The 57,243-nt window shown below is 60.6% G+C and carries 47 protein-coding genes, 4 tRNA genes and 1 pseudogene (1 of these 52 only partly in view); 27 read left to right on the forward strand and 25 right to left on the reverse strand.

Going from position 1 to position 57,243, the window contains the following annotated elements; all coding sequences use genetic code 11:
* Both Q1V60_RS23930 and Q1V60_RS23935 read right to left on the reverse strand, forming a co-directional pair.
* Positions 1 to 389, reverse strand: a 389-nt coding sequence (locus Q1V60_RS23930) for a biotin/lipoyl-binding protein (RefSeq protein ID WP_300635448.1), incomplete at its 3' end; no start/stop codon positions are given.
* The gene (locus Q1V60_RS23935; RefSeq protein WP_300635450.1) at positions 379 to 3,600 is read right to left on the reverse strand and encodes an efflux RND transporter permease subunit; all 3,222 of its coding nucleotides are present in this window, start codon (positions 3,598 to 3,600) and stop codon (positions 379 to 381) included. The genes Q1V60_RS23935 and Q1V60_RS23930, both read right to left, overlap by 11 nt.
* Positions 3,601 to 3,806: 206 nt before the next feature.
* Here Q1V60_RS23935 and Q1V60_RS23940 point away from each other — a divergent pair, with 206 nt between their 5' ends.
* Both Q1V60_RS23940 and Q1V60_RS23945 read left to right on the forward strand, forming a co-directional pair.
* A complete protein-coding gene (locus tag Q1V60_RS23940; protein ID WP_300635452.1) occupies positions 3,807 to 4,217 on the forward strand; it encodes a hypothetical protein in 411 nt (136 codons plus the stop codon).
* A gap of 369 nt (positions 4,218 to 4,586) precedes the next feature.
* On the forward strand, positions 4,587 to 5,249 hold the full coding sequence (locus Q1V60_RS23945) for a peptidase C39 family protein (protein WP_300635454.1): 663 nt from the start codon (positions 4,587 to 4,589) through the stop codon (positions 5,247 to 5,249).
* A 28-nt stretch (positions 5,250 to 5,277) separates the two neighbouring features.
* On the opposite strand, the gene pbpG is transcribed toward Q1V60_RS23945, so the two are convergent.
* From pbpG to folD, 4 genes are all read right to left on the reverse strand, one after another.
* Complete coding sequence (gene pbpG / locus Q1V60_RS23950) at positions 5,278 to 6,201, reverse strand: D-alanyl-D-alanine endopeptidase (RefSeq protein WP_300635456.1); 924 nt, start codon at positions 6,199 to 6,201, stop codon at positions 5,278 to 5,280.
* A 354-nt stretch (positions 6,202 to 6,555) separates the two neighbouring features.
* Positions 6,556 to 6,777, reverse strand: coding sequence for a DUF3596 domain-containing protein (locus tag Q1V60_RS23960; protein ID WP_300635458.1), 222 nt, complete (start codon positions 6,775 to 6,777; stop codon positions 6,556 to 6,558).
* Between the two features lie 63 nt (positions 6,778 to 6,840).
* Positions 6,841 to 8,862 carry an FIST N-terminal domain-containing protein gene (locus Q1V60_RS23965; RefSeq protein WP_300635460.1) on the reverse strand — a complete coding sequence of 674 codons (2,022 nt, stop codon included), beginning with the start codon at positions 8,860 to 8,862 and terminating at the stop codon, positions 6,841 to 6,843.
* A 256-nt stretch (positions 8,863 to 9,118) separates the two neighbouring features.
* Positions 9,119 to 9,973 (reverse strand): bifunctional methylenetetrahydrofolate dehydrogenase/methenyltetrahydrofolate cyclohydrolase FolD, encoded by an 855-nt coding sequence (gene folD / locus Q1V60_RS23970; RefSeq protein ID WP_300635462.1) that lies wholly within the window; start codon positions 9,971 to 9,973, stop codon positions 9,119 to 9,121.
* A gap of 275 nt (positions 9,974 to 10,248) precedes the next feature.
* Between folD and Q1V60_RS23975 the strand changes: the two genes are divergently transcribed.
* The 11 genes from Q1V60_RS23975 (at position 10,249) to Q1V60_RS24025 (ending at position 20,766) form a co-directional block, all read left to right on the forward strand.
* Positions 10,249 to 10,325 (forward strand) — tRNA-Arg (locus Q1V60_RS23975).
* Positions 10,326 to 10,357: 32 nt separating this feature from the next.
* Positions 10,358 to 10,433: transfer RNA gene (locus tag Q1V60_RS23980), tRNA-His, on the forward strand.
* 56 nt (positions 10,434 to 10,489) lie between these two features.
* Positions 10,490 to 10,574, forward strand: a tRNA-Leu gene (locus tag Q1V60_RS23985).
* A 76-nt stretch (positions 10,575 to 10,650) separates the two neighbouring features.
* A tRNA-His gene (locus tag Q1V60_RS23990) sits at positions 10,651 to 10,726 on the forward strand.
* 396 nt (positions 10,727 to 11,122) lie between these two features.
* The gene (gene tig / locus Q1V60_RS23995) at positions 11,123 to 12,433 is read left to right on the forward strand and encodes a trigger factor (protein WP_124358986.1); all 1,311 of its coding nucleotides are present in this window, start codon (positions 11,123 to 11,125) and stop codon (positions 12,431 to 12,433) included.
* Positions 12,434 to 12,524: 91 nt separating this feature from the next.
* Positions 12,525 to 13,160, forward strand: a complete 636-nt coding sequence (gene clpP / locus Q1V60_RS24000) for an ATP-dependent Clp endopeptidase proteolytic subunit ClpP (RefSeq protein ID WP_003174822.1) — start codon at positions 12,525 to 12,527, stop codon at positions 13,158 to 13,160.
* A 112-nt stretch (positions 13,161 to 13,272) separates the two neighbouring features.
* A complete protein-coding gene (clpX, locus tag Q1V60_RS24005) occupies positions 13,273 to 14,556 on the forward strand; it encodes an ATP-dependent Clp protease ATP-binding subunit ClpX (RefSeq protein WP_083357885.1) in 1,284 nt (427 codons plus the stop codon).
* 190 nt (positions 14,557 to 14,746) lie between these two features.
* Complete coding sequence (gene lon / locus Q1V60_RS24010; RefSeq protein WP_300635471.1) at positions 14,747 to 17,143, forward strand: endopeptidase La; 2,397 nt, start codon at positions 14,747 to 14,749, stop codon at positions 17,141 to 17,143.
* A 148-nt stretch (positions 17,144 to 17,291) separates the two neighbouring features.
* The gene (locus tag Q1V60_RS24015) at positions 17,292 to 17,564 is read left to right on the forward strand and encodes an HU family DNA-binding protein (RefSeq protein ID WP_003174819.1); all 273 of its coding nucleotides are present in this window, start codon (positions 17,292 to 17,294) and stop codon (positions 17,562 to 17,564) included.
* Positions 17,565 to 17,795: 231 nt separating this feature from the next.
* The gene (locus tag Q1V60_RS24020; RefSeq protein ID WP_300635475.1) at positions 17,796 to 19,670 is read left to right on the forward strand and encodes a SurA N-terminal domain-containing protein; all 1,875 of its coding nucleotides are present in this window, start codon (positions 17,796 to 17,798) and stop codon (positions 19,668 to 19,670) included.
* A 268-nt stretch (positions 19,671 to 19,938) separates the two neighbouring features.
* Positions 19,939 to 20,766: a DUF2242 domain-containing protein gene (locus Q1V60_RS24025; protein ID WP_300635477.1), complete on the forward strand. Its 828-nt coding sequence runs from the start codon at positions 19,939 to 19,941 to the stop codon at positions 20,764 to 20,766.
* A gap of 1 nt (position 20,767) precedes the next feature.
* On the opposite strand, the gene aceE is transcribed toward Q1V60_RS24025, so the two are convergent.
* A complete protein-coding gene (aceE, locus tag Q1V60_RS24030; protein ID WP_300635479.1) occupies positions 20,768 to 23,428 on the reverse strand; it encodes a pyruvate dehydrogenase (acetyl-transferring), homodimeric type in 2,661 nt (886 codons plus the stop codon).
* 144 nt (positions 23,429 to 23,572) lie between these two features.
* Here aceE and Q1V60_RS24035 point away from each other — a divergent pair, with 144 nt between their 5' ends.
* Positions 23,573 to 24,043: a MarR family transcriptional regulator gene (locus Q1V60_RS24035; protein WP_300635481.1), complete on the forward strand. Its 471-nt coding sequence runs from the start codon at positions 23,573 to 23,575 to the stop codon at positions 24,041 to 24,043.
* Between the two features lie 33 nt (positions 24,044 to 24,076).
* Here Q1V60_RS24035 and Q1V60_RS24040 read toward each other — a convergent pair whose 3' ends face one another.
* The 3 genes from Q1V60_RS24040 to Q1V60_RS24050 form a co-directional block, all read right to left on the reverse strand.
* Positions 24,077 to 25,084, reverse strand: coding sequence for a pyruvate dehydrogenase (locus Q1V60_RS24040; protein WP_300635483.1), 1,008 nt, complete (start codon positions 25,082 to 25,084; stop codon positions 24,077 to 24,079).
* Between the two features lie 333 nt (positions 25,085 to 25,417).
* A complete protein-coding gene (locus Q1V60_RS24045; protein ID WP_300635485.1) occupies positions 25,418 to 26,452 on the reverse strand; it encodes an AraC family transcriptional regulator in 1,035 nt (344 codons plus the stop codon).
* Positions 26,453 to 26,456: 4 nt separating this feature from the next.
* Entirely contained in the window at positions 26,457 to 27,587 is a 1,131-nt protein-coding gene (locus Q1V60_RS24050) for a carbon-nitrogen hydrolase family protein (protein ID WP_300635487.1), read from the reverse strand.
* A gap of 211 nt (positions 27,588 to 27,798) precedes the next feature.
* Here Q1V60_RS24050 and Q1V60_RS24055 point away from each other — a divergent pair, with 211 nt between their 5' ends.
* Together Q1V60_RS24055 and Q1V60_RS24060 are read left to right on the forward strand one after the other, a co-directional pair.
* On the forward strand, positions 27,799 to 29,838 hold the full coding sequence (locus Q1V60_RS24055; RefSeq protein WP_300635489.1) for an NADPH-dependent 2,4-dienoyl-CoA reductase: 2,040 nt from the start codon (positions 27,799 to 27,801) through the stop codon (positions 29,836 to 29,838).
* Between the two features lie 58 nt (positions 29,839 to 29,896).
* Entirely contained in the window at positions 29,897 to 30,787 is an 891-nt protein-coding gene (locus tag Q1V60_RS24060) for a pyridoxal-phosphate dependent enzyme (RefSeq protein WP_300635491.1), read from the forward strand.
* On the opposite strand, the gene Q1V60_RS24065 is transcribed toward Q1V60_RS24060, so the two are convergent.
* The 3 genes from Q1V60_RS24065 to Q1V60_RS24075 all read right to left on the reverse strand — a co-directional run bounded on the left by Q1V60_RS24065 (position 30,777) and on the right by Q1V60_RS24075 (position 33,409).
* The gene (locus tag Q1V60_RS24065; RefSeq protein WP_300635493.1) at positions 30,777 to 31,334 is read right to left on the reverse strand and encodes a cytochrome b; all 558 of its coding nucleotides are present in this window, start codon (positions 31,332 to 31,334) and stop codon (positions 30,777 to 30,779) included. The two genes, Q1V60_RS24060 and Q1V60_RS24065, sit on opposite strands and share 11 nt — an antisense overlap.
* A 110-nt stretch (positions 31,335 to 31,444) precedes the next feature.
* A complete protein-coding gene (phnX, locus tag Q1V60_RS24070; protein WP_300635495.1) occupies positions 31,445 to 32,272 on the reverse strand; it encodes a phosphonoacetaldehyde hydrolase in 828 nt (275 codons plus the stop codon).
* Between the two features lie 27 nt (positions 32,273 to 32,299).
* Positions 32,300 to 33,409: a 2-aminoethylphosphonate--pyruvate transaminase gene (locus tag Q1V60_RS24075; RefSeq protein ID WP_300635497.1), complete on the reverse strand. Its 1,110-nt coding sequence runs from the start codon at positions 33,407 to 33,409 to the stop codon at positions 32,300 to 32,302.
* Between the two features lie 111 nt (positions 33,410 to 33,520).
* Between Q1V60_RS24075 and Q1V60_RS24080 the strand changes: the two genes are divergently transcribed.
* Positions 33,521 to 34,378, forward strand: coding sequence for a LysR substrate-binding domain-containing protein (locus Q1V60_RS24080; protein ID WP_300635499.1), 858 nt, complete (start codon positions 33,521 to 33,523; stop codon positions 34,376 to 34,378).
* A gap of 99 nt (positions 34,379 to 34,477) precedes the next feature.
* Positions 34,478 to 35,185, forward strand: a complete 708-nt coding sequence (locus Q1V60_RS24085) for a YebC/PmpR family DNA-binding transcriptional regulator (protein ID WP_300635501.1) — start codon at positions 34,478 to 34,480, stop codon at positions 35,183 to 35,185.
* Between the two features lie 193 nt (positions 35,186 to 35,378).
* Here Q1V60_RS24085 and Q1V60_RS24090 read toward each other — a convergent pair whose 3' ends face one another.
* From Q1V60_RS24090 to Q1V60_RS24100, 3 genes are all read right to left on the reverse strand, one after another.
* The gene (locus Q1V60_RS24090; RefSeq protein WP_300635503.1) at positions 35,379 to 36,680 is read right to left on the reverse strand and encodes a protein kinase; all 1,302 of its coding nucleotides are present in this window, start codon (positions 36,678 to 36,680) and stop codon (positions 35,379 to 35,381) included.
* Between the two features lie 205 nt (positions 36,681 to 36,885).
* A complete protein-coding gene (locus tag Q1V60_RS24095; protein WP_300635504.1) occupies positions 36,886 to 37,623 on the reverse strand; it encodes an anti-sigma factor in 738 nt (245 codons plus the stop codon).
* Positions 37,620 to 38,126: a sigma-70 family RNA polymerase sigma factor gene (locus Q1V60_RS24100; protein ID WP_300635515.1), complete on the reverse strand. Its 507-nt coding sequence runs from the start codon at positions 38,124 to 38,126 to the stop codon at positions 37,620 to 37,622. Before Q1V60_RS24100 ends, Q1V60_RS24095 begins: the two co-directional genes overlap by 4 nt.
* 191 nt (positions 38,127 to 38,317) lie before the next feature.
* Here Q1V60_RS24100 and Q1V60_RS24105 point away from each other — a divergent pair, with 191 nt between their 5' ends.
* The 5 genes from Q1V60_RS24105 (at position 38,318) to Q1V60_RS24125 (ending at position 43,760) form a co-directional block, all read left to right on the forward strand.
* Positions 38,318 to 39,925: an amino acid adenylation domain-containing protein gene (locus Q1V60_RS24105; protein WP_300635517.1), complete on the forward strand. Its 1,608-nt coding sequence runs from the start codon at positions 38,318 to 38,320 to the stop codon at positions 39,923 to 39,925.
* Entirely contained in the window at positions 39,918 to 41,213 is a 1,296-nt protein-coding gene (locus Q1V60_RS24110) for a hypothetical protein (RefSeq protein WP_300635518.1), read from the forward strand. The genes Q1V60_RS24105 and Q1V60_RS24110 overlap by 8 nt, the downstream gene beginning before the upstream one ends.
* A 42-nt stretch (positions 41,214 to 41,255) precedes the next feature.
* Complete coding sequence (locus Q1V60_RS24115) at positions 41,256 to 42,020, forward strand: enoyl-CoA hydratase-related protein (RefSeq protein WP_300635519.1); 765 nt, start codon at positions 41,256 to 41,258, stop codon at positions 42,018 to 42,020.
* Positions 42,021 to 42,141: 121 nt separating this feature from the next.
* A complete protein-coding gene (locus tag Q1V60_RS24120) occupies positions 42,142 to 43,224 on the forward strand; it encodes a catalase family peroxidase (RefSeq protein WP_300635520.1) in 1,083 nt (360 codons plus the stop codon).
* The gene (locus tag Q1V60_RS24125; protein ID WP_300635522.1) at positions 43,221 to 43,760 is read left to right on the forward strand and encodes a cytochrome b; all 540 of its coding nucleotides are present in this window, start codon (positions 43,221 to 43,223) and stop codon (positions 43,758 to 43,760) included. The genes Q1V60_RS24120 and Q1V60_RS24125 overlap by 4 nt, the downstream gene beginning before the upstream one ends.
* Before the next feature lie 35 nt (positions 43,761 to 43,795).
* On the opposite strand, the gene Q1V60_RS24130 is transcribed toward Q1V60_RS24125, so the two are convergent.
* A complete protein-coding gene (locus Q1V60_RS24130) occupies positions 43,796 to 44,947 on the reverse strand; it encodes a M14-type cytosolic carboxypeptidase (protein WP_300635524.1) in 1,152 nt (383 codons plus the stop codon).
* A gap of 463 nt (positions 44,948 to 45,410) precedes the next feature.
* Entirely contained in the window at positions 45,411 to 45,761 is a 351-nt protein-coding gene (locus tag Q1V60_RS24135; RefSeq protein ID WP_300635526.1) for a DUF3077 domain-containing protein, read from the reverse strand.
* A 129-nt stretch (positions 45,762 to 45,890) separates the two neighbouring features.
* Here Q1V60_RS24135 and Q1V60_RS24140 point away from each other — a divergent pair, with 129 nt between their 5' ends.
* A complete protein-coding gene (locus tag Q1V60_RS24140) occupies positions 45,891 to 46,526 on the forward strand; it encodes a S24 family peptidase (RefSeq protein ID WP_300635561.1) in 636 nt (211 codons plus the stop codon).
* Here Q1V60_RS24140 and Q1V60_RS24145 read toward each other — a convergent pair.
* From Q1V60_RS24145 to Q1V60_RS24160, 4 genes are read right to left on the reverse strand one after another with little or no spacing between them, the layout of a single operon-like run.
* The gene (locus Q1V60_RS24145; protein ID WP_300635528.1) at positions 46,523 to 48,448 is read right to left on the reverse strand and encodes an acetyl/propionyl/methylcrotonyl-CoA carboxylase subunit alpha; all 1,926 of its coding nucleotides are present in this window, start codon (positions 48,446 to 48,448) and stop codon (positions 46,523 to 46,525) included. The two genes, Q1V60_RS24140 and Q1V60_RS24145, sit on opposite strands and share 4 nt — an antisense overlap.
* On the reverse strand, positions 48,445 to 49,251 hold the full coding sequence (locus tag Q1V60_RS24150) for a gamma-carboxygeranoyl-CoA hydratase (protein WP_300635530.1): 807 nt from the start codon (positions 49,249 to 49,251) through the stop codon (positions 48,445 to 48,447). The genes Q1V60_RS24145 and Q1V60_RS24150 overlap by 4 nt, the downstream gene beginning before the upstream one ends.
* Before the next feature lie 15 nt (positions 49,252 to 49,266).
* Entirely contained in the window at positions 49,267 to 50,874 is a 1,608-nt protein-coding gene (locus tag Q1V60_RS24155) for a carboxyl transferase domain-containing protein (RefSeq protein WP_300635532.1), read from the reverse strand.
* 12 nt (positions 50,875 to 50,886) lie between these two features.
* Entirely contained in the window at positions 50,887 to 52,050 is a 1,164-nt protein-coding gene (locus Q1V60_RS24160) for an isovaleryl-CoA dehydrogenase (protein ID WP_300635534.1), read from the reverse strand.
* Positions 52,051 to 52,198: 148 nt separating this feature from the next.
* On the opposite strand from Q1V60_RS24160, the gene Q1V60_RS24165 reads away from it, so the two are divergent.
* The gene (locus Q1V60_RS24165) at positions 52,199 to 53,830 is read left to right on the forward strand and encodes an AMP-binding protein (protein ID WP_300635536.1); all 1,632 of its coding nucleotides are present in this window, start codon (positions 52,199 to 52,201) and stop codon (positions 53,828 to 53,830) included.
* Positions 53,831 to 54,502: 672 nt separating this feature from the next.
* On the opposite strand, the gene Q1V60_RS24170 is transcribed toward Q1V60_RS24165, so the two are convergent.
* Positions 54,503 to 55,402, reverse strand: coding sequence for a hydroxymethylglutaryl-CoA lyase (locus tag Q1V60_RS24170; RefSeq protein WP_300635538.1), 900 nt, complete (start codon positions 55,400 to 55,402; stop codon positions 54,503 to 54,505).
* Between the two features lie 16 nt (positions 55,403 to 55,418).
* A complete protein-coding gene (locus tag Q1V60_RS24175) occupies positions 55,419 to 55,811 on the reverse strand; it encodes a MerR family DNA-binding transcriptional regulator (RefSeq protein WP_057721728.1) in 393 nt (130 codons plus the stop codon).
* An 81-nt stretch (positions 55,812 to 55,892) separates the two neighbouring features.
* Between Q1V60_RS24175 and Q1V60_RS24180 the strand changes: the two are divergent.
* Positions 55,893 to 55,976, forward strand: a pseudogene (locus Q1V60_RS24180) (outer membrane lipoprotein carrier protein LolA); the annotation flags it as partial.
* A gap of 19 nt (positions 55,977 to 55,995) precedes the next feature.
* Here the strand turns inward: Q1V60_RS24180 and Q1V60_RS24185 are convergent.
* On the reverse strand, positions 55,996 to 56,931 hold the full coding sequence (locus Q1V60_RS24185; protein ID WP_017848108.1) for a LysR family transcriptional regulator: 936 nt from the start codon (positions 56,929 to 56,931) through the stop codon (positions 55,996 to 55,998).
* Positions 56,932 to 57,100: 169 nt separating this feature from the next.
* Between Q1V60_RS24185 and Q1V60_RS24190 the strand changes: the two genes are divergently transcribed.
* Positions 57,101 to 57,243 carry the beginning of an acyl-CoA dehydrogenase gene (locus Q1V60_RS24190; protein ID WP_300635542.1) on the forward strand. The gene runs 1,087 nt beyond the window's last position, so the window shows 143 of its 1,230 coding nt (coding positions 1-143); the start codon lies at positions 57,101 to 57,103; the stop codon falls past the right edge of the window.

The following is a 57,243-nucleotide window of genomic DNA, read 5'->3' on the forward strand; positions in this document are numbered from 1 at the left end:
GCCTGTTCCTGGACCAGACGTGCGTGGGTTTGTGCCAATTGCTGGTCGAGGTCCGGGCTGTCGATTTGCGCGAGAATTTGCCCGGCCTTGACCTGGCTGCCGATATCGACGTTCCAGTCTTTTAGATATCCGCTGACCCGCGCATGGATCGACGCTTTGCTCCAGGCCTCCAGGTGCGCCGGCAAGCGCAGGGTGTCGCCGACGGCATTCTTTTGGGGCTGGAACACCATCACCTGGGGGATGGCCGCGGTTTCAGTCCAGGCGGTGACCGACTGTTCATGCAACGTGCGGGCGTGCAAGCCGTTGGCGACCAACAGGGCGGCCAGGGTCAGGCCGCCGACACCCATGAGCATCAGACGCTTGCGCGAGGGTTTTTGATCAAACGACATGGTGCGTTTCTCCAGCAATTGCGCGAGTAGGATGACGACCGTGGACCAGGCTGAAGACCACGGGAACAAACAACAATGTGGCGATAGTGGCGAAGATCAAGCCACCGATCACGGCGCGGCCCAGCGGCGCGTTTTGTTCTTCGGAAAGCGCCAGGGGCAGCATGCCGATGATCATCGCCAGGGCGGTCATGCACACCGGGCGAAAGCGCGTGTAACCGGCCTCCATCGCAGCTTTCAAGGCGTCGCCATGTTCGGCCAGGCGTTCACGGCAGAAGCTCACCACCAGGATCGAGTTGGCGGTGGCCACGCCCATGCACAGGATTGCGCCGGTCAATGCAGGCACCGACAACGAGGTGCCACTGAGGAACAGCATCCACACGATCCCCGCCAGCGCTGCGGGCAACGCGGTGATGATCACAAAGGGGTCGGCCCAGGACTGGAAATTGACCACGATCAACAGGTAGATCAGCACCACTGCGCCGAGCAGGCCGAAGCTCAACCCGCTGAACGCCTCATGCAGCGCATCGATCTGCCCGTGCAGGCTGATCGTCGCGCCCTTGGGGCGCATGGAGGCGGTGTCATCCAGCACTTTTTGCACGTCACGGGCGACGCCACCGAGGTCGCGGCCTTGCACGTTGGCATACAGGTCCAGGGTGGGCTCGATGTTGTAGTGCGTCACCACCGCCGGGCTTTGTACTCGCGAGATACTCGCCACGCCGCCAAGGATCTGTGACTGGCCATCGGCACCGGTCACCGGCAGCGCCTCCAGGGATGGCAGGCTGTCGAGACGGTATTGCGGCGTCGCGGCCACGATCGAATAGGACACGCCATTGGCCGGATTCAACCAGAACGTGGGGGCCACCTGGGAGCTGCCGGCGAGCGAGGCGACCATGCTGTTGGTCACGTCTTTTTCGGTGATGCCCAGGCCATTGGCGCGCAGGCGGTCCACATTTACCTGCAGCGACGGGTAACCGGTGGATTGCTGGATACGCAGGTCGGCGATGCCGGGCACGTGTTGCAGGCGCCGTTCGAGTTCCACGGCATAGGCGCGGTTTTCGGCATCGTTGCGCCCGGAAATTTTCACGTCCAGCGGTGCCGGCGCGCCGAAGTTGAGGATCTGGCTGCTGATGTCCGCCGGCAGGAACGCGAAGTGGCTGCCGGGGAAGCTTTGCGGCAGGGCTTCACGCAGTCTTTTCACATAGCCGGCGGTGGGCGCGTGGTCTTTTTTCAGGGTGACCTGGATATCGCCGTCCTGCGGGCCGATGGTACCGCTGCTGCTGTAGGCCATGTCGATGCCGCTGAGCGGGATGCCGATGTTGTCGACGACAGTGTCCAGCGCTTGCGCCGGGATCACTTCGCGTATCCGCGCTTCGATGCGGTCGAACGCGGCGGCGCTTTCCTCGATGCGCGTACCCAGCGGCAGGCGAACATGCAGCGCCAGTGCCCCGGCATCGGTCGCCGGGAAAAAATCCTGGCCCAGGCTGGGCAGCAACACGAACGAGGCCAGCACGCAGGCGAGAAACCCGACGATAAAGCGCTTGCGTGCGCCCAGTGCGAGCATCAACAGCCCATGGTAACTGTCGCGGATGTTCGAGAAGCGCCGCTCGAACCCTTGCTGAAAGTTCAGCACCGATTGCAGCACGGCATGGCGCGGCTTGCTGTGCTGTTCACCCTCGTGGTGGTTGATAAATTGATCTTCCGGATGATGCCCCGGGCCTTGCTCCGGTATGTGGGGCTTGAGCAGAAACAACGCCAGTGTCGGCACCAGGGTGCGCGAGAGGATGAACGAACTGGCCATGGCAAAGATCACCGCCAGCGCCATCGGCCGGAACAGGTACCCGGCGATGCCTTGCAGCAAAAACATCGGCACAAACACGATGCAGATGCACAGCAGCGAGACGAACGCCGGGCCGACGATCTGCGCGGCACCGTCCAGGATCGCGGTCTTCACCGCCTTGCCTTGTTCCAGGTGCCAGTTGATGTTTTCGATGGTCACCGTGGCGTCGTCCACCAGAATGCCCACCGCCAATGCCAGGCCGCCCAGGGTCATCACGTTGAGGGTCTGCCCGCTGACCGCCAGCAGCGCGATGGCCGACAGCACTGCCAGGGGAATCGACGCGGCGATGATCAGCGTTGAGCGCCAACTGCCGAGAAACAGCAGGATCATCGCACTGGTCAGCAGGGCGGCGATGATGCCTTCCTGAGCCACGCTGCCTACCGATTGCTTGACGAACACCGAGGCGTCGCCCAGCAGCGAGGTCTTCAGCGACGGCGGCAGGGTTTCGTTGATACGCGGCAACATCTGGCGGATGCCGTCGATGATCGACAAGGTGGAAATGCTGCCGTTCTTCAACGCCGGCATCAGCACGGCGCGGTGGCCGTCGACGCGCACGATATTGGTCTGCGGTGGCGAGCCGTCCCGCACGTGGGCGACTTGGCCGATGGTGATGATCGCGCCGTCGACGCTCTTGATCGGCAAGTCATTGAGCTCATCGATGGCTTTGGGGCTGTTGTTGAGCAGGATCGTGTATTCGTTGGGACCGAGCTTGGCGGTGCCCACCGGGATGATCTGGTTCTGCAGCGCCAGGGCATTGCCTACGTCCTGGGCCGACAAACCTTTGGCAGCCAGGGCCTGAGGATCGAGGTCGAGGGTGATCTGGCGCTGCTTGCCGCCCATCGGCGTGGGCATCGCCAGGCCGGGCAGGGCGCTCAGCGGCAGGCGGATATTGTTCTGCACCAGATCGCGAATCCTGGCTTCCGAAAGGCTTGGGCTTGAGAACGCCATTTGCAGGATCGGCACGGTGGAGGCGCTGTAGTTGAGGATCAGCGGCGGTGTGATGCCCGGTGGCATCTGCTTGAGCACGGTCTGTGACACCGCCGTTACCTGGGCGTTGGCAGTGCGGATATCCACGCCGGGCTGGAAGAAGATCTTGACGATGCCCATGCCAGGCAGCGATTGCGATTCGATGTGTTCGATGTCGTTGACGGTGGTACTCAGAGAGCGTTCGTAGGTGTAGATCACTCGCCCGGCCATGGCATCCGGCGACAGGCCGTTGTATTGCCAGACCACGGCGACCACGGGGATACCGATATCGGGGAAAACATCGGTGGGCGTACGCAAGGCCGCCATGGGCCCGATGATGCAGATGAATATGGCCAACACAATGAACGTGTACGGCTTGTGCAGTGCGGTCTTTACCAGCCCGAGCATGCGTGAGTCTCCGAGAAAAGCAGGATTGCAAACCCCGGCAGTCTTGCCCGACCCACCTAACACGCACCTTTCAGCCAGGTGAAGGAACATTTAGGTAACGGCTGAAGATCGTTTCATTTGTATTCATTTGTTCTACAAACGGCGGCTCTTCAAGCTTGTCAGCCATCGGATACGCCTTTTTACTGATGAGCTTTTGGAGCCCTGCCATGTCACCGAAAACACTGTTGTTGATCCCCGCCCTTGCGGCTGTCGTGTTGTTGTCGGCGTGCGCCGGCCCGCTACCCAAGGCCGACCCGAGCCAGGCCTGGATCGGCTTGAAGGAAGAAGCACCGAATGACCTGCTGGCCGAGCGCCTCGACGGGAAGCGCGTGGATGACGGGCGCTATTTTGAAGTAAGCCCCGGGGACCATCGCCTGGACGTGACGTTATTTGAAGAAGAGCCTGGCGACGACAACCAGCAGGACTGCCAGGGCCGGGTCGAGTACAAGCATTTCAAGGCGGGTGAGCATTACACTCTGGAGGAATCGAGCCTGGGTACGACAGTGCGCGCAGCGCTCAAGGATGGCCACGGCAAGGAAGTCGCCGCCACGCAAGACTTCAATTGCATGCCCGGCTAAGCGTGATGCGCGGTCGTCTTGCCCGGCTCGGCGGGCGCAGCAGGTTTGACGTGGGGGTGATGATGTCGGCGAGTCACGCGCATGACCCCCCACAACATGGCGGCGGCCACCGCCAGCCATCCGCAGACCAACATGATAATCGTCGTTGCAAGGCTCATTCAGGCCTCCCTTCACCCCGTCCGGGGTACACACAGTCTTCTCAATGGACAGTCTAGCTATCCGGCGGTTGCCTGCTATTGACCAATGGTCGTGTTCATCCAACTTGTTTGCTCTATGGCAGGCGTTTTACCGACACTGAAGGCTATACCCCTGCCCAAGAGCATCCTATGATCGGGACCCTCACCGGCAGTTGATCAAGAGAGTAAAAAATTGCGCTTACGGTCGAACCTTAAAGCATCCATCCTGCTCGCCTGTGCCCTTGGGCTGACGGCTTGTTCCAGTCAGCCTTCGAAACTCCCCGGCCTGCCGGAGCGGGTTGAGCTCAACGGCGTCCCCACCTTTCGAAGCGAGGCGTATCAGAGCGGGCCTACGGCTCTGGCCAGCATGCTGTCGCAACAAGGCATTGTGATGACACCGGGGTTGCTGGATAAGCCGCTGCACTTGCCCGGCGCCGAGGCGGACCTTGAGCGCAACATGCAGAAGCTGGCGCGTGAGTACGGGCTGATGGTGTATCCACTGGATGCCAAGCTGACGGCGGTGCTGGCGCAGGTTGCGGCGGGGTATCCGGTGATGGCGCGGATCAACTCAAGCTTCTGGTCGGGGCCTCGCTATGTCGTGGTGGTGGGGTTCAATCAGCAGAAGAGCACGGTGCTGTTGCGGTCCGGCATGGAGCGGCGATTGATGATGGGTTTCAGCGACTTCGAGTCGGCGTGGAAGAGCGCGGGCCACTGGGCGATTCTCACCCAGCGCCCAAGCCAGCTGCCGGCCAATGTGGACGCGCAGCGGTGGCGCAATGCCGCGAACGCCACGTCCCAGGCAGGACAGGAGCAAGCGGCGGCGCAAGCGCTCAAGGTGCTGGCAGAGCGCAAATAACAATGTGTTTCAGTGGCGTGTGCCTGGATCAGCGGCGAACCTCTGCCGCGCCGGGGCGATTCTTCAGGTTCTTGTCGGCCTTGTAGCGCAACGCCACATCCGGCACCGGGCCGCCCTTGCCGGTTTCGACCCAACTGCGAATACGGCTGGCGTCGGCAAAATGGGTGAACTTGCCAAAGGCATCCAGGATTACCAACGAAACCGGGCGGTTACCCATGCTGGTGACCAGCACCAGGCAATGCCCGGCCTGGTTGGTAAAACCGGTCTTGGTCAACTTGATGTCCCAGTTGGCACGATTGATCAGGTGGTCGGTGTTGGAGAAGCCCAGGGTGTAGTTGGGTTTGCGGAACGCCACGGTCTTTTCCTTGGTGGTGCTCAACTGGCTCAACATCGGGAATTTGCGCGCATAGGCCAACAGCTTGCTCAGGTCCCGGGCGGTCGACACGTTATGGATCGACAGGCCCGTCGGCTCCACGTAATGGGTGCTGGTCATGCCCAGCGCCTTGGCCTTGGCGTTCATCGCGGCAATGAACGCCGCGTAGCCGCCCGGGTAATGGTGGGCCAGGCTCGCGGCGGCGCGGTTTTCCGAGGACATTAGCGCGATCAGCAGCATTTCCTTGCGCGGCATTTGGCTGCCGATCTTCACGCGCGAGAACACGCCTTTCATCTCCGGTGTGTCGGTGATGTTGATGTCGATGTATTCGTCCATGTTCTGCTTGGCTTCCAGCACAATCAGGCCGGTCATCAGCTTGCTGACCGAAGCGATGGGCACCACGACGTCGGGGTTGCTGGAATAGATGACTTTGTTGGTCTGCAAATCCACCAGCATGGCGCTGCCGGAAGCGATTTGCAGTTTCGAACCGTCACGCGGGGCCTGGGTGGATTCGGCGGCGTGGGCGAAGGTGCCTGTAAGTGCAAAAAAAAGGCTGACAATAGAAAGACGAATTTTCACGCGGATGAACTCGCTAAAAAGTAAGGAAATACCGTTTGGAAACGGGTTTGATGACAAATAGCGTTACATTTTAGGAGTATGGATCAGAAAGTGATAGAGACCCTTTAAATAAAGGTCCTAAGCCGATGACTGGTCAGGGTTGTACTGATTTTGTACCCATCATGGAGTGCTCCAGCTTTCCGACTTCAGACCAGTCGGTGGTCGACGACAGCCACTTTGCATAGGTCGTCAGTAGCACTTGGATGCTGTGCCAGAGCTGGCCAGGAATGAATGCCGGTTTATTCCCGCCATCAAGCACATAGTTGCATAAGTATGGCGGCCGTTGTAATGCGGTGATTGGGTTTCCCAAGCGGTTCACTGATGATCCCGCGAAACAGGCATGTAGCTGGAGTTCGGGAACGGCTCAGCGTATCGCCGATCATCCAGAACCCCATGCTTTGCCAGGCTTATTGCTTGATCGCGTAGATCGGCTGCCGCTTTAAGGCCTTTTGCTGTTGTGGGATAGGGGAGTGTCTCGCAGCGCCGTTCGCCTCGCCAAGTAAACCGAATGTGGACGGACTGGCCAAGCGCATTCAACGGCAGGCACAGGTGCGCGTTGCAACCCTGGCGACTCGGGCACCCGCGCTTTCCCCTTAAAGTCTACGCATGCGTAAGGCCCGTCAACGTATCCGCAATCGTCTTCGTACGCTGCGCCGTACCCTCAGTCGCGCGGCTTGACGCCTCCAGCGCATCAAGCATCTCGCGCAGCGCGCCCACACCGCTGGACTGGTCTTCAATCTGCCGGGCTACCCGCTGTATCTCGCATGACAGCACGTCGATATCCACGCCAATCTCCGCTGCATTCTTGCGCGTGATCTCTGCCAGCTTGCGCACCTCGTCCGCCACCACCGCAAAGCCTCGGCCCAGGTCGCCGGCACGCGCCGCCTCAATGGCGGCGTTGAGCGCCAGCAGGTTGGTCTGCCCGGCGATTTGCTGGATCACCTGCACAATCGACTGGATGCGCAAACTCGAATCCGCCAACGTGCGCGCACCCTCCACCGCGACATCTGCCTGGTTCGACAGTCCCTCCACCGTGGCCCCAGCCTGGGCAGACACGCTGTTCTGCCGGTCAATGGTGCCCACCAGATCATCCATCGAAGCATGCAACTCACCCGAGTAGTGCTTGAGCTGCGAAGCGATTTCCTCCTGCTGCCGCTCGGCCTGCGCCAACACCTGGCCCAAGTCAGCCAGGCCTTCGAACACCGGTAGGATATTGCGGTCCAGCCCACGGGTATTCAGGGTATTGGTGAAGTCATTGTTCTTGAACGCGGCAATCTGCTTGACCACCACATGGTTCAAGCCCGCCAGCTTCTTCACCTGGCGGCGCAGGAAAAATGCCTTGAACTCGCCGTAGTGGGCGATGAAATGGTCTACGTACTCGTCGCTGAAACTGGCGCCCTTGGCCACGCGAAAGAAGAATATCGCCGTCAGCGTCTGGTTCAGGTTCAAGCCCAGAATCTCCCCAAAAGTCGAGAACCCCGCCAGCGGCACATCACCAAACGCGCCGGCCATGCTGCCCAACTCGGCGCCGTTGTTTAGCCTTCGCAAAATGCAGTCATTGAGGATGCCCGCCATCGGTTGGCCGCCCTTGCCACGCAGAAACTGCTCGTAGTCCAAACGTGTCGCCTCACGCAACGGCGTACGCCGCACCATCAGCAACTCCTCGCCCGGCGCCACGTCGCAAAACAGCTGCACGATCTGTTGCTCATAGTCGATGCGTGCGATGGAGCGCACAAACAACTCACTGCCCACGCGAATGGCAAACGAGTAATCCGCCAGCTTCGACTCAAGCGCCTGGGGTGTGCAATTGAATGCATCGCACAGCGCCTGCACCATGCTCTTGATGTTGCCGCTGCTGTCGATCACCTGGTCGATCGTGCGGTCCTCCACCGAGGCGGTCAACACGCTGAAGGTCAAATCGGCCGGTTCGAAGTTCTGGCTTTTAAACACACCAAATCGCACGTCGGCCGCCGTTTTCAGGAACACAATCTGCGCATGGTTCTGATAACTGCGCTGGCCGTCATGGATCAGTGTCTTCTGGAAATCCGACTTACCCCCTGCCGACCCACCCACGAACAAGCACGGAAAACGCCCCGACTCATACAGCGCCTCCATAAAAAACGATTCCGACGCCGACAACCCATCGAACACCACATACGCCAACGTATCGCGATGATCGATCTGTGTGTGCACCTGCACTCGCTTGATATTGCTGACCAGCTTGGCAATCCGCTCCTGCATGCCCAGGCGCTTGCCGCCACTGCGGATGTCCTCACATTCCAACGGCACCATCACCACCTCGGCGGAGGCGATCACGCTGTCGTCGAACAGCTGCAACACCACCCGGTCCCAGCGCTCACCGGTGGCGCAGTAGAGGGCGTTGGCGGCGTTGCAGAGTTCGCCGGAGGTGGTGCAGAGGCTGATTGTGGATTGAGGGAATTGGCGCTTGAGCTGGGCCGCGACTTGGTCGATGTCCAAGTGCGGGGAGATGAAGCCGGTGATGAGGATAGGGCTGATGCGCAGGGTGGCTAAGGACGCGCCCAGCTCGCTGGCGGTGCAGGTGAGGGTAGCGGTGCCTTGACGGTTGGGCCGGGCTTTTTTGAGGAGGGAGAGTGGGTTCATGGTTGGGGCTCGATCGGAAGGGGCGCAAGGTGTAGGCATGCGGTTAGTAGGGTTATCGGCGGGTGGAGCGGGGCCTGGAGGGGAGGTGGACGGGGGCGCGACGGGTGGTCAGCCTGGATCACATTGGGAGTGGTGTCAGAAACTGTCGAATGTTCTTACAGAACCAGACGAAACTGCTTAAAACTGAGAAAACAGATTGTCTTCTGGCAATAAAAAGCCCTGCGATAAGGCAGGGCTTTTTCAGTACCCCTGGTTATTAGGCGTGCAACGATTCTGCGGCATACAGGGTGTTTTCCAGCAGGCACGCCCGGGTCATCGGGCCTACACCGCCTGGAACCGGGGTGATCCAGCCTGCACGGGGCAGGGCGGTGTCGTAAACCACGTCGCCAACCAGCTTGCCGTCGTCCTGGCGGTTGATGCCCACGTCGATGACGATGGCGCCTTCCTTGATCCACTCACCCTTGACCAGGCCCGGCTTGCCGGCGGCGACCACCACCAGGTCAGCGCGGCCAACATGGCCGGCGAGGTCTTTGGTGAAGCGGTGGGTGACGGTCACGGTGCAGCCGGCCAGCAACAGTTCCATGGCCATCGGGCGGCCAACGATATTCGACGCGCCAACGACAACCGCGTCGAGGCCATAGAGATCAACCCCGGTGCTTTCCAGCAGGGTCATGATGCCTTTGGGCGTGCAGGGGCGCAGCAGTGGGATGCGCTGGGCCAGGCGGCCGACGTTATAGGGGTGGAACCCATCGACGTCTTTGTCCGGGCGGATGCGTTCCAGCAGTTTGGAGGCGTCCAGGTGCTCGGGCAGCGGCAACTGGAGCAGGATGCCGTCCATGTTCGGGTCATCATTGAGGCTGTCAATCAGGTCGGTCAGGTCCTGTTGAGTGGTCTGGGAAGGCAAGTCGTAGGCCTTGGAGATAAAGCCGACCTCTTCACAGTCTTTACGCTTGTGCGAGACATAAACCTGAGAGGCAGGATCGCTGCCGACCAGGATCACCGCGAGGCCAGGCGTGCGCAGGCCTTGCTGGCGACGCTCGGTGACGCGTTTGGCGATCTGCTGGCGCAGGCTGGCGGCGATTGATTTGCCGTCGATAAGTTGTGCAGTCATTACGCGTGATTAACCATCGAGAGGGGGAAGAAAAGTGCGCGCATTCTCGCATGCCGAGGCGCGAGGGCAAAGGCGCTTGGTCTGCAAATTGCCCTAACCCCTTAAATAAAATGAATTTTTTTCAAAAAAGATTTGACGGGTTTCGGGACCCTCTATACTATTCGTCGCACTTGTCGGGCACAGCCTAGCACTGGTTAGAAGGTCAAGCAGATTGAGTTGTGCTGCAAGGCTGGAAACACTTAGTTTGTAATCCTCCAAGAGTACAGATTAATCAGGCGCCCGTAGCTCAGCTGGATAGAGCATCCGCCTTCTAAGCGGATGGTCGCAGGTTCGAGTCCTGCCGGGTGCGCCATTAGGCAGCTTTGGCACAAGTAGCGCTAGATGGTGGGCGTAGCTCAGTTGGTAGAGCACGGGATTGTGACTCCCGTTGTCGAGGGTTCGATCCCCTTCGTCCACCCCATATTTTAAAAGGCGCCAGATTAATCGTCTGGCGCCTTTGCTTTAAGAGCTTCAAGCGCGGATGTGGTGGAATTGGTAGACACACTGGATTTAGGTTCCAGCGCCGCGAGGCGTAAGAGTTCGAGTCTCTTCATCCGCACCAAATAAACGTTGCTCGGCCGTCAGGCAGGGCAAGGTTCAACAAAGAAGTAGTTTGGTTTCTTTGTTAACGCAATATGGTGGGCGTAGCTCAGTTGGTAGAGCACGGGATTGTGACTCCCGTTGTCGAGGGTTCGATCCCCTTCGTCCACCCCATATTCGAAAGGCGCCAGATTTAACAGTCTGGCGCCTTTTTTGGTTTTGGCGGTTTGGTATTTCGGTGGCCGCAGTTATTGGGCTGCATCGGCAGCGCGTTTCGTCGTATTTGTATGTCTCGATGATGCCGCGTTGCCTGCTCGCTCCGTTCGCGGGGCGGGGCGTCAGGGAGATGAATGGCTCCTTCTATATATAGAAGGGCGGCGCAGAGCCCTGGCGCAATGGGCTGTATTTGTCACCGGGGCGAGGTACTTCAGTGCCTTCGTACCGATAAATTGCCGGCTGTTTTCGGGTGTATTTCCAGTAGGGTGACTTCTTGAGTTTGACCCACTAGAATGCATGCCCTTGATTGGGGTCGGAAATGGCCGGCTAACGTCTGTGCAACGAGGAATATCCATGCAAGTTTCTGTTGAAAATACTACTGCTCTCGAGCGCCGCCTGAGCATCACCGTGCCGGCAGAGCGTATCGAGACTGCGGTCAACAAGCGTCTGCAGCAGACTGCCCAAAAGGCCAAGATCGCTGGGTTCCGTCCAGGCAAAGTGCCGATGAGCGAAATCAAGCGTCGTTTTGGTGCCGATGCGCGCCAGGAAGCTGTAGGTGACGTGATCCAGGCTTCCTTCTACGAAGCCGTTGTCGAGCAGAAGCTGAACCCGGCTGGCTCGCCTTCGATCGAGCCCAAGTCCCTGGAAGCTGGCAAGGACCTGGAATACGTTGCTACATTCGAAGTGTTCCCTGAGTTTGAAGTGGCCGGTTTTGAAGGCATCGAAATCGAGCGCCTGAGCGCCGACGTCGCTGATTCGGACCTGGACAACATGCTGGAAATCCTGCGCAAGCAGAACACTCGTTTCGAAGTGGTCGAGCGCGCTGCCCAGAACGAAGACCAACTGAACATCGATTTCGTAGGCAAGGTTGACGGCGAAGTATTCGCTGGCGGTTCCGCCAAGGGCACCCAGCTGGTGCTGGGCTCCAACCGCATGATCCCAGGCTTCGAAGACGGTCTGGTTGGCGCCAAAGCCGGCGAAGAGCGCGTTCTGAACCTGGAATTCCCTGCTGACTACCAGAACCTGGACCTGGCCGGCAAAGCCGCCGAGTTCACCGTGACCGTCAACAGTGTTTCCGAGCCTAAGCTGCCAGAACTGAACGAAGAGTTCTTCGCTCAATTCGGCATAAAGGAAACCGGTATCGAAGGCTTCCGCACCGAAGTTCGCAAGAACATGGAGCGTGAGCTGCGTCAGGCCATCAAGTCCAAGGTCAAAAATCAGGTTATGGACGGTCTGCTGGCCGCCAACCCGATCGAAGTGCCCAAGGCTCTGCTGTCCAACGAAGTGGATCGCCTGCGCGTTCAAGCTGTTCAGCAGTTTGGTGGCAACATCAAGCCTGACCAACTGCCGGCCGAGCTGTTCGAAGAGCAAGCCAAGCGCCGTGTTGTGCTGGGCCTGATCGTGGCTGAAGTGGTCAAGCAGTTCGACCTCAAGCCAGACGAAGACCGTGTTCGCGAAATGATTCAGGAAATGGCATCGGCCTACCAGGAACCTGAGCAGGTCGTGGCTTGGTACTACAAGAACGACCAGCAACTGAACGAAGTACGTTCGGTTGTGCTGGAAGAACAAGTTGTGGATACTGTTCTGCAGAAGGCTAAGGTGACCGATAAAGCGGTCTCTTACGAAGAAGCAGTCAAGCCGGCGGAAGCAGCACAAGCCGACTGATTGTCCAACTCGTTGGAAATTCAACCATAAGCCAGCCTCGCGCTGGCTTATGCGTTTTCAAGACATGACTATTTGGGAGTAACTGCAGAGCATGTTCCGTAATTCCTATATTCAGCAGAACTCTGATATCCAGGCCGCAGGCGGCCTGGTCCCGATGGTTGTCGAGCAGTCCGCTCGTGGTGAACGCGCCTACGACATCTACTCGCGCCTGCTCAAAGAGCGAGTGATCTTTCTGGTTGGCCCGGTAGAGGACTACATGGCCAACCTGATCTGTGCGCAGCTGCTGTTCCTTGAAGCGGAAAACCCGGACAAGGACATCCATCTCTACATCAACTCGCCGGGCGGTTCGGTAACAGCGGGCATGTCGATCTACGACACCATGCAGTTCATCAAGCCAAACGTGTCGACTACCTGCATTGGCCAGGCCTGCAGCATGGGTGCATTCCTGCTGACCGCCGGTGCCGAGGGCAAGCGTTACTGCCTGCCGAACTCACGTGTGATGATTCACCAGCCACTGGGTGGTTTCCAGGGTCAGGCATCGGACATCGAAATCCATGCCAAGGAAATCCTCTTCATTCGTGAGCGTCTTAACACGCTGATGGCCAAGCACAGCGGGCACACACTTGAAGAAATCGAGCGTGATACCAACCGTGACAACTTCATGAGCGCTGAAGCCGCCCGTGAATACGGGTTGATCGACGCAGTGATCGAAAAGCGCCCCGCTTAATATAAGCCGCTCAAAATAGGGTTGGTCGGCATGTCCGACCACTGGCGGGCTTGAAAAAGCCCGCATAAGCCTTCATCTTGTGTTGCAAGCCTATCGGATTTGGATCGAACGAATGACTGACACCCGCAACGGCGAGGACAACGGCAAGCTGCTCTATTGCTCCTTCTGTGGCAAAAGCCAGCATGAAGTACGCAAATTAATTGCCGGTCCCTCGGTGTTTATCTGCGACGAATGCGTCGACCTGTGCAATGACATCATCCGCGAGGAGGTGCAGGAAGCCCAGGCCGAGAGCAGTGCGCACAAACTCCCATCGCCCAAAGAAATCAGCGGCATCCTTGACCAGTATGTGATTGGTCAGGAGCGTGCAAAGAAGGTTCTGGCCGTAGCGGTGTACAACCACTACAAGCGCTTGAACCAGCGTGACAAGAAAGGCGACGAGGTCGAACTCGGCAAGAGTAATATCCTGCTGATCGGCCCTACAGGCTCGGGTAAAACCTTGCTTGCGGAAACCCTTGCTCGCCTGCTGAACGTTCCGTTCACTATCGCCGACGCCACCACCCTCACCGAGGCTGGCTACGTGGGCGAAGATGTCGAGAACATCATTCAGAAACTGCTGCAGAAGTGCGACTACGATGTAGAAAAGGCCCAGATGGGTATTGTCTACATCGACGAAATCGACAAGATTTCGCGCAAGTCGGACAACCCGTCGATCACTCGGGATGTTTCCGGTGAAGGCGTACAGCAGGCACTGTTGAAGCTGATCGAAGGCACGGTCGCTTCGGTACCGCCGCAAGGTGGCCGTAAGCACCCGCAGCAGGAATTCCTGCAGGTCGATACGCGCAACATCCTGTTCATCTGCGGCGGTGCGTTCTCCGGGCTGGAAAAGGTTATTCAGCAGCGTTCCACCCGCGGTGGCATCGGTTTTGGCGCGGAAGTGCGTAGCAAGGAAGAAGGCAAGAAGGTAGGCGAGTCCCTGCGTGAAGTCGAACCTGACGATCTGGTCAAGTTCGGTCTGATCCCGGAATTCGTCGGTCGTCTGCCGGTCCTGGCCACGCTGGACGAGCTGGATGAGGCGGCTTTGATTCAGATCCTCACCGAGCCGAAAAACGCCCTGACCAAGCAATACGCCAAGCTGTTCGAAATGGAAGGTGTAGACCTCGAGTTCCGTACCGACGCGCTCAAATCAGTGGCCAAGCGGGCACTGGAGCGCAAGACCGGTGCACGTGGTCTGCGCTCGATCCTCGAAGGCGTGTTGCTCGACACCATGTACGAAATCCCCTCGCAGTCCGAGGTGAGCAAAGTGGTGATCGACGAAAGCGTTATCGAAGGCAAGTCCAAGCCACTGTATATCTATGAAAACAGTGAGCCGACTGCCAAGGCTGCACCTGACGCATAAGTGTCTGTGACGTAGCGGTACAAGCAAGGGGCCTTTCGGGGCCCCTTCTTTTTTTGGGGTGTTTTTGCGCCACGGCTGATTAAATCGCATTTATTCATGCGTTTAAGTGCTGGCATTGAGCTTGTTTTTTTTGCATGCAACCCCCATCTTGGTTTCAAGCTTATTTTTCAACTGTCATAGAGGCGAAATCATGAAGACAACCATCGAATTGCCTCTCCTGCCGTTGCGTGATGTCGTCGTCTATCCGCACATGGTTATCCCGCTGTTCGTGGGGCGCGAGAAGTCTATCGAAGCCCTCGAGGCCGCGATGACGGGCGACAAGCAGATCCTGCTGTTGGCCCAAAAGAATCCTGCTGATGATGATCCGGGCGAAGACGCCCTGTATCGCGTCGGCACCGTTGCGACTGTTCTGCAATTGCTCAAGCTGCCCGACGGTACCGTCAAGGTGCTGGTGGAAGGCGAGCAGCGTGGCGCGGTAGAGCGTTTCATGGAGGTGGACGGCCACCTGCGTGCCGAAGTAACGCTGATCGACGAAGTCGAAGCCCCTGAGCGCGAATCCGAAGTGTTCGTGCGCAGCCTGCTGTCGCAGTTCGAGCAGTATGTGCAGCTGGGTAAGAAAGTCCCGGCTGAAGTCCTGTCGTCCCTTAACAGCATCGATGAGCCGAGCCGCCTGGTCGACACCATGGCTGCGCACATGGCGCTGAAAATCGATCAGAAGCAGGACATCCTCGAAATCATCGATCTGTCGGCCCGTGTCGAGCACGTGCTGGCACTGTTGGATGGCGAAATCGACCTGCTGCAGGTTGAGAAACGTATTCGTGGCCGCGTGAAGAAACAGATGGAGCGCAGTCAGCGCGAGTACTACTTGAATGAGCAGATGAAGGCCATTCAGAAAGAACTCGGCGACGGCGAAGAAGGCCACAACGAGATCGAAGAGCTGAAAAAGCGCATCGATGCCGCCGGCCTGCCGAAAGACGCGTTGACCAAGGCGACGGCCGAGCTGAACAAGCTCAAGCAGATGTCACCGATGTCGGCCGAAGCCACCGTGGTTCGCTCCTACATTGATTGGCTGGTGCAGGTGCCGTGGAAAGCTCAGACCAAGGTACGCCTGGACTTGACACGCGCTGAAGAAATCCTCGATGCCGACCATTACGGCCTTGAAGAGGTCAAGGAACGTATCCTTGAATACCTCGCCGTGCAAAAGCGCGTGAAGAAAATTCGCGGCCCAGTGCTATGCCTGGTCGGTCCTCCCGGGGTGGGTAAAACCTCTCTGGCGGAGTCGATCGCCAGTGCGACCAATCGCAAGTTCGTGCGCATGGCCCTCGGCGGCGTGCGTGACGAAGCTGAAATCCGTGGCCATCGCCGGACTTACATCGGTTCGATGCCGGGAAGATTGATTCAAAAAATGACAAAAGTGGGCGTGCGCAACCCGCTGTTCCTGCTCGATGAAATCGACAAAATGGGCAGCGACATGCGTGGCGACCCGGCGTCGGCGTTGCTCGAGGTGCTCGATCCCGAGCAGAACCACAATTTCAACGATCATTACCTGGAAGTCGATTACGACTTGTCCGACGTAATGTTCCTGTGCACTTCCAACTCCATGAACATTCCGCCAGCGTTGCTGGACCGGATGGAGGTGATTCGTCTGCCGGGTTACACCGAAGACGAGAAGATCAACATCGCCGTCAAATACCTCGCGCCCAAGCAGATTTCGGCCAACGGCCTGAAGAAAGGCGAAATCGAGTTTGACGTCGAAGCGATTCGAGACATCGTGCGTTACTACACCCGCGAGGCCGGCGTACGGGGCCTTGAGCGTCAGATCGCAAAGATCTGCCGCAAGGCGGTCAAGGAACATGCGCTGGAAAAACGCTTCTCGGTGAAGGTGACGGCCGACGCGCTGGAACATTTCCTCGGTGTGCGCAAGTTCCGCTACGGCCTGGCCGAGCAGCAGGATCAGGTAGGGCAGGTGACTGGCCTGGCGTGGACCCAGGTGGGCGGCGAGTTGCTGACCATTGAAGCGGCGGTGATCCCGGGCAAGGGCCAGTTGATCAAGACCGGCTCCCTCGGCGATGTGATGGTCGAATCCATCACTGCCGCGCAGACCGTGGTGCGCAGTCGTGCCAGGAGCCTGGGTATCCCCCTGGACTTCCACGAGAAGCACGACACCCATATCCATATGCCGGAAGGGGCGACCCCGAAGGACGGCCCCAGCGCGGGTGTAGGCATGTGCACGGCCCTGGTGTCGGCATTGACCGGCATTCCGGTGCGTGCCGATGTAGCGATGACCGGGGAAATTACCCTGCGCGGCCAGGTATTGGCTATCGGTGGTCTGAAAGAGAAATTACTCGCCGCACACCGTGGTGGAATCAAGACCGTGATCATTCCTGAAGAGAATGTTCGTGATTTGAAGGAAATTCCTGACAACATCAAACAGGATCTTCAGATCAAACCGGTTAAATGGATTGACGAAGTCCTGCAAATTGCGCTGCAATACGCGCCGGAGCCCTTGCCGGATGTGGCTCCGGAGATTGTCGCGAAGGACGAAAAACGCGAGTCGGATTCCAAGGAAAGAATTAGCACGCATTAATGTGCTGGAGCCTGGGGGGCTTTCTTGACAGCTTTTTAGAGCCCTTGTTATAAAGCGGCTCTTAAGTGTCTGTAGGCCATCCAGCACTGATTTTTGCTTTCACCAAAAAACTTAGAATCATACTCATAGATATATAAGGGGACTTAGAGTGAACAAGTCGGAACTGATTGATGCTATCGCTGCATCCGCTGATATCCCGAAAGCTGCTGCCGGCCGTGCGCTGGACGCAGTAATCGAATCCGTCACTGGCGCTCTGAAGGCCGGCGACTCCGTGGTACTGGTAGGCTTCGGTACTTTCTCTGTGACTGACCGCCCAGCTCGCACTGGCCGTAACCCACAGACCGGCAAAGCACTGCAAATCGCTGCTGCCAAGAAACCAGGTTTCAAAGCCGGTAAAGCCCTGAAAGAAGCCGTTAACTAAGCTTCGATCGAGCCTTTGCTTACCCGGGTCGGACGCAGGTCTGGCCTGGCAGCGGAGCGGTAGCTGGCCCAAGTATCCATCGGGTCGCCACGCCGGGGGTCAGAGTTAAAACCCCCGTCCGCTCCGCCAGTTACGAGAAGGCGCATCCTCGGATGCGCCTTTCTTCTATCCGGATTCTACCCACGCTCCACGGTTGCCTACTTTTGATGTTCAACCGTTTCTGGGGGACGCATGCTGCAAAATATCAGGGACAATTCACAAGGCTGGATTGCCAAGACCATTATCGGGATCATCGTCGCATTGATGGCGTTCACCGGTATCGAGGCTATTTTCCAGGCTTCGGGTAATAACGCGCAGGACGTGGCCAAGGTCAACGGTGAGCAAATCACCCAGACCGAATTGAGCCAGGCCGTCGATATGCAACGGCGCCAGCTGATGCAACAACTGGGCAAGGATTTCGATGCTTCCCTGTTGGACGAGAAACTGCTGCGCGACGCGGCCCTCAAGGGCCTGATCGATCGCAAGCTGCTGCTGCAAGGCGCTGCGGACTCCAAGTTCGGCTTCTCGGAAGCGGCTTTGGACCAAGTGATCCTGCAGACGCCGGAGTTTCAGGTGGATGGCAAGTTCAACGCCGAACGCTTTGACCAGGTGATCCGTCAACTGGGCTATAGCCGCATGCAATTCCGTCAGATGATGACCCAGGAAATGCTGATCGGCCAGGTTCGCGCAGGCATCGCCGGCAGTGGTTTTGTGACCGATGCCGAGGTGCTGGCATTCGCCCGTCTGGAAAAACAGACACGCGATTTCGCTACCGTCAACATCAAGGCTGACCCGGCTGCGGTGAAACTCACCGACGACGAAGTCAAGGCCTACTACGACCAGCATGCCAAAGAGTTCATGACGCCGGATCAGGTCGTCATCGATTACCTGGAGCTGAAGAAGTCGTCCTTCTTCGACCAGGTCACCGTCAAGGACGATGAGCTGCAGGCTGCCTACGAGAAAGAAACCGCCAACCTCGCTGAACAGCGTCGTGCCGCGCATATTCTGATCGAGGTCAACGACAAGGTCACCGAGGCGCAAGCCAAGGCCAAGATCGAAGACATCCAGGCGCGCCTGGCCAAGGGCGAAAAGTTTGACGCGCTGGCCAAGGAATTCTCCCAGGATCCGGGTTCGGCCAACAATGGTGGCGATCTCGGCTTTGCCGGCCCAGGCGTCTACGACCCGGACTTCGAGACGGCTCTGTACGGCTTGAAGCAAGACCAGGTGTCAGTGCCGGTGCGCACGGCCTTCGGTTGGCACTTGATCAAACTGTTGGGCGTTGAAGCACCAGAAGTGCCATCGTTCGCCAGCCTGAAAGACAAGTTGACCCGCGAGCTCAAGGCCCAGCAGGTTGAACAGCGGTTTGTCGAAGCAACCAAGCAATTGGAAGATGCGGCATTCGAAGCCTCCGACCTGGCCCAGCCGGCGTCCGATCTGAAGCTGACCGTACACACGTCCGCGCCGTTCGGCCGTGAAGGTGGCGAAGGCGTCGCGGCCAACCGTGCCGTGGTCACCGCTGCGTTCAGCCCGGAAGTGCTGGATGAGGGTGCCAACAGCACCGCCATCGAGCTGGACCCGGAAACCATCATCGTGCTGCGTGCCAAAGAGCACCTCAAGCCTGCCCAGCTGCCGCTGGAAACGGTGTCCGCTGCGATTCGCACACAAATGGCCAAGGAGCGTGCAAGCGCTGCCGCCAAAGCCCATGCCGACGAGTTGATCGCCAGCCTGCGTGATGGCAAGGCCGCTTTGGACCAGCCGGTTGACGGCCAGGCCTGGAAGGTGACTGAAGCGGCCACCCGTGGCCAGGAAGGCATCGATCCTGCCGTGCTGCAAGCGCTGTTCCGCATGCCCAAGCCTGCGGCCAAAGACAAGCCGACCTTCACCACCGTCACCCTGCGCGATGGCAGCCTGGTGGTCGTGCGCTTGAACGGCGTCAATGAAGCGGCTGCGCCTACGGACGAAGAAAAGGCGCAATACCGCCGCGCCCTCGCTTCGCGTATTGGCCAGCAAGACTTTGCTGCCTACCGCAAGCAGTTGGAAACCGAGGCAGACATCAAGAAGTTCTGATGTCGGCTTGACCAGAAAGACCCCGTCCTGAAAAGGCCGGGGTCTTTTTTTGGCGGCTGACCAAGGCTTATCCTTCGGCATGCGCTGTGCTGCATGCAGCAACGTACCCAGGGCGATGGGTGGACGTCAGGGAATCGCCATCAGCAAACCTGCCATGATCGCGGACGCGTGTCTCAAAGACCTGTGACGTTTTACCGACAGGAATGCGCGCGCCAACGCCTCGTTCTGTTGCACAATACCGCCCGGACTGTTTTTCTCAGGATATTCGATGTCGACATCATTTCACTTGCGAAACCTAGGGTTGGCGCTGGTGCTGGCGGGCGCTGCGGGTTGCTCGTCACCCAAGACCGCGATTTATGAACACGAAAATTTCGATGATTCCGGTACGTTTTCCCGCGATTACCCGGTCAGCGACGTGGCCGCCTGTGAAGCGGCGCGCCGGGCCCTGCTAAGCCAGGGCTATATCATCACCAGCAGCGATCCGAAGCTGGTGGCCGGTAACAAGAGTTTCCAGCAGACCGGCGAGACTCACCTGCAGATCAGCTTCAACGTGGTGTGTGCCGCTGATGGCAAAGGCAGCAATCACTCGACGATGTTTGCCAACGCCTTGCAGGACCGCTATGCGCTGAAGAAGGTCAACAACTCCGCAAGCCTCGGCGTGGGTGTGCTCGGCTCGGTATCGATGCCGATTGGTTCCACCGATGACTCGATGGTGAAGGTAGCGAGCGAGACCGTCTCGGCACCGAAGTTCTATGAGCGTTACTTCGCTCTGGTGGATGTATTCCTGCCCCAGGAAGTGAAGCAGGCCGAGCATATTCCAGAGCGCCCCAAGGCTGACCTGGGCATGCCCGAACCCAAGGCTGCTCCGGTTGCCGACAAGCGCGAGACGCCTCAAGACGCCCAGCAAGCGCCTGCCGCCGCGCAACCGCTTGCACCGCCTCCTGAGGCCGCACCGATCGCGCCAATCACGCCCAATCCAGAGCCAGAGCCGGCCCCTAGCGCGACCCCGACAATGGAGCCCGCTCCGGCGCCGACCAATCCTGACCTGCCGGCACCGACAGAGGCGATTCCACCCCTGCCAATGCCTGCGCAGTAGCTCAAACGGCTACGGGGTCAGCCTTGTCGACGTTGATCCCGTAGCGGCTGATGGCCTCGACGATTTTGTCACGGCCTATCACGCCGTCATCCGCCAACGCTTTCAAGGTAGCCAGAACGATGAAGTGGCGGTCTACCTCGAAAAACTCGCGCAATGTCTCCCGGGTATCCGATTGCCCGAAACCATCGGTGCCCAGTGCGACGAATCGGCGGTTGTGCACGAAAGGGCGAATCTGGTCGGCGAATAACTTCATGTAGTCCGTAGCCACCACCACCGCCCCGGTTTTCCCGGCGAGGCAGGTTTCAACGTAGCTCTGGCGCGGCTCGCTCTGCGGGTTCAGCAGGTTCCAGCGCTCGGCGGCGTGCCCGTCACGGCGCAACTCGGTCAGGCTGGTGACGCTCCAGACATCGCTGTGCACGGCGAAATCCTTGGCGAGCAGCTCGGCTGCGGCAATCACTTCGCGCAAAATCGAGCCGCTACCCATCAGTTGTGCCTGCGCTTGTGGGTGGGTGCTCAGCGGATACATGCCCTTGAGGATTCCCTGTTCAACGCCTTCGGGCATTGCCGGGTGCGGGTAGTTTTCGTTGAGCAGGGTGATGTAGTAGTAAATGTCCTCCTGTTCGACATACATACGCCGCATGCCCTCGCGAATAATTACCGCCAGCTCGTAGGCAAATGTCGGGTCATAGGCCACGCAGCAAGGAATCACCGACGCGAGGATATGGCTGTGTCCGTCATCGTGCTGCAAGCCTTCGCCCATCAGCGTGGTGCGCCCGGCCGTGGCGCCCAGCAGGAAGCCGCGCGCGCGTGCATCACCCGCCGCCCAAGCCAGGTCGCCCACGCGCTGGAAGCCGAACATCGAATAGAAAATATAGAACGGCACGGTCATCAGGCCATGATTGCTGTAGGACGTACTCGCCGCGATCCACGAAGAAATGGCGCCGGATTCATTCAGCCCTTCCTGCATGATCTGTCCGTCTTTGCTCTCCTTGTAGTAGCTCAATTGCCCAGCGTCCTGCGGGGTATAAAGCTGACCGACAGCAGAGTGGATGCCGATCTGGCGGAACAGGCTTTCCATGCCGAAGGTGCGCGATTCATCCGGCACGATGGGTACGATCAGCTTGCTCAGGTGCGGGTCCTTGAGCAGCGTGCCGAGGATGCGCACAAAGGCCATGGTGGTCGAGATGGCGCGCTCGCCGGTGTCTTTGAGTTGGGTAGCGAACGCGCTCAGCTCGGGTATCTGCAACGGCGCGACGGCCGCTTGGCGCGACGGCACATAGCCGCCCAGGGCTTGGCGCCTGGCGGTGAAGTAGCGGGCTTCTTCGCTGTCGGCGGCAGGCTTGAGGTAAGGGATTTCGTCGAGTTGGTCATCGGCCACTTCCAGCCCGAAGCGGTCGCGGAAGGCTTTTACCGCGTCGGCCCCCATCTTTTTCAATTGATGGTTGATGTTCTGGCCTTCGCCGGCTTCGCCCATGCCAAAGCCCTTGACGGTTTTGGCCAAGATCACAGTGGGCTGGCCCTTGTGCCGTACCGCGGCGGCGTAGGCGTTGTAAACCTTGGCCGGGTCATGGCCGCCCCGTGAGAGTTTCCAAATATCGTCGTCGGACATATCTGCAACCAACGCAAGCAACTCCGGATATTTGCCGAAGAAATGCTCGCGTACGTAGGCACCATTCTGAGATTTGTAATTTTGATAGTCGCCGTCCACGCATTCCATCATGCGTTGGCGCAGCAGGCCGCTGTGGTCCTTTTCCAGCAGCGCATCCCAGCCACCGCCCCAGATCACCTTGATGACATTCCAGCCGGCGGCGCGGTACAAACTCTCGAACTCTTGGATCACCTTGGCATTGCCGCGCACCGGGCCGTCCAGGCGCTGCAGATTGCAGTTGACGACAAAAATCAGGTTATCGAGTTTTTCGCGGCCGGCGACGGAAATGGCCGCCAGGGATTCCGGCTGATCCATTTCGCCATCACCCAGGAACGCCCATACCTTGCGACCCTGGTGTTGCTTAAGGTCACGAAATTCCAGGTAACGCATAAAGCGGGCCTGGTAAGCGGCAGTGATCGGCCCGAGCCCCATCGAAACCGTAGGGAATTGCCAGAAGTCCGGCATCAATCTTGGGTGAGGGTAGGAAGACAATCCCTCGCCGCCGGCCTCGCGGCGGAAGTTGTCGAGCTGGGCTTCGCTGATACGGCCCTCCAGGTAGGCGCGGCCGTAGATGCCCGGCGAGGAGTGACCTTGGATGTACACCAGATCGCCGTCGAACGTGTCGGTTCGGCCACGAAAGAAGTGGTCGAAGCCTACATCGTAAAGCACGGCGGCTGACGCATAGGTAGCGATATGCCCACCCACGCCTGAATGTTTGCCTGCCCGCAACACCATCGCCATGGCATTCCAGCGGATAAATGCATTGGTCCGTCGTTCGATGTCCAGATTGCCGGGGTAGGGCACCTGACGTTCGACTGCAATGGTGTTGACGTAAGGGGTGGTCACCCGTCCGTAAAAATCGCCGTGGCGCGCTACATCGAAATCCAGCAGCTGGTCGATCAGGTAATGGGCGCGGGGGCGACCTTCGGCAGACAGCACCGATTCGATGGAGTCCAGCCACTCACGGGTTTCCTGTGGATCGTGGTCCAGGGATGCTGCGTTGTTCGGGTGCATATGAGGCTCCAGGGTAGGCGGATTCCAGGCGGCTGACTCCTTGTGGGAGTGGCGCGATATAGTTGCAATTGCAACGACATGCCGGAATTTAGCCCGGGATGAGCTACTATTGCAACCTTCTTGAAATTCCCCGGATGGTGTTGCATGTCGTCGAAAGAGCCTGATGTATGGTTCCGTTTTGTCAGGGCCCACAGGACTGTCATCCGTGAGATCGAGCGGCGGTTGGCCGAGGCGCAACTGCCGCCGTATGCGTGGTACGACGCGTTGTGGGGGTTGGAAAGCGGTGCGGAAGGCACGCGCCGTATGCATGAACTGGCCGATGTATTGGCCATTGAACGCTACAACCTCACGCGCCTGGTCGACCGTCTCGAAAAGGACGGCCTGGTGGTGCGCTCGCGTTCCGACGGCGATGGCCGTGCGGCGTTCGCGTCGATCACCGAGGCGGGCCGTACCCTGCGTAAGAAAATGTGGAAAATCTACGAAAGCACTGTGGATGAGCTGTTTTTGTCGCAGATTGAGCCTGAGCATCGCCACGCCTTCGCCGATGCGCTGGAGCGCACGGCGGGGTTGGCGTTGGACGCCGGCGTGCAAACCCGCGGCCGGCGCAAAACTTAATGGGATGACGTGAGGGCGGGGCCGCATTTCCGGTCATTTCAGGTAGTACCGTTGCAGGGCGATCTCCACGCTTTGTGTGTCCAACTGGCCTTCATCGGCCAATGCTTTTAACGCCAGCACCGCAATCCAATAACGGTTCGGTGCTGCTGCCTGCACCGAGCCTGCGCCCAACGCCACGAAGCGCGTGTGCACATGTGCCGCCAATTGATCGACAACCGCCTGTGGGTAGCCGGTGACGGCAATCACGGGTGTTCGGCTCCCCGCCAGGCAGTCGCGCAAATGGCAGCTACGCCTGGGCGCGCGCGGATGCAGGCGGTTCCAGCGCTCAGCGGCCGCCGCCTCGCGGGCCAGGCGGGTATAACTGGGACAGCTCCATACGTGGGCCGTGATGCCCCATTCATGTTCCAGTAGCTGTGCGGCATGGATGACCTCCTGCAATGCCTTGCCGGCACCGAGCAATCGCACAGCGTCTGCGTTGTCAGGTCGCCGGACGGGATACATGCCCTTGATCGTGCCTTCAGGATCCAGCGTCTGTGGTGCGATTGCGCTTTGCTGATCATGCAGCGCCAGGTAATAAAAGCCCGGCTGGCCCTCGACATATAACGTGCGCAAACCCGCCAGCACGATCGCCCGCGCTTCTTCGCCCGAGGCCGGATCGTATGGCGTGCAGCGCGGATTGGTCGACAGCCACAAGGGCAGCGACGGGTGTGCGCCCTTCGGCCAGGGGGACGGCTGGGCTTCGCTGTCATTGCACAAAATGCCGCGCTGGGCGGTCTGGTCCGACAGTGCGCACAGCTGTGCAGACGACGTGGCACTGTGCAGGTAGAGCATCGGTTTTTCGCCGGTGTTGCGGGCAAACCAGACGGGCCAGTTACCCACGCGCCGAGTGCGGGTCTGGCCGCGAATTACCCAGGCTTGTCGGCTGAACTCCAAAATATTGGCCATGTTCATGACTGTGTACAGCGGCGAGCCGCGCGGGTATGAGCAGGTGTCAAGTGCGTCTATGCACAACTGCGCAGCGCTTTCGGTAGAGGCGGGCATTGGACAAGGCTCCTGGAAACAGAGGTGTCTACCCTAATGGAATCTGTCATGTGATTGCAATTGCAATGATTGCAATCGCACCTCGACAGTCGTCTGCTAAATCTTCCCGTCGCTGCCGCGTTTGATCTTTAGATGCAAGAACGTCACGGCGCAGACATTTTTTCGTCATGACGGCACTTTAGGCTGGCCGTGCAGGTCATTAATTGCGCAGCCGCTTTTAACTCAACAAGGAGTCCCCCATGGACGATTACCAGGAAGAACTGCTGGAGTACCAGGCATTCGAACACGACCCGCTGGATCCGGTCGACGATGCCACCGAGCTTTAACCCGGCTTCAGGCGGAATGCCGCTGACTGCGGCGAAATTCCCCTGGGGTCTGGTTGTTCCAGCGTCTGAAGGCCCGCTGAAAGGCTTGGGCTGAGGCGAAACCGAGCAAGTAGGCGATCTCGCCAAAGGCCAGTTCCGTATCGCGAATATAGGTCATGGCCAGGTCGCGGCGGGTGTCGTTGAGAATCGCACGGAACTGCGTGCCCTCGTCGGCGAGTTTGCGGCGCAGTGTCCAGGTGGGCAGCTTCAAGCGTGCCGCCACTTCTTCCAGGTCGGGTTCCCTGCCACCATTGAGCATCGGCCCGAGTAGACGGGTAATGCGCTCGCGCAGGCTGCGGGTGCGCGTCAGTTGCTCCAGTTCCCTTTCACACAATTGCAGCAATAACTGCCAGGTACTCGGGCAGTGCTCCGGGTTGCGCAGCGCCAGCGTGGGTTGGTTCAGGCGCAGTTGATTGATGTCGGCACCGAACTGCACCGGACTGTCCCCCAGCACGCCATACGACTGGCTGTATTCGGGTGCTTCGAATTCGATTTCGATGCGTTGGGCCTGCACCCTTTGTTGCGCCAGGCTCGACAGTTGATGCAGCCAGCCGGCAATGATCGAGTCCACCACAAAGCGGTTGTAGGCATTGTAGGGGCTGATGGAATAGAACCTCAGCCAGGCGCCTTCGGCGTCTTCATGAAAACTCGATTGCCCACGGTAGTTGGAGCCATACAGCGGTTCGAAACGCGTCAGCGTGCGCGCGGCTTCGCGTACATTCGGCGCCTGGGCGGCGGTGACACCGGCGAGCCCGGCCTGACTCAAACGGCTGAGCTGACCCATGCGCAGGCCCAGGCCCGGGTCGCCGGTCAGTTGGATGGCCGCATGGCCCAGGCGCATATAGCGCGGGATCGACAGGCGCGCACCCGCTTCGGCCAAGCGTGCAGGGTCCAGGCCGTATTGCAGCAACAGTGGTTGCGGGTCCAAACCGTGGCTGCGGATGGCATCGGCCAGGGTGTGCACGAAGCCCACCGACAAATCCCCCAGGCGCACCGGCTTCACGTGGCTACAGCCAGATATTCAACAGGCGCGCGCCACGGGCATCGCCGTCGGCAAACAGGTGCCCGTTGCGGCTGAGAAAGCTTTGCCCGGCACTGCCCAGGTCCCAGAACTGCCCACGCAAAAACACGCTCATGCCGGCTGTGGCTTGGCTGATGGGCGGCTGGCCGATCAGCGTCAGGCGGCGCCAGGCTTCACCCTCGCTGGTTTCCTCGGGCTTGAGGCTGACTTCCGAAGGCGTTGATACGCTCTTGAAGCCGCGCCAAGGGCGGTCCCAGGTGTCGCGCCCGGTCACGTAGGCCGGTACGGCAATCAGCTGGGCGCCTTGTTCGTTGAGCTTGCGGTAGTTATCCGGGTACCAGCTGTCGCTGCCGATCAGGACGCCCAGGCGCCCGGCCGGGGTGTCGACCACGCTGACAATGTTTTCATCGCCGGGATTGATAAAGCCGCGCTCGTCGTAAATTGGATACAGCTGACGCTGCGGCTGGCCGAGAGGCAAACCATCGGCGGCAAATACCAGGCTGACGTTGTACAGCGCGCCGTGACCGACCTGCAGCTGCCCCAGGCTCACTGTGGGGTTGGGCAGGGCGATGGAGCCGGCCACCAGGGTCACGCCGAACTCCTTGGCCAGGCCGCCAAACAGCACTTGGTAGTCGCGTGCCATGCCTGGCGCCTTCATGCGCAGGTACGCATCGTCCATTCGGTTGTCGCCGGTGGCGCTGATCCAGGCGCGCATGAATTGCAACGGGTTGCTGATCGACAACCAGTTCATCGCGTCCTTGAGGTGGGTGGCCTGGTACACCTCGTTTTTCTCGCCGGTCAGCATCAGCCAGGTGCCGATATGTTCGGGCAGGACCACGACTGTCTTGTCGTTGATCAAGCCCTGTTCGCGGGCCTTTTGCAGATAGGCCGAGAGCTTCAAGTGCAGGCGCTCCAGGCTCTGGTAGTCGGCGGGGAACAGCTCCGGCTGGATGCCCAGCAGGTTGCCACGTTCGGCCGGTTGACCTTCATTGACGGCGACGGTGATGCGCAGGTCCGACAGGTAATGCGCCACGGGGCGCTCCTGGGTCCAGACCAGATACGCGGCGAGGGCGGCAACCAGGGCCATGGTGACGGTGAACACGAGTAATTTACGCATGGGGCAACAGACAACAGACCGGGGGCAGGGTTCGCGACTAGGGTAGGGCCCACGGCCCGGCTTGCCAAGGGGTGCTGTGCATTTGGATCAATAACTTGTCAGTTTCAGTCATTGAGCGGTAGGTGGTCGCCTCTTAGTCTGTGGGACATAAACCGATGGGGTGCCATTCGAGCGCTCCACGTCCCGTGATGATCCGTTGTGGAGCTGTACCATGACCGCTGCTGCCTACCCGCACTTGCTGGCCCCGTTGGACCTGGGTTTTACCACCCTGCGTAACCGCACCCTGATGGGCTCCATGCACACAGGCCTGGAAGAAAAGCCCGGCGGTTTCGAGCGCATGGCGGCTTACTTCGCCGAGCGCGCCCGTGGCGGCGTCGGCCTGATGGTGACCGGCGGCATTGGCCCGAACGACGAGGGCGGCGTGTATGCGGGTGCGGCCAAGCTGACCACCGACGAAGAGGCGCAAAAGCACAGGATCGTTACCCGCGCCGTGCACGATGCGGGTGGCAAGATCTGCATGCAGATCCTCCATGCGGGGCGTTATGCCTACAGTCCCAAGCAGGTGGCGCCGAGTGCCATTCAGGCGCCGATCAATCCGTTCAAGCCCAAGGCGCTGGACGAGGAGGGCATCGAGAAGCAGATCCAGGATTTCGTCACCTGCTCGCTGCTGGCCCAGGTCGCCGAGTACGACGGCGTGGAAATCATGGGCTCCGAAGGCTACTTCATTAACCAGTTCCTGGCCGCCCACACCAACCACCGTACCGACCGTTGGGGTGGCAGCTTTGAAAACCGTATGCGCCTGGCCGTGGAAATCGTGCGTCGGGTGCGTGAAGCGGTCGGCCCGAATTTCATTATCATTTTCCGCCTGTCGATGCTCGACCTGGTCGAAGGCGGCAGCGTCTGGGAAGAAGTCGTGCAACTGGCCAAGGCCATCGAGCAGGCCGGCGCGACCATCATCAACACCGGCATCGGCTGGCACGAAGCGCGTATCCCGACCATTGCCACCAAGGTGCCGCGCGGTGCGTTCAGCAAGGTCACCGCTAAATTGCGCGGCGCGGTGCAGATTCCGCTGATCACCACCAACCGCATCAACACGCCGGAAATCGCCGAACAAATCCTGGCCGAGGGCGACGCCGACATGGTTTCGATGGCGCGGCCATTTCTGGCCGACCCGGAGTTCGTCAATAAAGCCGCGGCCGGGCGCGCCGACGAGATCAATACCTGCATCGGCTGCAATCAGGCGTGCCTGGACCACACTTTCGGCGGCAAGTTGACGACCTGCCTGGTCAACCCGCGGGCGTGCTATGAAACCGAGCTTAACTACCTGCCGGTCAAGCAGATCAAGAAAATCGCCGTGGTCGGCGCCGGTCCAGCCGGGTTGGCTGCTGCCACCGTGGCTGCCGAGCGTGGGCACCAGGTGACCTTGTTCGATTCCGCCAGCGAGATCGGTGGCCAGTTCAACATTGCCAAGCGCGTGCCGGGCAAGGAAGAGTTTGTCGAAACCCTGCGTTACTTCAAGCGCAAATTGCAGACCACCCATGTCGAGCTGTGCCTCAACACCCGTGTTGATGTGGCGCAACTGGTGGCGGGCGGTTATGACGAGGTGATCCTGGCCACCGGTATCGCACCGCGTACGCCGGCGATCCCAGGTGTGGAACATGCCAAGGTGCTGAGCTACCTGGACGTGATTCTCGAGCGTAAGCCGGTCGGCAAGCGCGTGGCGGTGATCGGCGCCGGCGGCATCGGGTTCGACGTGTCGGAATTCCTTGTGCATCAGGGCGTGTCTACCAGCCTGGACCGTGAAGCGTTCTGGAAAGAGTGGGGCATCGACACTCGGCTTGAAGCCCGCGGCGGCGTAGCCGGGATCAACCCCGAGCGGCATGCACCGGCGCGTGAGGTGTTCCTGCTGCAACGCAAGGCGACCAAGGTCGGCGACGGCCTGGGCAAGACCACCGGCTGGATCCACCGTACCGGTCTGAAGAACAAACAGGTGCAGATGCTTAACAGCGTCGAATACCTGAATATCGATGATGAAGGCCTGCATATTCGCATCGGCGCCGAGGGCGAGCCGCAGGTGCTGGCGGTGGACAACATCGTCATTTGCGCCGGCCAGGACCCGCTGCGCGAACTGCATGACGGCCTGGTCGCCGCCGGGCAGAACGTGCACCTGATTGGCGGTGCCGATGTGGCGGCCGAGCTGGACGCCAAGCGCGCCATCAATCAGGGCTCGCGCCTGGCTGCCGAGCTGTAAGTCGACGCAGAGGGGCGGTGTTAGACTGCCGCCCCCTTTTTCATTCAGATACCTTCCGATGGGCCCTTTCGACTGGCTGCCTCACGCGCCCCTTGAACCTTTACAGCTCGATTGGCTGCACGGGATTGAGTTGGCCGTGCTGCGCCTGGACCGCATCGACCCGCTGATCAGCGGCAACAAGTGGTTCAAGCTCAGCGGCCACCTGGCCGAGGCGCAACAGGCCGGCGCCAGCGGCATCATCAGCCTCGGCGGGGCTTACTCCAACCATCTGCACGCGCTGGCGGCGGCGGGCAAGCGCTTCGGTTTCCCTACGGTCGGCCTGTTGCGTGGCCATCCTCAAGACACGCCCACCGTACTCGACCTCAAGGCGTTCGGCATGCAATTGCATTGGCTCGGTTATGGCGGCTATCGCGCACGCCATGAGCCGGGCTTCTGGTTGCCTTGGCGCGAACAGTATCCCCACCTCCATCCGGTGCCAGAAGGCGGGGGCGGCCTGACCGGTGCGTTGGGCTGCGCGGTGTTGCTCGAACAGGCGCGGGCGCAACTGGGCAACCTGGGCTGGGCCGATTACGACGCTTGGTGGCTGGCGGCCGGCACCGGGACTACCCTGGCCGGCCTGGCGTTGGCGGAAGCAGGCGTGCATCCGGTGTATGGCGCCATGGCGGTACCGGATGATCATGGCGTGAGGCAGAACGTGAACGCAGTCGTGCAGCAAGGTTATGAGTTGCTGGACGCCAGTCGAGACGGGTTTGCCAAAGTCGATCCAGTGCTGCTCACGTTTATCGAGCGCACCGAACGCGCCTGCGGTATGTCATTGGAGCCCCTCTATACCGGCAAGGCGCTGCTGGCGTTGAAGCAGCAGATCGAGGCCGGACGTTTCGCCGCCGGCACGCGCCTGATCTTCATCCACACCGGCGGCTTGCAGGGCCGCCGGGGTTTTAGCGCCTAGTCCGCCCAACGGGCATCATTCGCAACGCGGTATTGTCGCGAAGCACATAGTGATGCAACAGCCCCGCCACCGCATGCAGCCCGATCAACCAATAACCGATCTGGCCAAACAGCACATGCCAGCCTTCGATCTCCTTGGCCAGCGCTTTGTTTTCAGCGATCAGCGGCGGCAATTCCATCCCATAGAACATCACCGAATGCCCTTCGGCGCTGACGATCAGCCAACCGGCAATCGGCATGCCGATCATCAGTGCATACAGCGCGAAGTGCACCAGCGTCGCCAATAGGCTCTGCCATTGCGGCGGTGCTGGCACGATCTTCGGCGCCACCCCCAGGCTGCGGGCAAACTGGCGCAGCCACACCAGCACAAACACGGTAAGGCCGAACATAAAGTGCATTTCGACGATCAGCGTGCGCGCACCGCTGCCTTTGGGGAATTGGCCGCGCAGCTCAATGCAGGCGTAAACCACCGCCAGCAGCACCACCATTAACCAGTGCAAGGCAATCGACATAGTACTGTAGCGCGAATCGGAATTTTTCCACGGCATCGCTGGGTCCTCATTGATCAGGGCATACCTCCGCTCTTTGACGGAGTCGTTTAACTGTATGCCTGTTTCAAGCGCTTGGCTCGTTGCGAATGCCGATGCCTTGACCTCCGTCAGTAGCTTTGCGGCATTTCCCCGCGAGCCAGGCGTGCGTTGATATCGGCGATGACCTGCGGCAGATCGGTAAGGGTGTCCACCCGGTAGTGCGGGCGCGAGCCCTGGAACATCGCTTCGATGCGCTGGCGCTCGCTGTCCAGTGTGGCGCTGTCCAATGCCCGGAATTGCTCATAGGTCAGGCCCAGGGCGTTGCCGGAGCAGGTCAGCGCCACGGTCCACATGCCTGCGCGTCGGCCTTCGAGGATACCCGGCACAGTGTCGTCGACCTTCACGCAGGCCGCCACATCGTCAATGCCCAGCGCGATCACGTTCGCCAGGGCCTGGGCCGGCCATGGGCGGCCGTTGGGCACTTCGTCGGTGGCGACCACGTGATCGGCCACATAGCCGTTGCTGGCGGCCAGGGCGACCACCTTGTCCATCACTTGCTTGGGGTAGCCGGAGCAGGAACCGATCTTAATGTCCTGGGCGCGCAGCCCCGCGAGGGTATCGAGGGCGCCGGGGATCAGGGCCGAGTGTTCAGCGATCTTCTCGATCTGCAACGGCATGAAACGCTGGTAGAGGGCCGTTACGTCGTCGTCGGTGGGCGCGCGGCCGAACACCTTGCGGCAGCGCTCGGCAACCTGGGGTTGGTCGCACAGCGTGCGGATATGGTCCCACTTGCCCATGCCCATCGGGCCGCGAGCTTCTTCGATGGAAACCTGTACGCCGAACTCGGCGAAGGCTTCGACAAAAATCTGCGTGGGCGCGAACGAGCCGAAATCGACCACGGTGCCGGCCCAGTCGAGGATGACGGCCTGGAGCGTGGTGGGGTTTTGATAGTTCATGGTGCGCATCCTGTCGGTAAGGGGAGGTCAGATGTCCAGCACGTGCATGTCTTGCAGCACTTCGGCGATGGCCCTGACCGCAGCCTGCATGCCTGTCGCATCGACATGGCCGATGCAGCCCACGCGGAACGTGTCTACCTGGGTCAATTTGCCTGGGTACAGAATGAAGCCCTTGGCCTTGACCCGTTCGTAGAAGTCCTTGAACTGGTAGCGCGGGTCTTTCGGTGCGTGGAAGGTAACGATGATCGGTGCCTGGATCGCCGCTGGCAGGAAGCTGCGCAGGCGCAGTTCGGTCACGCCGTCGAGGAGGGCCCGGCAGTTGTCGGCATAGCGTCGATAGCGGGCGGGCAGGCCGCCTTCTTCGTGGTATTGCCGCAGCGCTTCGTGCAGGGCGGCGACCACATGGGTCGGCGGGGTGAAGCGCCATTGGCCGGTCTGGGCCATGTAGTTGTGCTGGTCGAACAGGTCCATCGCCAGGGAGTGGCAATTGCCCCGGGCTGCGGCCAGCGCGGTTTTCTCGGCGAAGACAAAACCCATGCCTGGTACGCCTTCCAGGCATTTGCCGGAGGCTGCAATCAGCGCCTCGAAAGGGACTTCGTGCGCATCGATCGGCAGTGCGCCGAAGGAACTCATGGCGTCGATGATCAGGCGCTTGCCGTGGCGTTTGACGACCTCGGCGATCGGCGCCAGCGGGTTGAGAATGCCGGTGCTGGTTTCGCAGTGAATCAGCGCGACATGGGTGATCGCCGCGTCGGCGCGCAGCAGGCGGTCCACATCGTCGGCGGTGGTGGGTTGGTCCTCCAGGGTTTCAAAGATGCTGAACGCTCGGCCGAGCACTTCGCAGATATTTGCCAGGCGCTTGCCGTACGCGCCGTTGATCAACACCAACAGCTTGCCGTTGCGCGGCACGAGGGTGCCGATGGCTGCTTCGACGGCGAAAGTGCCGCTGCCCTGCAACGGCACGCAATGGTGACTGTCGGCACCGTTGACGATCGCCAGCAATTGCTCGCACACGCTGGCGGTCAGGTGGTTGAAACGCTCATCCCATGACCCCCAGTCCACCATCATCGCCTGACGGGTACGGTTTGAAGTGGTCAGTGGGCCTGGGGTCAGCAGGATCGGCGCAGCAGGGGTCATCTCGGCTCCTCGCAAAACAACGGGTCGAATCTACGGCGCCTAAATTGCAGTTTGGCTTGTTATCAATCAAATTGTTTGTTGTTATGCGAGCTATCAGTGAGGCCGATAGCTATGAACCTGTTCCAACTGCGCGCATTCGATGCCGTGGCCCGCGAGGGCAGTTTTACCCGTGCGGCAGCCCGGCTGTTCATCAGCCAGCCGGCGGTGACCGGGCATATCAAAGCGCTGGAAGAGCACTATCAGATTCCCCTGTTGCGCCGTACCGCGCGGCGGGTCGAGTTGACCGAAGAGGGCGCGCGCCTGGCGGCGATCACCCGCGCGATCTTCGGCTTGGTGGACGAGGCGCAGGCCATGCTCGAAGCCAACCGCCAGTTGCTCACCGGGCGCCTCGAAGTGGCGGCGGATGGCCCGCACCTGGTGATGCCGATGATTGCGCGCCTGCGCGCACGCTATCCAGGCATCACGGTGAATCTGCGCTTGGGCAATGCCCAGGAAACCCTGGCGGCCTTGTTGTCTGAGCATGCAGACGTGGCGGTGCTCACCGAAGTGGAGCCGCGCCATGGCCTGCACCTGCAACCCTTGGGCGAATCACGTATTTGCGCGCTGGTGCCGGCCGCGCATCCCTGGGCGGCGCAGGCCAAGGGCATTCCATTGGCCCGGTTGGACGAGGTGATCATGGTGCTGCGCGAGCCCGGTTCCATCACCCGGCGTACCTTTGACGACGCATGCCTGGCCGCCAATGTGCGGCCCAGGGTGCTGCTGGAACTGGACAGCCGGGAAGCGGTGACCGAGGCCGTTGCAGCCGAGTTGGGGATAGGCGTGGTGTCGTCGATGGAGGTCAGCCAGGACCCGCGTGTACAGGCCGTGCCGATCCTGGGCGATGGGCTGCTGAACCGACATTGGCTCGGCGGCCTGGAGCGGCGCAGGTCGTTGCGCTTGATTCAGGCCTTTTTCGAGTTGGCGCCCTGAGGGTTTTTTGGTGGAACGATGCGTTCTTGCGCTATAAACTCTGCCCCCAAAGCGCCGGCCAGTAGACGTTTCGGCGCCATGGATAGTAGAGAGTGAGTCATGGGCGCACAGTGGAAAGTCAAACATAAAGAAGCGGCAGCCAATGCCAAGGGCAAGATTTTCGGCAAGCTGGTGAAAGAAATCACCATTGCCGCCCGCAACGGTGCGGACACCTCGACCAACGCCCACTTGCGGCTGGTGGTTGAGCAGGCCAAAAAGGCCTCGATGCCCAAGGAAACCCTGGACCGCGCGATCAAGAAGGGCGCCGGTCTGCTCGGTGAAACCGTGCAGTACCACCGCGTGACCTACGAAGGTTTCGCCCCGCACCAGGTGCCGTTGATCGTCGAATGCGTCACCGACAACATCAACCGCACCGTGGCGGAAATCCGCGTAGCGTTCCGCAAGGGGCAATTGGGCGCTTCCGGGTCGGTGGCCTGGGACTTCAACCACGTCGGCCTGATCGAAGCGTCCCCGGACACCCCGGACGCTGATCCGGAAATGGCCGCCATCGAAGCCGGCGCCCAGGATTTCGAAGACGGCGAAGAAGAAGGCACCAGCCTGTTCATCACCGAAACCACCGACCTGGATGCTGTGCAAAAAGCCTTGCCGGAGCAGGGTTTCACTGTGCTGTCGGCCAAGTTGGGCTACATCTCGAAGAACCCGGTGACGGGCTTGAGCGAGGAGCAAATGGCGGAAGTCGAGGCCTTCCTGGAAGGCTTGGACAACCACGATGACGTGCAGGATATGTTCGTCGGCCTGGCTGGCTGAAACGCGTAAAAAATGTGGAAGCGGGCTTGCCCCAATGCCAGTCAGTTAAGCGCTAGAGCAAGCTCCCTCGCCACGGTAAAGCGCTCCTCCTTAACTGACTGGCATTAGGGCTTGCCCGCGATTGCGGTGTATCAGTCATCACACTCAGTGACTGGCAGACTGCAATCGCGGGCAAGCCCGTTTTTACAGGGATTCAGGCATGGTTGAAGGCGTGCAGCAGGCCTTCGATCTCTTCGAAGCTCGGCCGCGCCGACACGTCTGGCCTGCAGCAACTTTTCTGCAGTTCGACCAGTTCTGGTGCGACCGTGCCCTCAACCCGCTCCAACAATTCCCCCAGCAACACCCCGAACGCCCGCACCTCAATACGTTGCAGCGCTCTTGTTTCCTCGCTATCGGCCGTTGCATGAAACGACGCCGCGCCGAAATCCCCCAATAAACACTCGCCCGCGCTGTTCCACAAAATATTGTGGCCGTACAGGTCGCCATGGGTAATGCCGTGCCGGTGCAAATGCGCGGCCACCGAGGCGATGCCGCGCGCCAGGCGCAACGCCACGTCGAGGCTCAAGCGCATGGCAGGTTCGTAGATATCCCGGGTGCAGGATGCCAGGCTTGGCAACGCCGCGAGGTTACGGTAGCTCGGATCGATCAGGTCCATCACCAGCGCGGCCTGGTCAGCGGGGTGGCCGACGACGCGGCCTTGCACCCTGATCAGGTTGGGGTGCAACCCGGCGGCAATGCACGCCTGCATCTCGTGCAGCGGTGAACCGTCGCTGGTGATGGTGCCTTTGTACAGTTTGACGGCGACCGGCAACGCGTGGGGCTTCCACACGGCCTTGCGGATAATCCCCGAGGCACCTTCGCCGAGTACGTCCCCCAGCTCCAGTTCGGCCCAGGGAATATTCGGTGTCGCGTCATCGCCGGCCACGTCCACGGCCATTTCCACCGGATTGCCGGCATAGGCCAGCCACGTCAGGCTCGGCAGCGTCAGCAGCCACTGCGGCAGGTGGGTCAGGCGATTGGACGCGATGCGGATCAATTCAAGGTTTTCGCAATTGGCCAGGCTGGGCGGCAATTGGGTCAGTTGGTTTCCCGCCAGCATCAGCTTTTGCAGCCGCGGGCGCTGGCCGAGTTCGTCGGGCAGTTGGCGGATGCAATTGTCGGTGAGGATCAGCCAGCGCAATGGCGGCGGCAAGGCGCCGCCGGGCACGTGGCGGATCTGGTTGGCCTTGAAACCGATCATGCTGAGTTTTTCGCATCGGCCCAGGCACTCCGGCAGTTCAGTGAACGCGTTGTCCGAGCAAAACAGCACGCGCAAGTGCTTGAGGCGGTGCAGGTCGTCCGGCAGGCTGTTCAAGGCGTTGCCCGTGAGGTTGAGGATTTCCAGCGAGTCGGCCAGCTCGAAGATTTCCCGGGGAAACTCGGTAAGTCCGCAGGACAGGTCCAGGCGGGTGGCGCCGGCCAATTGGCCAGCCCTGAGTTGGGCAAGGGTATGCATGAACGGCGCGGTCACTCATAAAGGTGGAAAGACGCTGATGATGCCGCAAAAGAGCCAGTGCCAACTATGGCTAAAAAATTTACCGGGTCCGAAAAGCTGCACGAAGGTGACTGAGTCGCTGCTGTCCTTAAACCGATTCAAGCGCAAGCACTACGGTCATTGGGTCGGTTATTAACCCCCGTGGCGTTGCGCAGGCCGCGGGCTTCTAGAACTTCATTTGCTGCGGGCTGGCCTGGTCCACGGGGCTGACCATCGCGTAGTTGTAGCCGCCGTCCGACCAATAGGCCGCCCGCAAGCCGTCGGCGCTGCGGCTGCCGCGGGGCAGCAAGCCGTTGTTGGGACCCGGCGGGCGGATGTAGAAGCTCATGCGTCGGCCTTGCGGGTCTTCGTACAGCACCATGGCCGCTGCGCCTTGCTCGGTGGTAAGCAGGCGCCCGCTGACCGGCTTGAACCCCGCCTGGCTCAAGTCGGGCAAACGATGGGCCTGGTCGAAATAGCGGTCGAGCCAGGCTTGCATCGTGTTGCGGTCCTGGGCGTTGTAGTCGGCGGGCATGATGCCGTCCTGGGCGAACAAGCGATACGCCTGCATCGCATCGGCCATCGGCAACAGCGATGGCTGGGTGGCTTGGCGGGCGTGCCAGCCGCCAAGCCCGCCGAGGCTGACCGCAATCAACAGCAGCGCCGCCGTGGCGAGATGGCGGCGAGACTGATGCTTGATGCGCTGGCGAATCAGCGCCGGGACCAGCGCCGGGTTGCTCGGCTGTTGCAGGGCGCCGCTTAAAGACGCTCGCAGCAGCTGCGCATCCTGTTGCCAGGCGTGCACTTGAGCGGCCGCTTCAGGGTGGCTCGCCAGCCAGGTTTCAAGTACACGGCGATCGGCGTCCAGCAGTTGGTGATCGACGTAGGCGTGTAAGTCGCGTTCGCTGGGGGGCAGGCTGATCATTTGAGTATCCGCAGGGAAGGGCTGGTAATTTCGCCATCGCTGAGTTGGCGCAAGGCTTGGCGGGCACGGGACAGGCGCGACATCACCGTACCGATGGGCACCTTGAGTATTTCGGCGACTTCCTTGTAGCTCAAGCCTTCGACCGACACCCACAGCAGCAGGGCGCGCTGCTCGGTATTGAGCTGATCGAAGGCTTGCAGGGTGGATTGGGCCATCACCGTACGCTCCACTGATGGCTGGGCATCGTCGCGGCCGGTGAAGAGTTCGAGCATGCGCGCATAGCGTCGGTTGCGGCGGTGGCCATCGAGAAATTGTCGGTAGAGGATCGAAAACAGCCACGCGCGCAGGTCGCCTTCGATGCGCTTGTCGGCCCACGCGATGATCGCCCGTTCAAGGGTTGACTGCACAAGGTCGTCGGCACTGCTGGCGTTACGGGTCAGGGACACGGCAAAGCGCCGCAGCCTGGGGATGAGTTCACGTAACTGTTCATCGAGTTCATGCATGGGTTGAGTCTACTCAGTTGTGCTGGGTAGACGCGCGTGCGCGTAAGTTATTCCTTATTCGATCGAAAGATTTTTAGCCGTTCGAGTGGGATGAGTCTGTTTGAATGTGATTCTGTAATCCCAGGCGTTGCGCTCCATCCACCCTTGTACCTGTCGGCACTGAGCCGGCAGCCAAACAATGAGGTGTGTTCATGACGTTGTCACCGATGGATAAACGCTTTTTCTCTGGCGCGGCACTGACCCGCTTGTCTGCCTCAGAGCGAATCCTGTTCGAACAATGGGGGTGTGGTCCGTCGGCCCAACCGGCCTATGCCAATGTGCACCACGCGATCGAAGCGCAAGCGCGGCGAGCGCCCCAGGCAACGGCGGCGATCTGCGCGGGGCAGCGCATCAGTTATGAGCAGCTCAACCGCCAAGCCAACCGATTGGCGGTGCACTTGCTTGAACGGGGGGTCAAGCGCGGCGACACGGTGGGTTTGTTCGTCGAGCGATCGATTCCGATGCTGGTGGGGTTGCTGGCGGTGTTGAAGGTGGGCGCCGCGTATGTCCCGCAGGACGCCAGAATCGTGCCCACCCTGCAATTGGGCCAGGTGCTGGAAGCGTTGAGCAGCCCGTTGGTGCTGACCTTGTCGAACCTGCTCGAACGCCTGCCGGCTGATGCGGTCCCGCGCAGTCTGTGCCTGGACACGTTCCTTGCACAAATGCCCTGGGTCCCCGAAGAAAGCGAGCAGGTGGGCGCCATGGCTGAACCCGATGACCTGTGTTTCGTGCTGTTTACGTCCGGCACCACCGGACGCCCCAACGGTGTGTGCGTCAGCCATCGCAACGTGTGCAACATCTTGCTGACTTCGCCCGGGGGGATGGGCATGGCCCCCGGCGTTACCGTAGGGCAGGTTCTTAACATCGGCTTTGATATGGCAGCCTGGGAAATACTCGGGTGCCTGGCCCATGGCGCGACCTTGCTGATTCGCGGCAAGGACATTGCGCAGACAGCCGCGCAGTGCAACGTCTTGATTGCGACGCCGTCGATACTGGCCACTCTCGATCCATTGCAGTGCCCAGACCTGAGCGTGGTCGCGGTGGCCGGAGAGCCTTGTGCTCAGACCCTTGCCGAGCGTTGGGCCGAGCATTGCGCCTTCTACAACGGATGCGGGCCGACCGAGACCACGATCGTCAACACATTGCACCGCCACGTGCCAGGCACGCGGTTGACCATTGGCCGACCGACGCCCAATAACACAGTGTATGTGCTCGACGATCAGGGGCGCGCCTGCGCTTTAGGCGAGACCGGAGAGATGTGGGCCGGCGGTGCAGGGGTGACTGCGGGCTACCTGAACAACGCAGTGTTGACCCAGGAACGATACCGCCCTGACCCGTTTCTGGGGGGCGATGCTGTGATGTTCCGCACGCGGGACCTGGGGCGCTGGACCGCCGACGGCCAGCTCGAACACCTGGGACGCGTCGATGACCAAGTCAAGGTTCGCGGGTTTCGCGTGGAGCTGGACGCGGTGAGCGCAGCCCTGGAAGCCGGCGCGGGGTGCACGCGGGCGGTCACGTTGAAAGTGGACGACCGTACCCTGGTCGCCTTTGTCTCGCCGGCCAGTGCCGACACGCAGGACTGCCGATCCGAGTGTCACCAGCGCCTGGCCTACTACTGCGTGCCGAAGTTCATCTACGCGCTGGAGGCGTTTCCCATGACCGCCAGGGGCAAGATCGACAAGGCCGCCTTGCTGCGACTGGCCGAGGACTATCAGGCAGCGACGCCGGCGGGCGCCACCAAGGAGCCTGGCCATGACTGACGTATTGACCCGCGCCGTTTTGCCACCCAAGCCGGCACTATGGCGGCGCCTGACGTCACTGCCTGTGTTTTCTTACTACAACCGCTTGGCGGCATTGGTGCTGATGGGGAACATCGCCGTGCTGCTGACCATGGACCTGCAGGCGATCACGCCAGCGATGCTGTCGCACCTGGTGCTGATCAATCTGTCGATGGCCATTCTGATACGCCAGCAATACGTGATTAATGCGCTGTTCTGGCTGGCCACGCGGGTTCCGCTGTATTGGCCGCTGTGGGTGCGCCGCCGAGCGGCCAAAGTGTTCCATTTCGGAGGGCTGCACAGCGGCGCGGCCCTGGCGGCTACTGCCTGGTTTGCAGCGTTGGTGTGTGTCCAGATGTCGAGCTTTGTGCAGCAACCGGGCAGCGTGTCGTCGACAGGGTTGTGGCTCAGCGTCGCGCTGCTCAGCCTGTTGTTGCTCATGGTGGTGATGGCGTTCCCGCCGATTCGCAGTCGTTTTCACAATGGTTTCGAACGGGTTCATCGCTTTGCCGGTTGGAGCGCGTTGCTGTTGTTCTGGTGGCAAACAGTGCTGATGGCAACGCACGCCTCATCGAACCTGCTGCACAGTGGCGCGTTCTGGATGCTGGCACTGCTGACAGTGAGCATCCTGCTGCCGTGGTTGCGGTTGCGCAAAGTGGCCGTTGAACATGCGCGGCCTTCCGGGCATGCGGTGGTAACGCGCCTGAGCCACACCACGCCGTTCGCCGGTTCGTCCACGGCGATCAGCCGCAACCCGCTGCTTGAATGGCACTCCTTTGCGAATATCCCAGCGCCGGGCGAGGCGGGCTTTCGTCTGATCATCTCCCGCGCGGGGGATTGGACCGGACGGTTTATCGAGGACTTGCCCAGCCATGTCTGGGTAAAGGGCATCACCACCGCTGGCGTGGCCAACGTGGAAACCCTGTTCAAATCTGTGGTGTACATCGCCACCGGCAGCGGCATTGGCCCGGTCATGCCGCACTTGCTGGCCGCGCAGGTGCCGATTCACTTGATCTGGTCCACCCGCAGTCCGAGGCAAACCTACGGTGATGAATTGGTCGACGAAATTCTGCGCGTCCAGCCCACCGCGTTGATCTGGGACACCGATAAACAAGGGAAGCCCGACCTGGTGCAGTTGGCCTACGGCGCGGTGCGCACCTTTGACGCCGAAGCCGTGATCTGCATTGCCAACCAGGCGCTGACTCAGCGCGTGGTGCAAGCGCTCGAGGCCCAGGCAATACCCGCCTATGGCGCAATCTGGGACTCCTGAAACAGCGGTGTCTGCAATTAATCTCAATCTGTCGAGGTGCTTATGAATGTAACGCTGGAGCGTCATGGCCGGGTGGTTCTGGCCAGGCTTAACCGTATTGAAATGAGAAATGCGCTGAGTTCGGCGGTGATGGCCGAGTTGATCAGTAGCCTGGAGGCGCTCGACCAGAATCCCCAGGTCGGCTGTTTTGTCATCACCGGTACTGCGCAGATGTTCGCGGCGGGCGCCGACATCAAGGAAATGAGCGGCAAGTCCTACCTGGACATGCTCAATGAAGACTACTTCGTCGGTTGGGAGGCGTTTACACGCCTGCGCACACCAACGATCGCCGCAGTGGCCGGTTATGCGTACGGCGGAGGCTGCGAGCTGGCCATGATGTGCGACATGATTTTTGCCGCCGATACGGCGACCTTTGCGCAGCCGGAAATCAAGCTGGGCGTGATCCCGGGTATGGGCGCGACCCAGCGCTTGACCGGGCTGATCGGCAAGGCCAAAGCCATGGACCTGATATTGACTGGCCGGCCGATGACGGCTCAGGAGGCCGAACGGGCAGGGTTGGTGTCACGCGTTTACCCGGCGGCGAGCTTGCTGGACGAGACGCTGGCGGTGGCCGCGCAAATTGCCGGGTTTTCCCGAACCGCCACGCGGGCCGCGCGCGAGGCGGTGGACCAGGCCCTGGAGCTTGGCTTGCATGAGGGCGTGCGCCTGGAGCGCCGGTTGTTTCATGGGTTGTTTGCCACCCCGGATCAGCAGGAGGGCATGCAAGCCTTCCTCAATAAACGGCCGGCCTTGTTCAACCAGCGTTAGCAGGATGTTTGGCCTGCATGTGCGCTTGCCATGAAAAAAACTACAGTAGAAGGAGAATAAACCTACATGGGATTCGTCTCATGACACTTTTCCCCTGCGGCCACGTGCCCTGGAGCTTTTCATGGTTGATCACTCACCACCGCCGCTTCCGCCTCTGAGTACCGCCAGCCTGCTCGCCAGGCTCGCGTGTATCGGTGCTGTGGTGGCGGTTGTCGCCGGTGCCTTTGCCTACGTCAACGGTACGCTCGACCCGCAGCGCCTGCGCCCGAAAACCCTGGTCAATGCCCTGGAAACCAATAACGGTGTGCACCCTGGCTTTCGGCGCAACCATGCCAAGGGTGTGTGCGTGGCCGGGTACTTCCAGAGCAGCCCCGAGGTGCGTGCCTACTCCAGCGCCCAGCTGTTCAACGAGGCGAAAACGCCGGTGATCGGGCGGTTCGCCTTGCCCAGCGGCAACCCGTATGCGCCGGACAGCAGTGTGCCTATCCGCAGTTTTGCCGTGCAATTCAGCCAGGCCAACGGCCAGCAGTGGCGCACCGGGATGAACAGCATGCCGGTGTTCCCGGTGGGCACGCCCGAGGCGTTCTACCAGTTGCTCAAGGCCGGCGCGCCGGACCCGGCCACCGGCAAGCCGAACCCGGCGAGCATGCCGGCGTTTTTTGCCGCGCACCCGGAGACTGCGGCGTTTTTGGCGTGGGTTAAAACCGCCAAGCCATCGGCCAGTTACGCGACTGAAACGTATAACGGCATCAACGCGTTTTACCTGGTGAGCGCCGACGGCAAGCGCCAGGCCGTGCGTTGGACCGTGGTGCCGCAGAGCCGGGACGCAGCCGGCGACACCGCGCCAGAGGGCGGCGACTTTCTGGAAAAAGACTTGGTGCAGCGTTTGGCGGCGGGGCCGCTGCAATGGCAATTGAACATGACGCTGGCCAACCCCGGCGATCCGCTGGATGACGCCAGCAAGACCTGGACCGGTGAACACAAAGTGCTCAACGCCGGCACTCTGGTGTTGCAGAGCAGCCAGCCACAAGCCGAGGGTGATTGCCGCGATATCAATTTTGATCCACTGATTCTTCCCCGCGGTATCGAAGCCTCCAATGACCCGCTGCTGGCTGCACGCTCAGCCGCCTATGCCAGTTCTTACCTGCGCCGTGCCGGTGAAGTCGGCCCGTTGCACAGTGCCGCCCAGGAGTCGAAGCCATGAATGTTCAACCAAGGTTTTTCGCCCCGTTGGCGCGTTTGCTGCACTGGCTGATGGCGTTGATGATCATCGCCATGCTGTTTATCGGCGCGGGTCTGGCGGCGTCGGTTTCCGAGCGCCATGAGTGGCTGATTCATCTGCACAAGCCGCTGGGGATCGCCATTCTGGCGCTGGTTATCGTGCGTCTGGTGGTGCGTTTTTCCACGCGCCAACCGCCGCTGCCGGCTGACTTGCCGCTGTGGCAAGCGCTGGCGGCCAAGGCGTCTCACGTGGTGCTGTACGCGTTGATGCTGGTGCTGCCGCTGTTGGGTTGGGCCATGATTTCGGCCGCCGGTGACCCGGTGATGCTCAGCAGCTCCGTGCAACTGCCGGCATTGGTGTCGGCGAATGCGCCGTTGTTTGCGCTATTGCGCAAGGCCCACGGTTATCTCGCCTACCTGTTGTTTCTCACGGTACTGGTGCACCTGGCGGCGGCGTTGTTCCACGGTTTGATCCGCCGCGATGGTGTCTTGCAAAGCATGACCGGCACCAAGCACTGATGGGCGTCAGTGGCGAGCTCGCTCGCCACACGTGGTTAGCGCAAGAGGCCGACGATATCAGCGACGCTGCTCAATACGTCCTTGCCCAGCTGTTTGGAGCGCTCGCCCGACCAACCGGTTTGCGGATTGGGGGCGTCGTCGTTGTCCTTGAAGGGCATTTCCAGGGTCAGGGACAGGCAGTCATATTTCTCACCCACCGCGTTGCAGGCCAGGGTCATATTGGCTTCGCCGGGTAGATCGCGGGTGTAGCCGTGGGTGGTCTGGAAGTCACGGGTCAAGTGGCTCAAGTGGCTGCGGAAATGTTTTTCCAAGGCTTCGATACGCGGGCTGTAGCCGGGGTTGCCTTCGCAGGCGGCGGCGAAGACGTAAGGGATTTCTTCGTCGCCATGTATATCCAGGAACAGGTCGACGCCATATTTTTCCATCTGCTGCTGAACGAACAGCACTTCCGGGCTGAGCTCCTCGCTGGCGCTCTGCCATGCGCGGTTGAGGTCCTGGCCCATGGCGTTGGTACGCAGGTGGCCATGGAACGCGCCGTCGGGGTTCATGTTCGGTACCAGGTACAGATCGGCCAACGCCAGGAGCTTTTTCAACTCGGCATCGCCGTCCTGCTGCAGGCGTTCGATGACGCCTTCCATAAACCATTCGGCCATATGCTCGCCGGGATGCTGCTGGGCGATGATCCACACCTTGCGGCGACCTTCGCCGCCTTTACCACGGCGCAGCAGCTGGATATCGCGACCCTCGACACTCTTACCGGTGGCCAATAGCTTGACGCCGGCGTACTTCAGAGCCTGCTCGATCAGCCAGTCATGACGTTCACGGCTATAGGGTTCGAAGTAGGCGAACCAGGCGTGTTTTTCCCGGGTCTGGAGGCTGATGTGCAGAATCTCGCCATCAAAGCGCGACGGCACGCGGAACCAATTGACATGGTCATAGGACGCCACGGCGTTATAGCCGCTCCACGCATGCTTGTAAGACGACCGGCCCGCGTTGCTCAGGCGAAACGTGTGGGTGTGGCCCACATGCATGCCTTCGGCCTTGAAGTGAAACCACTGGTAGTGTTGGCTGCGAGTGTCGGGGTTGATCGCCAGCAACAGCTGGTACGCATCGCTGGCATCCAGAACCTGGATATTGCCGCTGTCGAAATCAGTGCTGATCTTGATGGAAGTCAAGGCCACGGTCATAGTCTGGCTGCCTGAATATGATGATGTGGCGGCTATCTTACACACGCGGCAGGCAATTTCTGGAAGCAAAATTGTTGCATGGGGGAGGGGGCGTCATCCGTGACGCCGCCGCAGCTTAGAATCTATGAGATTGATTCTCAAGTGCTAAATCGTGAAGATCCGGGCCAGAGCCTTGGTGCGGCTTTCTTTTCGCGATGGTCTTTTGCTACCATGCGCGCCATCAAGCAACACACAGTCTTCATTAGCCTGAAGCCATGCCAGGAAAAACTGGCAAAAAAAAGACCCGGCCAAAGAGCCGGGTCAAAAACCGTGATTAGCCTGATGAGGAGATATTCCAAGAGTCCGACCTAAGGTCTCTTGGTCTATCGACTGATCTCGCGATCAGCTGGGTCCAATAATAATCATTATCATTTGCAAGTCAAATGTTTTTATCCGCTCGATAGATTTTTTTCGCGCGCGTCCGTTATCCGTTTGCCTGAGCCTCTGGCGCTCGCAACGACCGCTCCACCATCGCTTTCGCCATATCGATCAAATACACCACCGAAAATGCCAGGTCACGTTGATTGCCCTGATGGCTGCTCGCCGACTCGTACGCGGTTGCCGCAGCACTGCGCAGCAGGTCTGAGGCATGCACCAGTGCTTCTTCATGGCTGATGCCCGGCTTGATGGCGAACAAGGCCGCGTCTGCGGCCGGCCCAGACATATCTTCTTTCAAGTAATAGTCCAGCGCGCGCTGTGCGGCGCCGCTGCAGCGCATGTCATGCAGTTCAGTGTTTTCAGGTGTTTCAGGCAGGTGATGCGGGCTTGTCGTCATAGGGGGCGATACTCTGTGTGGGTGTCGGAAACCTCGTATCGATGATAGTACGTATCGTATTTATGTCGTTTTATGGATTACTACAAACTGTTTATTGCCCCTGAAAATACGCAACGTATTGTCAGCCCCATGGATAACTGGATAGCGTTGGTTCGAGCCAACATGAAAGACCGCAAGGTCACGCAGGAGGAACTGGCGGAGCGCCTGGGCATGTCCCAGGGCGGCGTAGGCCATTGGCTCAACAAGCGCCGCGTGCCGAGCCTCGCGGACATGAACCGGGTGCTGGCGGAGCTGGGGCTGGGCTACCTGGAGGTCGCGCTGGAGATTCGCGAGAGGGCGGACACACAGGCGGCACTGGAACACCACTACAACCCGTATTTCCGCTACCCGGTCAACGATTGGAACGGCGTGTGCGAGGTGCGCGAAGCACGCGCCAGCTATGGGCCGGAACGCTTCGAAATGACGGATTACCATGCCCACGGTGATGCCTTCTGGCTGCCGGTGGTCGGCGACGCCATGACTGCGCCCAGTGGCCTGAGCATCAGCGCTGGCATGCTGATCCTGGTGGACCCGGCCATCGATGCGCAGCCCGGCAAGCTGGTGGTCGCGCAATGGCTCGACAACCCCCAGGCCACTTTTCGCCAGTTGCAGGCAGAAAGCGGCCAGCTTTACCTGGTGCCGCTCAATCCCACCTATCCCAAACTGCTGTTCACCGACGATTGCCGGATCCTGGGGGTTGTCGTGCAAGCCACGGCGAAGTTTTAGTCCGGCGTTTCCAGCTCAACCAAGGCACTGCCTTCGGCGACCATCTCGCCTTCCTGGCAAAACAGTGCCTTGACCACACCCGCCGCAGGCGCGCGGATGCTGTGCTCCATTTTCATCGCTTCAAGTACCACCAGCTGCGCACCGGCTTCGACGCGTTGACCGATGCTCACCAGCACGCGCACGATGCTGCCGTTCATGGGCGCAGTGAGCCCGCCTTGAGGGGAATGGCCGGCCTCGGCCGCCGCAATCGGGTCGAACAGGCTGACCGCCTGCATCTCGCCATCCCAGCGCAGATACACCGTGCCTTCATTGCGCACCGCCAAATGGGAGCGACGTACACCCTGATGTTCGACCACCAGTTGCTCGTCTGTAAGCCGCGACGATTGCCCGGCCAGCGTGACCAGCCGATCCTGGCCATTGCAGCTCAAATGCAGTGAGACCTGCGCCGGCAGCCCCGCGCGAAAGCCCTGGGTCGCTGCCCACGGCCCATTACCGGCCGGCAAGCTCTGCATAAAGGCCGAACCCGCCGCCTGCCAGAACTCGTCGGTCAATGCCCCGACCGCCGGTAGCAGTTGTTCCTGATAGCGCGGAATAAACCCGGTATCCAGCTCAGCCGCAGCAAAGGCCGGATGGCCAATGATGCGTCGCAGGAAGCCCAGGTTGGTCTTGAGCCCGCCCACGGCAAACTCGTCGAGCATACTCAGCAGCCGCAGTCGCGCCTGCTCACGGTCCTCGCCCCAGGCAATCAACTTGCCGAGCATCGGGTCGTAGAAGGGCGAAACGCTGTCCCCTTGTTCGACGCCGCTGTCCACGCGCCGACCCGGCCCAGGGTGGGGTTCGCGGTACAGCGCCAACCGTCCGGTGGCGGGCAGGAAATCATTGGCCGGGTCTTCGGCATACAACCGCACCTCAATCGCATGCCCCATCAGTGGTACCTGCGCCTGGGTGATCGGCAGTGCCTCGCCCTGGGCCACACGGATCTGCCAGGCCACCAGGTCGAGGCCGGTAATCGCCTCGGTGACCGGATGCTCCACTTGCAGACGGGTGTTCATCTCCATGAAGAAAAACTCGCCGCGTGCATCCAGCAGAAACTCCACCGTCCCCGCGCCCACATAGCCAATCGCCTGCGCCGCGCGTACGGCCGCTTCGCCCATGGCCCGGCGCTGCTCGGCACTCAGCCCCGGCGCGGGGGCTTCTTCCACGACTTTCTGGTGCCGTCGCTGGATCGAACAATCGCGCTCATTGAGGTACAGGCAGTTGCCGTGTTGGTCGGCAAACACCTGGATTTCCACATGGCGCGGTTTGAGCAGGTATTTCTCGACCAGCATCTGCCCGTTGCCAAATGACGACAGGGCCTCACGCTGGGCGGAGGCCAGGGCCTCTGCCAGCTGGCTGACATCCTCGACCACCTTCATCCCCTTGCCGCCACCGCCGGCCGTGGCCTTGAGCAGCACGGGGTAACCGATGCTCTCGCAGGCATCGCGGAAGGTCTGCAGGTCCTGGGCTTCGCCGTGATAACCCGGCACCAGCGGCACGCCGGCGGTTTCCATCAACGTCTTGGCCGCCGATTTGCTGCCCATGGCGTCGATCGCCGAGGCGGGCGGGCCGAGGAAAATCAGGCCCGCTGCTTCGATGGCGCGTGCGAACCCGGCGTTTTCCGAGAGGAAGCCGTAGCCCGGATGAATCGCCTGGGCGCCGCTGGCGTGGGCGGCGGCAATCAGCTTGTCGATTTGCAGGTAACTGTCAGTGGCCTTGCTGCCGCCCAGGTCGACGCGAATATCCGCTTCGCGAGTATGCCGGGCATCGCGGTCGATCGCGCTGTGCACGGCCACGGTGGTCAACCCCATCGCCTTGGCGGTGCGCATGACCCGGCAGGCGATTTCGCCACGGTTGGCCACCAGCACGGTAGTGAGTGTGCTCATGGGTGCGGCTCCTTGGATTGCCAGCTAGGCGTCCGTTTTTGCAGGAATGCGCGCAAGCCTTCCTGGCCCTCGGCACTCACTCGAATACGCGCGATGGCGTTTTCACAATAACGTCGCAGCGCCGGGGTGAGCGCGCCGTTACCCACTTCACGCAATAAGTCTTTGCTCGCGCGCATTGCCGCCGGGCTGTTTTGCAGCAGTGTGTCGACCCACTCATCCACCCGTTGATCCAAGGTGTCGGCCGGGTAGCTTTCGGCCAACAGGCCGATGTCCCGCGCACGCTGGCCGTCAAACCGCTCGGCCGTCAAGGCATAGCGACGGGCCGCGCGTTCACCGATGGCCTGCACCACGAATGGGCTGATCACCGCCGGCGCCAGGCCGATGCGCACTTCCGACAGACAGAACTGCGCGTCATCCGCGCCAATCGCCATGTCGCAGCAACTGATCAAGCCCAGCGCGCCGCCGTAGGCTGCGCCTTGCACCACCGCCAACGTGGGGATTTTCAGTTTGGCCAGGTTGTACATCAGCTCGGCCAGTTCACGGGCATCGTCCAGATTGGTGTGGTAATCCAGCTCGGCCGACTGCTGCATCCAGGCCAGGTCCGCGCCGGCGCTGAAATGCTTGCCGCGCCCGCGCAGTACCAGAAAGCGCAGGGAAGGGTCGCCCTGTACATGGTCGAGGGCGATGATCAGTTCGCGGATCATCTGGGCGTTGAACGCGTTGTTCTTGGCTTCACGACTGAGCCACAGCGTGGCAAAGCCACGGCTGTCGATGACCAGTTCGAGGGTGTTGAAATCGCTCATGGGGTACAGCTCCGATTACATGCGGAACACGCCGAAGCGGCTCGGCTCGATAGGGGCATTCAGGGCGGCGGACAGCGCCAGCGCCAGTACGTCGCGGGTCTGCTGCGGATCGATGACGCCGTCATCCCACAAGCGTGCGCTGGAATAGTAGGGGTGGCCCTGGGTTTCATATTGGTCGAGGATCGGCTGCTTGATCGCGGCTTCGTCGTCGGCACTGAACGCTGAGCCTGCGCGCTCCGCCTGCTCACGCTTGACCTGCACCAGCACGCCCGCCGCCTGTTCGGCGCCCATCACGCCGATGCGTGCGTTAGGCCACATCCACAGGAAGCGCGGGTCATAAGCGCGACCGCACATGCCGTAGTTACCGGCACCGAAACTGCCGCCGATGATCACCGTGAACTTCGGCACCCTGGCGCAGGCCACCGCCGTGACCAACTTGGCGCCATGCTTGGCGATGCCGCCGGCTTCGTACTTCTGGCCGACCATGAAACCGGTGATGTTCTGCAGGAACAGCAGCGGAATGCCTCGCTGGCAGGCCAGTTCGATAAAGTGCGCGCCTTTCTGCGCGGCTTCGGCAAACAAGATCCCATTGTTGCCCAGGATCGCGACCGGATAACCGTGCAAGTGCGCAAAGCCGCAGACCAGGGTGGCGCCGAACAGCGCCTTGAACTCATCGAATACCGAACCGTCCACCAGCCGAGCGATCACTTCGCGCACATCGAACGGCTGCTTGGCATCGGCCGGAATCACGCCGTAAAGCTCTTCGCAACTGTACAGCGGCGCTACCGGCGTGCGCTGGCGCAACTCACCCAGCTTGCGCCAATTGAGGTTGGCCACGCTGCGCCGGGCCAGCGCCAGGGCGTGTTCATCGTTGTCGGCATAGTGGTCGGCCACGCCGGAAATCCTGCAATGCACATCGGCGCCGCCAAGGTCTTCGGCGCTGACCACTTCGCCGGTGGCGGCCTTCACCAGCGGCGGGCCGGCGAGGAAGATAGTCGCCTGCCGGCGCACCATGATCGCTTCGTCGGCCATGGCCGGTACATAGGCCCCACCGGCGGTGCACGAGCCCATCACCACTGCAATTTGCGGGATGCCCTGGGCGCTCATATTGGCCTGGTTGAAGAAGATCCGCCCGAAGTGCTCGCGGTCCGGGAACACTTCATCCTGGCGCGGCAGGTTGGCACCGCCGGAGTCCACCAAGTAAATGCACGGCAGGCGGTTCTGCTCGGCGATGGTCTGGGCGCGCAAATGTTTTTTAACCGTCAACGGGTAATAGGAACCGCCTTTCACGGTTGCGTCATTGGCGACGATCATGCATTCGACGCCTTCCACGCGGCCGATGCCGGCAATCACGCCGGCGGCCGGCACGTCTTCGCCGTACACCTGATGCGCGGCCAACTGGCTCAGTTCGAGGAACGGCGAACCTGGGTCAAGCAAGCGATTGATACGCTCGCGCGGCAGCAGCTTGCCGCGCGAGGTATGGCGTTCCTGGGCCTTGGCCCCGCCGCCTTGTTGTACCTGGGCGAGCAGGGTGTGCAGCGCGTCGACCTGTTGGCGCATCGCCGCGCTGTTGGCGACGAATTCCGCCGATCGCGGGTTGAGCTGAGTGTGCAGAGTAGCCATGAGCGCGTTCCTTCAGCGGGTTTCGTTGAACAGTTCGCGGCCGATCAACATCCGTCGAATCTCACTGGTGCCGGCCCCGATTTCGTACAGCTTGGCGTCACGCAACAGGCGCCCGGCGGGGAATTCATTGATATAGCCGTTGCCGCCCAGAATCTGGATCGCATCGAGGGCCATTTGCGTGGCGCGCTCCGCGCTGTAGAGAATCACCCCGGCGGCATCCTTGCGCGTGGTTTCGCCGCGCTCGCAAGCCTGGGCCACCGCGTAGAGGTAGGCGCGGCTGGCATTGAGCTGGGTGTACATGTCGGCGACCTTGCCCTGGATCAGCTGGAATTCGCCGATGCTCTGGCCGAACTGCTTGCGGTCGTGGATGTAGGGCACGATCAGGTCCATACAGGCCTGCATGATTCCGGTGGGGCCGCCGGAAAGCACCACACGCTCGTAATCGAGGCCGCTCATCAGCACTTTGACGCCGCCGTTGAGCACGCCGAGGATATTTTCCTGCGGTACGTGCACATCGTCGAAAAACAGCTCGCAGGTATTGGAACCGCGCATGCCCAGTTTGTCGAACTTGTTGCTGCGGCTGAAGCCTTGCCAGTCACGCTCGACGATAAAAGCGGTGATGCCGTGGGCACCTTTTTCCAGGTCGGTCTTGGCGTAGATCACGTAAGTGCTGGCGTCGGGGCCGTTGGTGATCCAGGTCTTGCTGCCGTTGAGCACATAAAAGTCACCGCGCTTGTCGGCGCGCAGTTTCATCGAGACCACATCGGAACCGGCATTCGGCTCGCTCATGGCCAGGGCGCCGACATGCTCGCCGCTGATCAGCTTGGGCAGGTACTTGAGCTTTTGTTCGTGGCTGCCGTTGCGGTTGATCTGGTTGACGCACAGGTTGGAGTGGGCGCCGTAGGACAACGCCACCGAGGCCGAGCCACGGCTGATTTCTTCCATGCTCACCACGTGCGCCAAGTAACCCAGGCCCGCACCGCCGTATTCTTCCGGCACGGTGATGCCCAACAGGCCCATGTCGCCGAACTTGCGCCACAGGTCGGCGGGGAACAGGTTGTCGATGTCGATCTGCGCTGCGCGGGGTGCGATTTCCTTGGCCACGAAGGACTGCACCTGATCGCGCAGCATGTCGATGGTTTCACCAAGGGCGAAGTTCAGGGACGGGTAACTCATGGACAGGCACCTTAACGTGAGCTTTTGTTGTTGTGGTGTGATGCGCGAGGAGGGCGCTCACCTTTACGTTAACGTAAGCTTGCGTTACGGCGCTGTCAATCGTAGTTTACGTTTACGTCAACCTACAAAAAAGACAACAGGGGTCGTTATGGATCAACCGAACCTGAGCTACAGCCGTGGCTCCCAGGACAAGTCCTTGCTGGCCGAAACCATCGGCCAGGCCTTCGATCGAACGGTCGCGCTGTATCCCGACGGCGAAGCGTTAGTGGTGCGCCATCAGCAATGCCGCTATACCTGGCGGCAACTGGCCGAGGCGGTGCAGGTGCATGCCCGCGCGTTCATGGCCCTGGGCATGCAGGCGGGCGACCGCTTGGGCATTTGGGCGCCCAACTGTGCGCAGTGGTGCATCAGCCAGATCGCCAGCGCCAAGCTCGGGGTGATCCTGGTCAATATCAACCCGGCCTACCGCAGCAGTGAATTGGAGTACGTACTCAAGCAATCCGGCTGCACGTGGCTGGTGTGCGCCGGTTCGTTCAAGACCTCCGATTACCATGCCATGTTGCAGGCGCTCAAGCCCGACTTGCGCGCCATCGTCAGCCTCGATCCCAACCCGCCTGCGGGATTTCTGCCCTGGTCACAACTGTCGGCGTTGGCAGCGCTGGTCCCACTTGAGCAATTACAGGCTCGCCAAGCCAGCCTGCACTTCGACCAACCCGTCAATATCCAGTACACCTCCGGCACCACCGGCTTCCCCAAGGGCGCCACCCTCAGTCACCACAATATTCTCAATAACGGCTACATGGTCGGCCAAAGCCTTGGCCTGACTGCCCAGGACCGCCTGGTGATCCCGGTGCCGTTGTATCACTGCTTTGGCATGGTGATGGGCAACCTCGGCTGCATCACCCACGGCACCACCATGATCTACCCCAATGACGGCTTCGACCCGCTGCTCACGCTCACCGCCGTCGCCGAAGAGCGCGCCACGGGTTTGTACGGCGTGCCGACGATGTTTATTGCGCTGCTCGATCACCCACGCCTCGGCGAATTCGAGTTATCCAGCCTGCGTACCGGAATCATGGCCGGGTCGACCTGCCCGATCGAGGTGATGCGCCGGGTCATCGGCGAGCTGCACATGAGCGAAGTGCAGATAGCCTATGGCATGACCGAAACCAGCCCGGTTTCGTTGCAGACCGGCGCCGATGACGACCTGGAACGCCGCGTGACCACCGTAGGCCGCACCCAGCCGCAGTTGGAAAACAAGATTATCGACGGTAACGGCAACACGGTGCCGCGTGGTGAGATAGGCGAACTTTGCACGCGCGGTTACAGCGTGATGCTCGGCTACTGGAACAACCCCGAGGGCACCCGCGATGCCATCGACGAGCAGGGCTGGATGCACACGGGCGACCTGGCGACCATGGACGAACACGGCTATGTGTGCATCGCCGGGCGTAACAAGGACATGATCATTCGCGGTGGCGAAAATGTGTATCCCAGGGAGCTTGAAGAGTTCTTCTTCACCCACCCCGCGGTGGCCGACGTGCAAGTCATCGGCATTCCCGATGATCGCTATGGTGAAGAAATTGTCGCCTGGATCAAATTCCACCCCGGCCATGTGGCGAACGAGTTGGAGTTGCAAACCTGGTGCAAGGGCCGCATCGCCCACTTCAAGACGCCAAGGCACTTCAAGTTCGTGGACGCGTTTCCGATGACGGTGACGGGCAAGATCCAGAAATTCCGCATGCGCGAGATTTCGATTGAAGAACTCAAGTCGCGCTGACAACGCCAACCCATATGGGAGCTGGCTTGCCAGCGACGGCGGCGTCTCAGGCACAGATGGCCTGCCTGACTGACCGCTATCGCAGTCAAGCCAGCGCCCACATTCAATGGTGGAGTAACAGCCAATGGCCGAAACCCGGAAAGCACAAAGGGGACCCGAAGGTCCCCTTTAATTTGTCGTTGCGTGCTCTTTTTTTATTATTGAGGGGCGGTCTGTTGTTGTTTTTGGCAACCGTTACCCTTTACCGCTGTTTTGGCGACCCCCATCCGGGGCCAAGAGCAAACGTATTTTTTTGAACGCTAATCTGCTTCTTCGTAAACGATCCAACCAGTGGGTAGCTACCTGAGGTAGTTTTATTTTTCTCTACCGGTTGCGGGTTTCGGCATGCCGTACCCTGCAAAGCACATCTTCTTCAAAAAAATCTGTTAGCTGCGTCTCTGCCGTGTTGTTTTTGTTATGTCAGAGTCGTTTCGTCTTATTTTTATTAGGTTTGGCGCTTTTTATTCTTGTTATGCAATAGACATAGCAGAAGCCATGCCAAGTTTTTAAAGTGCTTAGAAATCAAGGGTTTGATTTTTTTGCAGGCCATGTCTTTCAAAAGGTGCAGTGAATTATGTTCCCGCGTTACCCGCTATGCCGGTGCGCGGTAACACATTGTCACAGCTGTGCTACTCAACCGGCGTTACGCGCCTTCGCCACACGCGATCCGGTCGCCCGCCCCAGTACCTGGCTGATCTGCTGGCCCGCACCAATCAATCGCTCCAGGTCGATGCCCGTCTCGATCCCCAGCCCATTGAGCAGGTACACCACATCTTCGGTGGCAACGTTACCGCTCGCGCCCTTGGCATAAGGGCAGCCGCCGAGGCCCGCGATAGAGCTGTCGAACACCTGGATGCCTTCCAGCAGGCTGGCGTAGATATTGGCGATCGCCTGGCCGTAGGTGTCATGGAAGTGCCCCGCGAGTTTGGCGCGCGGCACCTGTGCGCCGACCACCTCGAACAACCGCCGGGTCGCGCCCGCCGTGCCGGTGCCGATGGTGTCGCCCAGGGACACTTCATAGCAGCCCATGGCGTACAACTCGCGAGCGACAGCCGCCACCTGTTGCGCGGCGATGTCGCCCTCATACGGGCAACCCAACACACACGACACATACCCGCGCACGCTGACCCCGTGCTGCTGCGCCGCCGCCATGATCGGTGCAAAGCGCTCCAGGCTCTCGCTGATGGAACAGTTGATATTGCGCTGGGAGAACGCCTCGGACGCCGCGGCAAATACCGCGACTTCCTTGACCCCGGCCGCCAGTGCATCCTCAAAGCCGCGCAGGTTCGGCGCCAGCGCACCATAGGTCACGCCAGGCTTGCGCTGGATCTGCGCAAACACCTCGGCGGACCCGGCCATCTGCGGCACCCATTTGGGCGACACGAAACTGCCGACCTCTATATAGCTCAAGCCGGCGCTGCTCAAGGCGTCGACCAACCGGACCTTGTCGGCCACGCTGATCGGCTGGGCTTCGTTCTGCAAACCGTCGCGCGGGCCGACTTCGACCAGGCGTACGTGTGAGGGGAGGGACATGGCGGTTACCTTCTGGTCAATGGCCGGCCTGGCGCATGGTATGTGCCAGGGCCTGGGTGCAACGCTCTTCGGCGGTGTCCAGTTCCAGCTTCATCTGTTCGATATCCAGCAGCTGCTGCTCAAGCTGCTCACGGCGCTCGGCGATCTTTGCGAGCATGCTGTTGAGTTGGATGTGGTTGCCGCTGGTGGGGTCGTAGAGTTCGATCAACTCGCGGCACTCGGCCAGGGAAAAGCCGATGCGCTTGCCGCGCAGAATCAGCTTGAGGCTGACCTTGTCCCGTGCCGAGTAAATGCGTTCCTGGCCCCGGCGTTCCGGGGCCAGCAGGCCTTGCTCCTCGTAGAAGCGAATGGCACGCGTGGTGATATCGAGTTCGCGGGCAAGGTCGGAGATGCTGTAGGTGGTGCTCATGGCGTCGCTCAAGAAAGTCTTGGTGCTAAGCTAATGGCAGGTTGACGTAAGCGTCAACCATCAATTCCTGTAGGAGCGAGCTTGCTCGCGAAAAACGTCAACGATAACGCGGTAAGGCTGATACCCAACGGCGCGCTCAAGTTCTTCGCGAGCAAGCTCGCTCCTGCAGGGAAGGGCGGCAGGTTCAGGCTTGCAGCTTGTCGAGTTTCTTCTCATGGGCCGTCACCTGCTGGCACAACTCAATCATCTGCTCACGCATCCAGCGGTTGGCCGGGTCCTGGTCGGTGCTTTCATGCCAGTACAGGTGGGTTTCCACTGGCGGCACATCATTGACCGGCAGGTTGAACCAGTGCAGCTCATGGCGGCGGGCAAAGCGTTCGGGCACGGTCATGACCATGTCGGTCTGCTGCAATACTTGCGACGCCATCAGATAGTGCTGGGAGCGCAGGGCGATCTTGCGCTGGATGCCCATTTTGCCCAGCGCCAGGTCAACGTGGCCCAGGCCGTTGCGGCGGCTGGAAATATGGATATGGGTCAGCGACAGGTAGTCATCCAGGGTGAATTTGTCCTTGCCCGCCATCGGATGGCCCTTGCGCATGGCGCACACGTAGCGGTCTTCCATCAGCTTGACGTGGCGCACCTGCGGGTCGGTGTTGAGCGGGGCATCCACGGCAAAATCCAGGCGCCCGGCGGCCAGCTCCTTGGTGGTTTCGCGGCGTTTGGACAAGAAACTCTCGATGACCACCGTCGGCGCCAGGCGGCGCAGGCGCTGGAACAGCAGGGGCAATATCACTGCTTCGGTAAGGTCGGTCATGCTGATGCGATAGGTCTTGGCCGCCTGTTGCGGATTGAAGATCCGGCTCTCCTGCACTGAAACCCGCAGCAACGACAATGCGTTGCGCACCGGGCCGATAATGTTCTGCGCCATCGGCGTAGGCACCATGCCTTGGGCGGTGCGCACGAACAGCGGGTCGTTGAACGTCTCGCGCAGGCGTGCCAGAGCGTTGGACACCGCCGGTTGGGTGATGCCGACAATCTGCCCGGCACGGGTCAGGTTGGCTTCGGTGTAGATCGCGTCGAAGACGATAAAGAGGTTGAGATCGACCTTGCTCAGATTCATTTTGGTTGCGCTCTTATTGTTAGGTGGCGATTTTTCTTACGTGCTCAGGCGTCGATCATATATCGGTGATGAATGTTAATACACGCCGAGAATAGGCTAGGTAAATTATGAGCGCTGTTCTAGCATCGATTGCATGACCTAAACAACCTCTCAAAGAAGGGAGCCGCTCATGGATTTCGCCTATTCGCCCAAGGTTCAGGAACTGCGTGAACGCGTCACCGCATTCATGGACGCTTACGTCTACCCGGCCGAGCCGGTGTTCGAACGCCAGGTCAGCGAAGGCGACCGCTGGCAGCCCACCGCCATCATGGA

It is taken from the genome of Pseudomonas sp. (genome assembly GCF_030147005.1).
In the GTDB taxonomy this organism is placed as follows: domain Bacteria; phylum Pseudomonadota; class Gammaproteobacteria; order Pseudomonadales; family Pseudomonadaceae; genus Aquipseudomonas.

Excerpts from the sequence above, each read along its gene's own strand:
- Q1V60_RS23935 (WP_300635450.1), bottom strand. The coding sequence starts at position 3,600 with ATGCTCGGGCTGGTAAAGACCGCACTGCACAAGCCGTACACGTTCATT.
- Q1V60_RS23940 (WP_300635452.1), top strand. The coding sequence starts at position 3,807 with ATGTCACCGAAAACACTGTTGTTGATCCCCGCCCTTGCGGCTGTCGTG.
- Q1V60_RS23965 (WP_300635460.1), bottom strand. The coding sequence starts at position 8,862 with ATGAACCCACTCTCCCTCCTCAAAAAAGCCCGGCCCAACCGTCAAGGC.
- folD (WP_300635462.1), bottom strand. The coding sequence starts at position 9,973 with ATGACTGCACAACTTATCGACGGCAAATCAATCGCCGCCAGCCTGCGC.
- tig (WP_124358986.1), top strand. The coding sequence starts at position 11,123 with ATGCAAGTTTCTGTTGAAAATACTACTGCTCTCGAGCGCCGCCTGAGC.
- clpP (WP_003174822.1), top strand. The coding sequence starts at position 12,525 with ATGTTCCGTAATTCCTATATTCAGCAGAACTCTGATATCCAGGCCGCA.
- clpX (WP_083357885.1), top strand. The coding sequence starts at position 13,273 with ATGACTGACACCCGCAACGGCGAGGACAACGGCAAGCTGCTCTATTGC.
- lon (WP_300635471.1), top strand. The coding sequence starts at position 14,747 with ATGAAGACAACCATCGAATTGCCTCTCCTGCCGTTGCGTGATGTCGTC.
- Q1V60_RS24020 (WP_300635475.1), top strand. The coding sequence starts at position 17,796 with ATGCTGCAAAATATCAGGGACAATTCACAAGGCTGGATTGCCAAGACC.
- Q1V60_RS24025 (WP_300635477.1), top strand. The coding sequence starts at position 19,939 with ATGTCGACATCATTTCACTTGCGAAACCTAGGGTTGGCGCTGGTGCTG.
- aceE (WP_300635479.1), bottom strand. The coding sequence starts at position 23,428 with ATGCACCCGAACAACGCAGCATCCCTGGACCACGATCCACAGGAAACC.
- Q1V60_RS24035 (WP_300635481.1), top strand. The coding sequence starts at position 23,573 with ATGTCGTCGAAAGAGCCTGATGTATGGTTCCGTTTTGTCAGGGCCCAC.
- Q1V60_RS24040 (WP_300635483.1), bottom strand. The coding sequence starts at position 25,084 with ATGCCCGCCTCTACCGAAAGCGCTGCGCAGTTGTGCATAGACGCACTT.
- Q1V60_RS24050 (WP_300635487.1), bottom strand. The coding sequence starts at position 27,587 with ATGCGTAAATTACTCGTGTTCACCGTCACCATGGCCCTGGTTGCCGCC.
- Q1V60_RS24055 (WP_300635489.1), top strand. The coding sequence starts at position 27,799 with ATGACCGCTGCTGCCTACCCGCACTTGCTGGCCCCGTTGGACCTGGGT.
- Q1V60_RS24060 (WP_300635491.1), top strand. The coding sequence starts at position 29,897 with ATGGGCCCTTTCGACTGGCTGCCTCACGCGCCCCTTGAACCTTTACAG.
- Q1V60_RS24065 (WP_300635493.1), bottom strand. The coding sequence starts at position 31,334 with ATGCCGTGGAAAAATTCCGATTCGCGCTACAGTACTATGTCGATTGCC.
- phnX (WP_300635495.1), bottom strand. The coding sequence starts at position 32,272 with ATGAACTATCAAAACCCCACCACGCTCCAGGCCGTCATCCTCGACTGG.
- Q1V60_RS24075 (WP_300635497.1), bottom strand. The coding sequence starts at position 33,409 with ATGACCCCTGCTGCGCCGATCCTGCTGACCCCAGGCCCACTGACCACT.
- Q1V60_RS24080 (WP_300635499.1), top strand. The coding sequence starts at position 33,521 with ATGAACCTGTTCCAACTGCGCGCATTCGATGCCGTGGCCCGCGAGGGC.
- Q1V60_RS24085 (WP_300635501.1), top strand. The coding sequence starts at position 34,478 with ATGGGCGCACAGTGGAAAGTCAAACATAAAGAAGCGGCAGCCAATGCC.
- Q1V60_RS24090 (WP_300635503.1), bottom strand. The coding sequence starts at position 36,680 with ATGCATACCCTTGCCCAACTCAGGGCTGGCCAATTGGCCGGCGCCACC.
- Q1V60_RS24095 (WP_300635504.1), bottom strand. The coding sequence starts at position 37,623 with ATGATCAGCCTGCCCCCCAGCGAACGCGACTTACACGCCTACGTCGAT.
- Q1V60_RS24100 (WP_300635515.1), bottom strand. The coding sequence starts at position 38,126 with ATGCATGAACTCGATGAACAGTTACGTGAACTCATCCCCAGGCTGCGG.
- Q1V60_RS24105 (WP_300635517.1), top strand. The coding sequence starts at position 38,318 with ATGACGTTGTCACCGATGGATAAACGCTTTTTCTCTGGCGCGGCACTG.
- Q1V60_RS24110 (WP_300635518.1), top strand. The coding sequence starts at position 39,918 with ATGACTGACGTATTGACCCGCGCCGTTTTGCCACCCAAGCCGGCACTA.
- Q1V60_RS24115 (WP_300635519.1), top strand. The coding sequence starts at position 41,256 with ATGAATGTAACGCTGGAGCGTCATGGCCGGGTGGTTCTGGCCAGGCTT.
- Q1V60_RS24120 (WP_300635520.1), top strand. The coding sequence starts at position 42,142 with ATGGTTGATCACTCACCACCGCCGCTTCCGCCTCTGAGTACCGCCAGC.
- Q1V60_RS24125 (WP_300635522.1), top strand. The coding sequence starts at position 43,221 with ATGAATGTTCAACCAAGGTTTTTCGCCCCGTTGGCGCGTTTGCTGCAC.
- Q1V60_RS24130 (WP_300635524.1), bottom strand. The coding sequence starts at position 44,947 with ATGACCGTGGCCTTGACTTCCATCAAGATCAGCACTGATTTCGACAGC.
- Q1V60_RS24135 (WP_300635526.1), bottom strand. The coding sequence starts at position 45,761 with ATGACGACAAGCCCGCATCACCTGCCTGAAACACCTGAAAACACTGAA.
- Q1V60_RS24140 (WP_300635561.1), top strand. The coding sequence starts at position 45,891 with ATGGATAACTGGATAGCGTTGGTTCGAGCCAACATGAAAGACCGCAAG.
- Q1V60_RS24145 (WP_300635528.1), bottom strand. The coding sequence starts at position 48,448 with ATGAGCACACTCACTACCGTGCTGGTGGCCAACCGTGGCGAAATCGCC.
- Q1V60_RS24150 (WP_300635530.1), bottom strand. The coding sequence starts at position 49,251 with ATGAGCGATTTCAACACCCTCGAACTGGTCATCGACAGCCGTGGCTTT.
- Q1V60_RS24155 (WP_300635532.1), bottom strand. The coding sequence starts at position 50,874 with ATGGCTACTCTGCACACTCAGCTCAACCCGCGATCGGCGGAATTCGTC.
- Q1V60_RS24160 (WP_300635534.1), bottom strand. The coding sequence starts at position 52,050 with ATGAGTTACCCGTCCCTGAACTTCGCCCTTGGTGAAACCATCGACATG.
- Q1V60_RS24165 (WP_300635536.1), top strand. The coding sequence starts at position 52,199 with ATGGATCAACCGAACCTGAGCTACAGCCGTGGCTCCCAGGACAAGTCC.
- Q1V60_RS24170 (WP_300635538.1), bottom strand. The coding sequence starts at position 55,402 with ATGTCCCTCCCCTCACACGTACGCCTGGTCGAAGTCGGCCCGCGCGAC.
- Q1V60_RS24175 (WP_057721728.1), bottom strand. The coding sequence starts at position 55,811 with ATGAGCACCACCTACAGCATCTCCGACCTTGCCCGCGAACTCGATATC.
- Q1V60_RS24185 (WP_017848108.1), bottom strand. The coding sequence starts at position 56,931 with ATGAATCTGAGCAAGGTCGATCTCAACCTCTTTATCGTCTTCGACGCG.